Raw genomic sequence first — 45,078 nt, forward strand, 5'->3', positions numbered from 1 at the left:
GCGGACCGAGCCCGGTTCGGTGCGGGCGAGCACGAAGCACCAGTCCGCGTCCCGGGCGAGCGAGGTCCAGATCTTCTGCCCGGTGATCCGGTACGCCCCCGGGGAGCCGGATCCCGGGTCCCGTACGGCGCTCGTGCGGACGCCGGCCAGGTCGGAGCCGGCGCCGGGCTCGCTGTAGCCCTGGCACCACAGTTCCTCGCCGCGGGCGATCGGGGGCAGGAAGCGGTGTTTCTGGTCCGGGCTCCCGTGCGCGATGAGCGTCGGCGCCAGCAGGTTCTCGCCGATGTGCCCGGACCGGGCCGGTGCCTTCGAGCGGGCGTACTCCTCGGCCCACACCACCTGCCGGGTCAGGTCCGCGCGCCGGTTGCCGTAGCCGTCCTCGGCCCAGCCGAGTCCGATCCAGCCGCCCGCGCCGAGTTCGCGCTCCCAGTCGCGGCGCGCGGGGGTGCCGGCCAGATGCTCCTCCAGCCAGGCCCGCGCCTCGCGCCGGAAGAGTTCGTCCCGCGCACCGAATGCGAAATCCACGCGCTCTCCTCCCCGAGGGTCCGGGACGTCCGGACCGGGCACGGTCAGGCGTTGGGGCGCGCCCCGTCCGCCGCGGCCCGCGCCATCGCCTCCAGCCGCTCCAGCAGCGGCATGGGATCGACGCCGACGGTCCCGGGCAGGAAGTCGGCGATCCTCTCCGGGGTCCAGGCGCCCTCGGCGTACCCGGCGCGCAGTTCGCGCGGCTGAGCCCATACGGCGATCTTGGGTCCGGCGATCGTGTAGACCTGCCCGGTGATGCGTTCCTCGCGGGCCCGGTCGGAGAGCAGGTAGACCACGAGGGCGGCCACGTCCTCCGGTTCGCCGATCTCCTTCAGCTCCATCGGGACGTTCGCCGACATCCGGGTGCGGGCGACGGGCGCGACGGCGTTCGCGGTGACCCCGTACTTGTGCAGCCCGAGGGCCGCGCTGCGCACCAGGGAGATGATCCCGCCCTTCGCCGCGCTGTAGTTGGCCTGCGCCACCGAGCCCTGGTGGTTGCCGCTGGTGAAGCCGATCAGCGTGCCGGAGCCCTGGGCGCGCATCACCGCGGAGGCGGCCCTGAACAGCGTGAACGTGCCCTTGAGATGGGTGGCGACCACCGGGTCCCACTCCTGTTCGGACATGTTGAAGAGCATCCGCTCGCGCAGGATGCCGGCCACGCAGACGACACCGTCGATCCGCCCGTACGAGGCGAGGGCGGTGTCGACGACCCGCTGGCCGCCCGCCATCGTCGAGATGTCGTCGGCCACCGCGACCGCCTCCCCGCCGGCGGCCTCGATCTCCTTGACGACGGCGTCGGCGACCGAACTGGTCGGCTCGGCGCCCTCGACGGAGACCCCGTAGTCGTTGACGACGACGCGGGCGCCCTCGGCCGCCGCGGCCAGGGCGACCGCCCGGCCTATGCCCCGGCCCGCGCCCGTGACGGCGACGGCCTTGCCCGCAAGGAAGTTCCCCATGCCCGGCCCCTTCCCGCAGTTTCTGACGGTCCGTTAGATTCAACTCGGATTCTACGACCCGTCAGATACCTGGAGACAAGCCCCCGGGGAGGACTCATGTCACGGCCGGCGCTTCATCCGGAGTTCCACGAGATCGCCAAGCGCGTCAACAACTGGGGGCGCTGGGGGGACGACGACGAGATCGGAACCCTGAACCTCATCACCGACGAGGTGGTGCGGGAGGCCGCCGGGACCGTGCGGACCGGGCGCCGGGTCCCGCTCGCCCTGCCGCTCCAGCAGGACGGGGTGCAGACCGGGATGATCCCGGGGCGGGTCAATCCGCTGCACGCGATGGTGCAGATCAACCAGGAGATCTTCGGCCCCGGCACGGTGGCGTGCAGCGACGACGCCGTGACCATGGGCCTCCAGGCGGCCACCCACTGGGACGCGCTGCCCCATGTCTCGCACTCCGGCCGGCTCTACAACGGCCGCCCCGCCTCCACCGTCACCCCGCACGGCGGGGCCGAGTTCGGGGGGATCGACAAGCCGCGGCACATCGTCTCGCGCGGTGTCCTGCTCGACGTGGCGCGGGCGCGCGGGGAGCACCGGCTGGCCGGTGGGCACGCCGTGACCCCCGAGGACCTGGAGGCGGCGGAGGAGCTGGCGGGCACGCGGGTGCGGGCGGGCGACGTCGTGCTCGTGCGGACCGGGCAGATCCAGGTGTACCTGGCGGGCGACAAGCACGGGTACGGCTATCCGTCGCCGGGGCTTTCGGTGCGCACGCCCGAGTGGTTCCACGCGCGCGATGTCGCGGCGGTCGCCAACGACACCCTGACGTTCGAGATCTTCCCGCCCGAGATCGAGGACCTGTGGCTGCCCGTGCACGCCCTCGACCTGGTCGAGATGGGGATGATGCAGGGCCAGAACTGGAATCTCGAAGAATTGTCCACAGCCTGTGGACAAGAAAAGCGGTACGCCTTCCTGCTGTCGGCGATGCCGGAACCCTTCGTCGGCGGCACCGGCACACCGGTGGCGCCCGTGGCGATCCTCTGACGGCCCGTCCGCCCCGGGGCGGCTTCGGGACCGCCGCCGCGAGGGCCGGCTGGCGGCGCGCCTCCCCCACTCTCGACTGCGCCCGGCCGGAAGGTCCCCACCTCGCGCCGGGCACGGCATCACGCGCCGCCATCCGTCTCCGGCGTACCCGCCCTGTCTCCCCCGGCCGCGGAGGAGCCGACGCCGAATCGCGACCCGCACTCGCCGAGGGCTCCCGTCACCGGAGCCCCCGTCGTCCCCTCGCGGCGAATCGCTGAACACAAGCGTGATCAAACGGACACGCCACGTCAACACCCGATCGGGGATTTACGGCGTTCCACCCTATTTGAGACAGCGCGTACGGAAGCACGACCCGGCGCATTCGGCCACGACCGCGGCCGTGTACAGCGGTTTCGTGCATACATGCACAAAACGCGAGGGGAGGGAGGCGAGGGGAGCGGGCTCGCCTCGGCGGGCCCTGGCCGCCGGGCGGCAACCAGGGAGGGCCGGACCGGCCGCGTCAGACGGCCTCGTACGCGAACCCGCCGTAGGCGCCGTACGGGGAGTCCTGTGCCGCGCCCGAGGCGCAGCGGTCCAGCTCGCACCAGATGCGTTTGCCGGCGCCCTCGGGGTTCCAGCCCCAGCGGTCCGCGAGGCCGTCGACCAGTTCCAGGCCGCGGCCGTTGGTCTCGTCGCCGTCGGCGTGCCGGGGCATCGGCGGCCGGGCGCTGGAGTCGGCGACCTCCAGGCGCACGGTGGCCGCGCCCGCACCGCCGCCCGGCAGGCACAGGCGCAGCACGGCCGGACACCCGGTGTGCACCACGGCGTTGGTGACAAGTTCGGAGACGAGGAGGATCAGCGTCTCGGCCAGTGGTTCATCGGCGTCTATCCCGGACCCCGCGAGCCTCGAACGGGCCCAGCGCCGGGCTCGCCCCACCTCTGCGGGGTCGGGCCGGATCTCCAGCTGCACTTGAAGCACCTGCACCGCTCACACCATCCGAACCGGCGGACACATCGCCTCGCGCCTCACAAGGGCCACGATCGTAGCCATTTTCTGCATGGCCAGAACAAGGATCACGGAACGTGATTCCCTTGCGAGACAGCATGGTTGACGTACAGTCACCCCAACAAGCGCTTCGGGCATATTCCAGCGCGAAGGAGTACGCGTGCGGCATACTGTGCGACGCTCGCCACGGGGAGTCGAACAGGCAGGTGCGGGGGCCCGCCCTGCCGTACGAGCGGCGCGCATCGCCGGGTTCGGCGCGGCCTCGGGGGCAACACCGGGATGGCTCAGCCTCAGAACCACTCGCATCCCACACAAGGTACCGGAGCCCGGCGCCGACTCCAGGCCGTGACAAGTCACGCCTAGGACACAACCAGGTCTCAACGCTCCGTGATCCCGGTTTGCCACGATCCGCGACACCCCCTCCCGTTCCTCCCGCGACACCCCAGGGCAACGGCCCTCTACGGCGTACGGGCCGGCAGATCGTCCGCCAGCTCCTCCTCGCTCTGCGTGACGCCACCGGGGCGCTGTGTGCGCACCCATGCCCGTTTCAGGTGCAGATGGACGTCGGACTCCCAGGTGAAGCCCATGCCGCCGTGCACCTGGAGGCAGTCGCGGGCGCCGCGCACGGCGGCCTCGTCGGCGAGCAGGCGGGCCGCCGCGACGTCCAGCGGGTCGGCGGTGACCGCGGCGGCGTAGACGGCGGCGCGGGCCGTCTCGACCCGCGCGAACATGCCGGCGCACAGGTGCTGCACCGCCTGGAACGCTCCGACGGGCCGACCGAACTGCTCCCGTGTCCGGGCGTGTTGCACGGCGCTCTCACAGCTTCCGGCGGCGCTGCCGAGCTGTTCGGCGGCGGTGAGGAGCGAGGCGACGAGCCGGTCGGGCGGGCCGGCCCCGCGCGATGCGGCTCCCGTGGGCCCGTGCCCGGACCCCGGGGGCAGCCGGTGAAGGGGCGTCAGCGGGTCGGCCGAGGCCAGCGGTACGGCCCCGGTTGCGTCGCCGAGGACGACGTCGGCCTCGTCCAGCCACTCCACGAGTCCCCCGTCGCCACGGTCCCCGTGGCCACGGGCCCCCTCGGCGGCTCCCCCGTCGGCGCGGGTCACGACCACCTCTCCGGCGGCCGCACCGGGCACGGCGCCCGCGGCGAGATGGGTGGCGACGAGCGGGCCGGGGAGCAGGACCCGCCCCGCCTCCTCGAAGGCCAGCACGGCCTCGGGCAGGCCGAGCCCCACACCGCCCTCGGCCTCGGGCAGACGCAGCGCGAAGAACCCGGCCGAGCCCAGCTCCCGCCACAGCCCCCGGTCGAGGACCGGCCCGCCCGCGGTCGCCTCCCCGTCCGCCCGGTCCACCGCCGCCCGCAGCTCCGCCCGCCCGAAGCGGCCCTCCAGGAGGGCGCGTACGCCCTGCCGCAGGGCCCGTTGGTCGTCCGTCAGCCGGAAGTCCACTGTGCAGCTCATCTCCCCCTGGGCAGGCCGAGGATCCGCTCGGCCACGATGTTCCGCTGGATCTGCGAGGTGCCGGCCGCGATCGTGTACGACAGGGACGACAGCCGGTCCAGGGTCCACTCCCGGCCCAGGTCGAGCGACTCGGGGCCGAGCACCTCGGCGGCGGCGTCGAACAGCTCCTGGCGGGCGTGCGAGTAGCCCAGCTTGAAGACCGAGGCCCCGGCACCGGGCACGCCGCCCGTGCCCTGCGCCTCGCTGACGTTCCACTGGGTGAGCCGCCACAGCGCGCGGAACTCGGCGTTCAGCCTGCCGAGGCGGCGGCGCAGCATGGCGTCGTCCCAGCGGCCGTTCTTGCGCGCCTCACGGGCGATCTCGGACAGGACGCGGCGGCAGGCGACGACCTCGCCGACGAACGCGGTGCCGCGTTCGTAGGAGAGCGTCACCATGGTCACGCGCCAGCCGTCGTTCTCGGCGCCGACCCGGTTGGCGGCCGGGACGCGCACCTCGTCGAGGAAGACCTCCGCGAACTCGGTGGAGCCCGCGAGCGTGCGCAGCGGGCGGACGGTGATGCCGGGCGCGTCCATCGGCATCGCGAGCCAGGTGATGCCCCGGTGCTTCGGCGCGTCCGGGTCGGTGCGCACCAGCAGTTCGCACCAGTCGGCCACCTCGGCGTGGGAGGTCCAGATCTTGGATCCGCTCACCACGTAGTCGTCGCCGTCGCGGCGCGCGCGCGTGCGCAGCGCCGCGAGGTCGGATCCGGCGCCGGGTTCGCTGAAGCCCTGGCACCAGACCTCCTCGCCGCGCAGCACGGGCGGCAGCCAGCGCGAGCGCTGCTCCGCGCTCCCCTCGGAGGCGATGGTCGGCCCGGCGTGCAGCAGCCCGACGAAGTTGGCGCCCACGTAGGGGGCGCCCGCCTTCTCGGTCTCCTCCAGGTAGATGAGGTGCTGGGTCGGCGTGGCACCCCGGCCGCCGGCGTCCTCGGGCCAGTGCAGGCCCGCGTACCCGGCGTCGTACAGCGTCCGCTGCCAGCCGAGGTCGTACGCGCGTCGGGCGGGCCAGTCGCGGGGGGACGGTTTCGGCGGGAGCGTCGGGAGGACCTTGGCGAGCCAGGTCCGCAGGCGGGCGCGGAACTCCTCCTCCTCGGGGGTGTACGTCAGGTCCACTACAGGTCCAGGTCCAGCATCCGGATGGCGTTGCCCCGCATCAGCTTGTGGACCGTCTCGTCGTCGAGGCCCTTCACATGGTCGAGGGCGACCTCCTTGGTGTGCGGGAAGGTCGAGTCGACGTGCGGGTAGTCGGTCTCGAAGGTGGCGTTGTCGCGGCCGACCACGTCCAGGGACGCCACTCCGTGCTTGTCGCGGAAGAAGCAGCAGAAGATCTGGCGGTAGTAGTACGTCGACGGGGGCTCCGGGATCAGGTCCCTGACCCCGCCCCAGGCGCGGTGCTCGGACCAGACGTCGTCGGCGCGCTCCAGGGCGTACGGGATCCAGCCCATCTGGCCCTCGGAGTAGGCGAGTTTGAGGCGCGGGAACTTCACCAGGACGCCGCTGAACAGGAAGTCCATCATCGAGGCCATGGCGTTGTTGAAGGACAGCGAGGCCTGGACGGCGGGGGGCGCGTCGGGGGAGGCGGCGGGCATCTGGGAGGACGAGCCGATGTGCATGTTCACGACCGTGCCGGTCTCCTGGCAGACCGCGAAGAACGGGTCCCAGTAGCCGGAGTGGATCGAGGGCAGGCCCAGGTGGGTGGGGATCTCGGAGAAGGTGACGGCCCTGACGCCCCGGGCCGCGTTGCGGCGGATCTCGGCGACGGCGAGGTCGATGTCCCACAGCGGGATCAGGCACAGCGGGATCAGCCGGCCCCCGCTGCCACCGCACCACTCCTCGACCATCCAGTCGTTGTAGGCCCGCACACAGGCCAGGGCGACCTCCTTGTCGTGGGCCTCGGCGAAGGTCTGGCCGCAGAAGCGCGGGAAGGTGGGGAAGCAGAGGCTGGCCTCGACGTGGTTGAGGTCCATGTCCTTGAGCCGCTCGGCGGGGTCCCAGCAGCCGCGCCGCATCTCCGCGCGGGTGATGCCCTCCAGCGTCATCTGGTCGCGGTCGAAGCCGACGGCGGCGATGTTGCGCTTGTACGGGAACCTGAGGTCCTCGTAGACCCACCAGTCGGTCGGCGGGCCGTCCGGGTCCATGGTGATCCGGTACTTGCCCCCGACGTAGGCGAGTTCGCCGATCCCGGCGGTCAGCGGTTTCGGTCCCCGGTCGTGGTACTTGCGCGGCAGCCAGGTCTCGAAGAGGTGCGCGGGCTCGATCACATGGTCGTCGACGCTGATGATGCGGGGCAGTTCGGTCATGGTCCCCTCCGCCTGGCGTACGTTTCTGATGACCCGTCAGATCCATCTCTCCCAGCAGGCTAGCCCCGCGCCTATGGACCGACAAGGCGCCGAGCCCTACGCTCTCGGCACGATCTGACTGCCCGTCAGTTACGCGTGCAGGAGCGAGCGACCGCAGGGGGCCGAAGTGACCGATCGCAGCGGGGACGACGTGAACGACACCGCGCACGCCCTGAGCTCCGCGCGCACGCTGTGGGAGCTGGCCGACCGCCGGGCCCGCCTCACCCCGGACCGGCCGGTGCTGCTCCAGGGGGACCGCTCGCTGACCTTCGGCGAGCTGCGCGACCGCGCCGAGCGGGTGGCGGCGGGCCTCCACGACAGGGGCGTGCGTCCCGGAACGGTCGTCGCCTGGCAGCTGCCGACCCGGATCGAGACCGCCGTGCTGTCCTTCGCGCTGGCCCGGATCGGCGCCGTTCAGTCGCCGGTCATCCCGTTCTACCGCGACCGCGAGGTCGGCTTCGCGCTGCGGGAGTCCAAGGCCGAGTACTTCGCGGTGCCGGGCGAGTGGCGCGGCTTCGACCACACCGCGATGGCGCACCGGCTCGGGGCGAGGAACGTCTTCGAGGCGTACGACACGCTGCCCGAGGGCGATCCCGCCGTGCTGCCCGCCCCGCCCTCCGACGGCACCTCCGTCCGCTGGATCTACTGGACCTCGGGCACCACCTCCGACCCCAAGGGCGTGCTGCACACCGACCGTTCACTGATCGCGGGCGGCTCCTGCCTCGCCCACGCGCTGCACCTGTCCCAGGACGACGTGGGGTCGATGGCGTTCCCGTACGCGCACATCGCCGGGCCCGACTACACCGTCATGCTGCTGCTCTACGGCTTCCCGGCGGTGATGTTCGAGCACTTCGCGCTGCCGGACGCGCTCGCGGAGTACCGCGGGCACGGGGTGACGGTGGCGGGCGGGTCGACGGCGTTCTACTCGATGTTCCTGGCCGAGCAGCGCAAGCGGCCCGGGAAGCCGGTCGTCCCGACACTGCGGCTGCTGGCGGGCGGCGGGGCCCCGAAGCCGCCCGAGGTGTACCACGCGGTGGTCCGGGAGATGGGCGTGCAGCTCACCCACGGGTACGGGATGACCGAGGTCCCGATGATCACGATGGGGGCGCCGGACGACACGGCCGAGAACCTGGCCACCACGGAGGGCAGGCCGCCCGAGGGCATGGAGATACGGATCGTGGACGCGGCGGGCGCCGCCCGGCCGGCCGGTGCGGACGGGGACGTACGGCTCCGGGGGGAGGCGGTGTGCCGGGGCTATCTGGACCCGGCGCAGACCGCGGAGGCCTTCGACACGGACGGGTTCCTGATCACCGGGGACGTGGGGCATCTGACCGGGAGCGGCCACCTCGTGCTCACCGGCCGGGTGAAGGACATCATCATCCGCAAGGGCGAGAACATCTCCGCCAAGGAGATCGAGGACCTGCTGCACCGGCACCCGGCGGTCGGCGACGCCGCCGTGATCGGGCTGCCCGACGCCGAGCGCGGGGAGCGGGTGTGCGCGGTGGTGGAACAGCCACCGGGGGCGCCGGAGCTGACGCTGGCCGCGGTGACGGCGTACCTGCGCGGGGAAGGGCTGTCCGTGCACAAACTCCCGGAGCAGCTGGAGGTCGTGGACGCCCTTCCGCGCAACGAGGCCCTGCGCAAGGTACTCAAGTACCGCCTCAGGGAACGCTTCTCGGGGTAGACCCGGAACGGGCCCGCCGGAGGCCGACGGGGGCCGGTTATTCCGGGACCGTGAAGTAGCGGGCGAAAGCGGTCACGATCTCCGGTTCGCCGATGTGGCCGTCGGCGTCCGTGTCCAGGGCGCCGGCCACGGTGGAGGCGAGGGGTTCGCCCACGCCGAGCGCCCTGAGGACGCGGGTGGCCTCCGCGACCGTGGCCGCGCCGTCCCCGTCGGTGTCCGCGACGGCGAGGGCCGCGTGCAGGAAGGGGCGGGCGATCTCCGCGAACCGCTCGGGGTTGTCGCGCAGCCGCTTCACGGCACCGCTCACGAACTCCTCGCGCGTGATCCGCTGGTCGCCGTCCCGGTCCGCTATCCCGGCCATCCCCTGCCAGAACGCCTCGGCGCCGACGTAGAGGGCCTGGCCCTTGTCCGACCGGGCCGTCGTGGCGAACTCGGCGAGCACGGCCTTGGTCGCGGCGCTGAAGTCCTCCCGGTCGATGTAACCGTTGCCGTCCTGGTCGAAGCCGGCGAACCGGGCGGCGATCCTGCGCTCGTACTCGGAACTGACCATGGGTTTCGGGCCGCCTCACTTCTCAGCCGGCCTCGGCCGGACTGCGGTTCATCCGGGACGGAGCGTACGACGCCCGGAGCGTCCGGGGCACCGGAAAGCGACGGATGTCCCACGACCGGGAGAATTCCCGGACAACGGCACCCCGCGGTGTCAGGCCGACAGTGGGCGGGACTCCTCGTCCGTGGCGGCGTCGACGTCGGAGTAGACGTCGAACAGCCGGCGCACCCCGAGGGCCCCGAGGACCCGGTTCACGTGGGAGCCGTCGGCCGCGCCCCGGGCGGGCAGGATCAGCCGCAGACGCCCGTGGCAGGAGCGCATGAGACGGCGGGCGGCGATCAGGACGCCGACCCCGCTGGAGTCGCAGAAGACGACCTCGGACAGATCGAGGACGATGCTGTGCCGGCCCGCGGCCACCACGTCGTGGACGCTCTGCCGCAGCGCCGGCGACGTGACGAGGTCGAGTTCGCCCGACACCCGCAGCACGGCCCAGTCGTCCTGGTTGCGGAGCGGGGCGCCCGGACCCGCCGTACTCCCTCTCCCCGCGCCGTCCGCGCCGCTCTCGCCTTCGGTCACGTCGGCCACGTCGGTCACGTGGGTCACCTTGAGCGTCACCGCCACGCCTCTCGCTCGCCTCGCCCAGCAGAAACGGAAGCACTCCGTACGCTTCCTTCCAGCGCGGCTGCCCCGCCGTAGTTCCATGAAACACGGATCGCGCCAGGAAGAAACGCCTGTCTACGGTCGAAAATGCTTCACGAGGGTTCTCTTTCGGTCGCTTATGGCCAGTCTCGGTCGAGCCTGGGGGTGGAAGCGGCGCGCTTCTACCATCCGCGGCCCGCCCAGGGGCGCACATTGACGCAAAGGGGCGTGCGTCGCCCGACGTGCCGACTACATTCAAGACAGCGGTTGCGCACAGGCTGGACGACGGCACCGCGGAGCGGACAGGGACAGGGGACACGGCCGGCGACAGCGGCCGGAGCACGGGCAGGCGCCGGGCACGACCAGGTGAGGGGGCCGTATGGCGACGCAGGACGCACCGCCCCGCTGGGACCGCAGGATGCAGCAGCGGCTCTCGCGCGGCGAGGCGGCGGCGCTCGGCGAGCTCTACGACCGGTTCGCCTCGCTCGTGCACGGTCTCGCCCATCGTGTGCTCGGGGACGAGCGGGCCGCCGACGGGATCACCCGCGAGGTCTTCACCCATGTCTGGGAGAACCCCGACGCGTACGACCCCAAGCAGGGCCCGCTGCGTTCCTGGGTCGCCACGCTGACCCACCGGCTCGCCGTGCAGCGTCTGCGCGCCACCGAGACCGCCGCGCTCGCCCAGGGAGGCGACGGCACCGCCGAGGAACTGGAGCGCAAGGTGCGCAGCGCGTCCGTCGCCGCCCGCGCGGACTACATCGTCACGTCCATGCCCACGCCGCTGCGGACCGCGCTGGAACTGGCGTATTTCCAGCGCCGTGACTACCGCCAGGCGGCCGCCGATCTCGGCGTCACCGAGGACGAGGCCCGCCGCCGGCTCCGTCTCGGCCTCCAGCTGCTCTCCACCGCCCACGACGCCGGGCCCGCCGGCGCTCCACCGGAACCCGGGGGTGGACGGTGAGCGGGGAATCCGGCCGGTTCCCGCCGTCCGACGACGGGAAGGGGCGCGAGGAGGGGTACGAGAACGGCCACGAGGGCGTGCACGGGAACATGGACGAGAACGAGGACGGGCACAGCGGGATGCGTGAGGACGGGCACGAGGACGGCTCCGGCGCCGGACCGCGGCCGGGCGGGCCGCCCCGCATACCGCCGCCCCGCGCCTCCGTGGAGGACACCGGGCTGCCGCTGCCCGAACCGGCCGCCCCCGAACCCGACGTCCCCGAACCTGCCGCAGGACCGGACGTCCCCGGAGCGGCGCCGCTGGTCCTGGAGCACCGGGTCCTGAAGTCGCTGCTGGGCGCGTGGGCGCTGGCCGCCTGCTCGGCCGACGAGACGACCGCCGTCGAGGAACACCTCGGGCACTGCGGCTCCTGCGCGGAGGAGGCGCTGCGGCTGCGCGAGGCGGTCGGGCTGCTGCACCCGGCGGAGAGCCTCGACCTGGACCCGACGCTGCGCACCCGGGTCCTGACGAGCTGCCTGGACCGTCGCCCGCCGCGCATCCCGGTCCCCGGCTGGGCCGCCCCGTACGACGCGGAGACCGCCCGGCTCGACGCCCTGCTCCAGGACATCGGCGGCTCCGAATGGCACGCGCCCGTGCGGCTGCGCTGGTTCGAGGGCGACCGGCCCGTGAGCCGCCGTACGACGGTCGCCGGGGTCATCGCCCATCTGCTGAGCGTCGACGGACTGGTCGCGGTCGCGCTGGGCCTGGAGGACCCGCTCGGCGGGACCGGCGGGCAGGCGCCGACGCCGCAGGAACGCACCGAGACGTACTGGCGGTCCACGCGCGTCCCGCACACCCGGTCCGTGCGCGGGCCCTGGCGGGAACAGAGCCACGACATCGTGCGGACGGTGTCGTTCGTGGAGGAGGGCGCACCGGCCGCGGGCGGGGTCGCGGGCGGGGAGGCCTCCGGGCGGCTCACCGTGGCCTACGGCGGTTTCGAGCTGCCGCTCAGCGACTCGCTGCTGGACCGGGCCTTCGAGTGCTGGGTGCACGCGGGGGACATCGCCGAGGCCGTGGACTACCCGTACGAGCCCCCGGCTCCCCGGCATCTGCACCGGATGATCGACCTGGCCGCCCGGATGCTGCCGGTCGCGCTCGCCGAGCGGCGCCGGGCCGGGCTGGCGGACCGGTCGGTCAGGCATCTCGTCACGGCGGGCGGGCCGGGGCGCAGTCTGCGCCTGGAGATCGAGGGCTCAGGGGGCGGCGAGTGGCTCATCCCGCTCGACTCGCCCGGCGCGGTGGGCTCCGCCGATCACGAGGTGGCCCATGTGGCGCTGGACGGGGTGGAGTTCTGCCGCCTCGCCGCGGGCCATGTGTCCCCGGAGGAGGCGGCCGCGGGCCAGGACGGCGACCGCGAGGTCATCAGAGACGTCCTGTTCGCGGCCGCGTCACTGAGCCGCATGTGACCCGTGCCCGCCCTTCCGGGGCGGCCGGGCCGACGGGCCGTCGGAGGCCCGAGCGCCCGCCCGGACACTGAGCCCCGAACCGGCCGACCGCCAGGCAGACAGCGGGCAGCGGGCCCGAGTCGAGCTCAGCCGTCATCCGGGCAGCGGCCCGGAGTCGGGCGCGGCTGTCAGCAGGCAGCAGGCCGGAGTCGGGCGCAGCCGTCACGCGGGCAGCGGGCCCGAGTCGAGCTCGGCCGTCGTCCGGGCAGCGGGCCGGAGTCGGGCGTGGCCGTCATCCGGGCGGCGGATCCGCGTCAGGCGAAGACGACCGTGCGGCGGCCGTTCAGCAGGATGCGGCGCTCCGCGTGCCACTTCACCGCGCGGGCCAGCGCCTGGCACTCCACGTCCCGGCCGATGGCGACCAGCTGGTCGGGGGTGACGTCGTGGCCGACCCGCTCGACCTCCTGCTCGATGATCGGACCCTCGTCGAGGTCGGCGGTCACGTAGTGCGCGGTCGCGCCGATGAGCTTGACCCCGCGGGCGTGCGCCTGGTGGTAGGGCTTGGCGCCCTTGAAGCTCGGCAGGAAGGAGTGGTGGATGTTGATGATCCGGCCGCTCAGCTGCTTGCACAGGTCGTCGGAGAGGACCTGCATGTAGCGGGCGAGGACGACCAGCTCGACGCCCTTCTCCCGCACCAGCTCCAGCAGCTGCGCCTCGGCCTCGGCCTTCGTGTCCCTCGTCACCGCGATGTGGTGGAAGGGAATGTCGTACGACCCCACCAGCTCGGCGAAGTCCGTGTGGTTGGAGACCACCGCGGCGATGTCGACGGGCAGCGCGCCGATCCGCGCGCGGAACAGCAGGTCGTTCAGACAGTGGCCGAACTTGCTGACCATGAGGACGACCCGCATGCGGTCCTCGGCCCGGTGGATCTGCCAGTCCATGTGGAAGGCGTCGCCGATCGCCGTGAAACTCGCGCGCAGTTTCTCCACGGTCACCGGGGTTTCGGCCGAGAAGTGGACGCGCATGAAGAACAGTCCGGTGTCCTGGTCGCCGAACTGCTGGCTGTCCACGATGTTGCAGCCGGTCATGAACAGATAGCTGGACACGGCGTGCACGATGCCCTGCTTGTCGGGGCAGGACAGCGTGAGGACGTACTGCTCGGCGGCGGGCGCGGTCCCGCGGACGGACGGCTCATTCATGCCGGACAGCGTTTCACACCGGGCGCCCGCACAGGAGTGCCGTCCCGCCACGCGGACGCGTCCGGGCACCCCTCACGGCCGCCGGACCAGGGCCGACGGCGGTACCGCGGTCAGGCGGACCGGGTGAGGATGCGCAGGACCTCCAGGGTGCGCGGCGGCGTGTCCGGGTCCTCCCCGTCGCTCGACGCCATCCGTACGTGCGCGGCGCGCGAGGCCTGGAGCGCGTCCGGCCACGCCTGGTGGTCGAGGTAGGCGGACACCGGGGCGTCGGGGCCGACCTGGTGCATGATCCGCAGCACCCGCAGGACGGCGCTGTCCACGAGGGCGGCCTCCTGGGAGTCCCGGAAGATCGTGCCCACGTACTTCTCGGCGGACCAGTTGTCCAGCCAGGTGTCCTCGACCAGGCGGTACACGGCATCCGTGACGTCGCCGTATCCGTCGACGCCGGCGAGCCAGACGTCTCTCTGGAACACCGGGTCGGAAAGCATGTGCAGCGCGGAACGCACATTGCTGCGCCAGCGCCACCAAGGCATGTCGTTCAGTGGCATGCCGCCCATGGTGGAGGAGCGACGGCCGCGGCGGGAAGAGTTCTCCGAGTCTTGCACGGTCACCGATCGTACGTTCCCTGTGAAAATCCGTTCATCGACCCCTGTAATTCACCTCTGCGTCACCCGGTGTCGACCAAGGGTCACACAGGGGTTTCTGGTGTGGGGGAATCGTGCATGCCCATGACCGGTAGGCGACGTACTCGCACCACCTCCCCCACCCCGCCCCGGCCCCGCAAGGCCACGCTTCTGTACGCGAGCGCCTTAGTCGCGTGCGCGTCGGTCGCCGTCGGATGCGGGGCCATCCCTGGTGCCACGGGGGGCTCCGGGGATGGCCCCGTCAAGGTGATGACCTGGGCCCCCGAGAAGACCAACGCGACGAACAAGCCCGGAATGCCGGCGCTGGCCAAGGCCTACGCGCGCTGGGTCAACGCCCACGGCGGCATCAACGGCCGGCAGCTGGAGGTCCTCACCTGCAACGACCACAACGACCCGGTCGCCGCCTCGCACTGCGCGGAGCGGGCCGCGGACGAGAAGGTCGTCGCGGTGGTGGGCTCCTACAGCCAGCACGCCCGCGCGTTCCTCGCCCCGCTGGAGAGCGCGGGCATCCCCTACATAGGCGGCTTCGGAGTAACCGACGACGAGTTCTCCAGTCCCGTCTCCTATCCCGTCAACGGCGGACAGGGCGTCCTGCTGGCGGGCCTGGGCGAGCAGCTCGGCAAGAACTGCGGACCGGTCTCGCTCATACGTCCCGACACCATCGCCGGTGACGAGCTGCCGGTGCTGCTCGACGCGGGCCTGAAGGCCGAGGGGCACACGCAGGCCGGGGACCAGCGGGCGGCCGAGGACGCCACCGAGTACTCCCGGCCGACGCAGCTGGCGCTCCAGCACGCGACGTCCGACCCGAGCAGGCCGGGCTGCGTGGTCCCCGCGCTCGGCGACCGCACGAACACGTTCATGGACTCCTTCCGGCGCGACGCCGAGGACTACCCGAAGGTCCACGGCGGAACGGTCATCGGCAACGTCGACCAGTCGCTGATCGACGCCACCGGCGGCAAGGCGGGCCCCTACGAGGGCTCGTACGTCACCGGCTGGTACCCGACCGCGGACGACTCGCGCTGGAACCCGATGCGCGCGGTGATCAAGGAGCAGGCCTTCGGCGACAACCGGATCGACCCCACCGACGCCGGGGTGCAGACCACCTGGATCGCCTACACCGTGCTGAGGAAGGTCATCGAGTCGCTCGGCGCGGGGGAGATCTCGCCCCTGACCATCCGGCGCGAGCTCGACGACGGCCTCAAGGTGAACACGGGCGGGCTCACGCCCACCCTGAGCTGGCGCTTCGACGCGCAGACCGCGGCCGCGGACTTCCCGCGACTGGTCAACGCCGACGTCACCTTCCAGGTCATCCGCAACGGTCAGCTGACTTCGCAGCGCGGCGGGTTCGTCAACATGGCGAAGACCCTGGCCACCGCGCACTAGGGCCCGCCAACGACGAAAGCCCGGTCCCCCGCCGAACGGCGGGGGGACCGGGCTTTCGCGCGGGTCACAGCTGGGTGCGGGTCCGCTGCGTCAGGCCGTACTTGGACGCGATGGCGTTCCAGAGCCTGGCGGCCTTCTCCTTCTCGGCGGAGGCCGTGCCGCTGGCCGCGTCTCCGGCCTGGGTCTGACCCGTGGCACGGGCCTGGCCCTTGTGGCAGCCCTTCTTGCCGTTGTTGACCTGGTCGGCCCAGGCCGCGTAGTGGTTGTCGGCCGCCGCGGAGGCCTTCCACGCGTTGGTGAGGGAGGTCGACAGCTGGTCGTGGTCCGGCAGCTTGTCGACCGCGAGGGCGGAGAGCCGGGTGACCAGCTCGCCGCGCTGCTTGGCGGCGTCCCGCAGATCGCCGGCCGCCTGACCGAGGTTGTTGCACGCCTTCACGTTCGCCACGGCGTTGATCACCGCGCCACGGCTGTTGGAGCTGTCCGCGAGGAGCTTGTCCAGCTCGACGGCCTGCGCCTTCACCGGGTCGGCGCCCGCCGCGGACGACCCCTGGCTCGCGGGCGAGGTCGCGGCCACCGTCTTGCCGGTGTCGTCCGTGCCGCCGCCGCCTCCGCCGCCGCCGCTGAGCAGGGCGCCCGCGCCGACGCCGAGCACGATGATGCCGACGCCGACCGCCGCGATCACCGGAACACGCGAGCGGCCACCGCCGCCGCCTCCGTCGGAGGGACCGCCACGGCGCCCGGCACCCCGGCCGCCGGGCCCGCCCGGGCCGGGCTGGGCGCCGTACGGGTCACCCGCGCCGTACGGGTCACCCGCGCCACGCGGGGCCTGCGGGGCGCCCCCGTCGATACGGGGCAGTGTCTGCGTCGCTCCGGCGGCCGCCGGCTCGCTGCGGAAGAGGTTGTCGAACTCCGCCGGGGGCTGCCGCTCCCCCGGCTCGCCCGCGGGCATCCCGTAGCCGCCCGAGGGCTGCGCGGGCACGGGCGGGATGTACTGCGTGGCGTCGGCGTCCGAACCGCCCTGCGCGGCCCCGCCGAGGTACTGGGGAGAGCCGCCCGCGATCTCCGGCGGCAGCGCGCCAGGACCGACCGGCGGAATGAACTGCGTGGCGCCCTCGTCCGGCGCGGCGGCGACCGGCGGGATGAACTGCGTCGCCCCCTCGTCGGCACCCGGGGCGGCCGGTATGTAGGGGATGTACTGCGTGGCGCCGTCCTCGCCCCCGGGGGGAAGCGGAACGCCCTGCTGCTCCTGGGACCCGTAGGCGCCGTACCCCTCGTACCCGGCGGCGGCGTGCGAGCCGTGCGCCCCCGGCGCATAGCCGTTCCCCGCGCCGTACGCCGAGGACGGAGCGCTCTCGGGCGGCAGCGGCGCGGAGCCGGATCCCGGCTGCCCGAAGCCCTGCGCCTGCTGTGCGCCGTGCGCGTCGGGCGTCGACCAGCCCGCCGAATCGGAGGGCGCGGAGGCGCTCCACGACTGGGTGGAGTTCACCGGCGCGCCCCAGCCGTCACCGGACCCGGGGGCCTGGGCCGCCGACTGCTCGGGGCCCCACTGCCCGCCCCAGGCCGCACCGCCGGCCGGGGTCGCGCGGTCACCCGTCGTGCCCGGCAGCAACGGTTCACTGCCGTCGGAGGGCAGCACGATGCCTTCGCGCGCGGGCCGCGCCGAGGGCTCCTCGCCCTGTCCACTCTGCGTCACCGGGACTCCTACGAATGGGGGACCTTCGGAATCATCGGCTCACGCTACCGGGTCCCCACGACCCGCTGCTACGCAGCACCTGGCGCGACCGCCGCACCCTGTGACACGGGTAACGAAACCGCCCCCGAATGCGCTGTATCTCACTCCCTTCCCCCACCGCGCTCCCGTTTTCCCGGAGTTCACGTCAGTACGGGCCATATGTTCACGGGAACGGGGACGGGGACCGCAGAGGAGAAATGATCACACCGCGCCGACGGACCCGTCCCTCGTGCCCGGCTCCCCGGCCGCCGTCCCCCGCCCGCGTCCCGCCCCCGAGTGCCCTCAGGCCGCGGCTTGCAGCTCCATGCGCGCCCCGAACTCCCGCACCACGGCCTCGTCCCGGAAGGGCAGCAGGCGCTGCTGCAGGTCTTCGAGGTACTCGGCCCCGCGGTTGGAGCGCAGCGTGCCGAGGAGTTCGACGGCCCGCAGACCGGTGTGGCAGGCCTGCTCCACCTCGCGCCGCTGCACCTGCGCCGTGGCCAGCAGGACATAGCCGATGGCCCGGCGGCGGGCACGCGACTCGGGATGGCCGGCCAGGGACTCCTCGGCGCACCGCGCGGCGGCCTCGGCCTGGCCGAGGTCCCGGTGACAGTGGGCCAGCTCGTCGGCGAGATACGCCTCGTCGAAGTGCGCGATCCACGCCGGGTCGTCCCCGGAGGCCGCGTCCGCGTTCTCCAGGGCCGTCACGGCCCGCCCGGACGCCACCTGGGCGGCGCGCGCGTCCCCCAGCAGCGCGTGCCCGCGCGCCTCGGCGGCGTGGAACATCGACTCCGCCCGCGGTGTCACCCGGCCGCGCGCCCCTTCCTGGGCCGCACGGGCCAGCTGGGCGATCTCGCGCGGGTTGCCGAGTTGGGCGGCCAGGTGGCTCATGGAGGCGGCCAGGACGTACCCGCCGTAGCCGCGGTCGCCGGCCGCCTGCGCGAGCCGCAGCGCCTGGATGTAGTAGCGCTGGGCGAGCCCGGGCTGGCCGGTGTCGATGGCCATGTAGCCGGCGAGTTCCGTGAGCCGGGCCACGGCCGCGAACAGCTCACGCCCCACCGCCTCGCGGTAGGAGCCGGCGAGCAGCCCGGAGACCACGCTGTTCAGGTAGTGCACGACGACCGGGCGCACATGCCCGCTGCCGTACTGGTGGTCCAGATCGACGAGCGCCTGGGTCATCGCGCGCACCGCCGCCACGTCCGAGAGACCCACCCGCGGGCCGGCCGAGCGGGCCACCTGCGAGTCGGGGGACGAGATCAGCCAGTCGCGGCTCGGCTCGACGAGCGCGGAGGCGGCGACGGACGACCCGGACAGGAAGTCGCGCCGGCCCACGTCGCTGCGCCACAGCTCGCAGACCTGCTCGATGGCGCCCAGTATCGTCGGCGAGAACTGGAGGCCGACGCCGGACGCCAGGTTCTTGCCGTTGGCCATGCCGATCTCGTCGATCGTGACCGTCCTGCCGAGCTTGCGGCCCAGCGCCTCGGCGATGATCGCCGGAGCCCGCCCCCGGGGCTGCTGGCCGCGCAGCCAGCGCGCGACGGACGTCTTGTCGTAGCGCAGGTCGAGCCCGTGCTCCGCTCCGCACATGTTGACCCGGCGGGCCAGCCCGGCGTTCGAGCACCCCGCTTCCTGGATGAGCGCCTGAAGCCGCTCGTTCGGCTGCCTGGCGATCAGAGGCCTTGCGGCCATGGCGTACCCCCCTGTGGCTGCGGTGCCTGCCCGCGCACCGAGTTGACGTGCCCTCACCGGCCGGTCGCGTCCGGGCGACCGGCCAGGAAGATCAATGCCCCGCGGACATACCGAAGATGCGAGACATGCGAGGATTGCCGGGGTGAGGGCGATCGCCCGACCCCACCCCTGGTTACCCGCAACCGGCTGCCGTTCCCCCCGCGCGCCCCCACACATGCATCCATGCGCCCCAGGCGGGGAATCGATGCTCCTCCCCCGCGCGCGTGTCCCCCGTAACCCGGGCTGGACGCGGGAGTTGAGATCCACGTGGAAGAGACCATCGCAGGCCCCCAGTCCGCACAGATCCCCCAGCAGCGTGGCGAGTCGCTGCGGGAAACAGCCGTGCGCTACACCGAGGAACGTCACTGGGACGTGTTCCCCGGCACCTGGCTGGAAGCGGCCGGCGGGGCGCAGCTCTGCTCCTGCGGCGATCCCTCCTGCGCCGCGCCCGGCGCGCATCCGGCGCGCGAGGGCTGGGCGAACCTGGCGACCGGCAGCGCGACCGTCGCGGGGCGGCTCTGGTCGTTGCAGCCGTCCGCATCGATCCTGCTGCCCACGGGGCGTACGTTCGACGCGATCGAGGTGCCCGAGTCGGCCGGGTTCCTCGCGCTCGCCCGTATGCGGCGGATGGAGCTCGCCCTCGGACCGGTGACCTGCACCCCGGACCGCCGGATGCACTTCTTCGTGCTGCCCGGGGCGGCGGCGAAGATCCCCCCTCTCGTCCGGGCGCTGGGCTGGTCCCCGGCCTCGCTCGACCTCACCACGCTCGGCGAGGGGGCCTACGTGGCCGCGCCGCCGACCCGGGTCGGATCCCGGGGTGCCGTGCAGTGGGCCTGCCGTCCGACCCCCGCGAACCGCTGGCTGCCGGACGTGGAGGAGCTGATCTCCCCGCTGGCCTACGCGTGCGGACGGGACCGGTAGCGAACGCCCCGGCCCCGCGAGCCCGGGGATCGGCCGGGATCGGTGGGAACGGGCTGCGGGCGGCCGGGGGCGCTTAGGGTGCCTGTATGAGCGAGGGAGCGAAGGACGGCGGCGTGCCCGCCGTACGTGTGCGGGGGCTCTGGAAGCGGTTCGGCGAGCAGGTCGCCGTGGCCGGGATCGATCTAAAGCTTCCCTCGGGGCAGTTCATCGGGCTCGTCGGACCGAACGGGGCCGGCAAGACCACCACGCTGTCGATGGTGACCGGGCTGCTCAGGCCCGATCAGGGCACCGTCGAGGTCGTCGGCCACGACGTCTGGCGCGACCCGGTGGAGGTCAAGGCCCGGATCGGCGTGCTGCCCGAGGGGCTGCGGCTCTTCGAGCGGCTCTCGGGGCGCGAACTGCTCGCGTACAACGGCCGGTTGCGGGGCCTTCCCGGAGCGGAGGTCGACAAGCGCGCCACCCAGCTCCTGGACGTCCTCGACCTCGCGGGCGCCCAGCACAAGCTCGTCGTCGACTACTCGACGGGCATGCGCAAGAAGATCGGTCTGGCCTGCGCGCTCCTGCACAACCCCGAAGTCCTCTTCCTGGACGAGCCGTTCGAGGGCGTGGATCCGGTCTCCGCGCAGATCATCCGGGGCGTGCTGGAGCGGTACACCGCCTCCGGCGCCTCCGTCGTGTTCTCCTCCCATGTGATGGAGCTCGTCGAGTCGCTGTGCGACTGGGTCGCGGTCATGGCGGCCGGACGCATCCGCGCGCACGGTCCCCTCGCCGAGGTGCGCGGCGGCGCGCCCTCGCTCCAGCAGGCCTTCCTGGAGCTGGTCGGCGCGCACGGCCGCGGGAACACGGCCGACCTGGACTGGCTGGGCGGCGGGGGTCCCCGGTGAGCGCCGCGGCCGGCGTCTCCACGGCGTCGATCACCCCCGTCGTCGTACGCCTGAAGCTGGCGCTCCTGCGCAACGGGCTGCGGCAGTCCGCCGGGCGGCGGGCCGCGTTCGTCGCGTCCGCGATCCTTGTGCTGCTCGTCGCCGTGCTGCAGCTGATCGGCCTGATCGCGCTGCGCGGCAACGCGCACGCCGACACCGTCGGCGTCCTGCTCACGGTGATCCTGGCGGTCGGGTGGACCGTCATGCCGCTGTTCTTCCCCAGCGGCGACGAGACGCTCGATCCGACGCGGCTGGTGATGCTGCCGCTGCGGCCGCGGCCGCTCGTCCGGGCGTTGCTGGCCGCCTCCCTGGTCGGCATCGGTCCGCTCTTCACGTTCTGTCTGCTGCTCGGCGCGGTGATCTCGGTCGCGCACGGGGCGGCGGCGTACGCGACCGCCGTGGTCGCCCTCGCGCTCGCGCTGCTGGTCTGCGTGGCCCTCGCGCGGGCGGTCGCCGCCGCGAACATCCGGCTGCTGTCCAGCCGCAAGGGACGCGATCTGGCGGTGCTCAGCGGCCTGGTGGTCGCGATCGGCGCCCAGCTGGTCAACTTCGGCGCGCAGCGGCTCGGTTCGACGGGCGGGCTGTCGAAGCTGGACCCGGTGACGGACGTGCTGCGCTGGATCCCGCCCGGGTCGGCGGTCGGTGCGGTGGACTCGGTGAGCGAGGGGTCCTACGGGGCCGGGGCCGTCCAGCTCGCGCTGTGCGCGGCCGCCCTGGCGGGGCTGCTGGCGCTGTGGTCCCGCCATCTGACCCGGCTGATGACCTCTCCGGACGGGTCCACGCTCCAGGCCGCGGAGCCCGCCGGCCGCGAGCGCGGTTCGTCGGGGCTCGGACGGCTGCTGCCGGCCGGACGCACCGGCACGGTGATGGAACGCAGCCTGCGGTACGTGTGGCGTGATCCGAAGACGAAGGCGGCCTGGGTGACCTCGCTGGCCATCGGTCTGATCGTGCCGGTGTTCAACGCCCTCCAGGGCACCGGCTCGGTGTACTTCGCGTGCTTCGCGGCCGGGATGCTCGGGATCCAGATGTACAACCAGTTCGGGCAGGACACGTCCGCCTTCTGGATGGTCGCGCTGACGATCTCCTCGACCCGTGACGCCTATGTCGAGCTGCGCGGGCGCGCGCTGGCGCTGCTGCTGATCACCCTGCCGTACGCGACGCTGGTGACCGTGGTGACGACCGGGCTGCTCGGCGCCTGGGGGAAGCTGCCCGAGGTGCTGGGCCTCTCCTTCGCGCTGCTCGGGGCGATGCTGGCGACCGGTGCCTGGTCCTCGGCCCGCTTCCCGTACTCCATCCCCCAGGAGGGCTACAAGAACGTGGCCCCCGGTCAGGGCGGGCTCGCGTGGATCGCGATCTTCGGGGGCATGGTCTCGGCCGCCCTGCTCGCCGCCCCCGTCATCGCCCTGACGGTCTGGCTGAACGTCAGCGCCGACGGTGACCGCTGGAGTTGGCTGCTGCTGCCCGTGGGCGCGGGTTACGGGGCGCTGATCACGCTGCTGGGGCTCAGGCTCGCGGCGCCCCGGACGGCGGGGCGGCTGCCGGAGATCCTGGCGGCCGTCAGCAAGGGGTGAGGCTCAGCGGATCCCGCCGGTGAGCACGCCGTCCAGGAACGGCTCGATCGCGCCGCGCCAGGCCTCGGGCCGGTCGTAGTGGACGAGGTGGCCGGCGTCCGCGACCTCGGCGTACCGGCCGCGGGGCAGTACCCGGACCATCTCCTGGGACTCGGCCCGGCCGAGCTCGCCGTCCAGGCCGCGGACGACCAGGGCGGGGCACTGGACCTGGGCGAGTTCCTCCCAGTGGGCGTCGTACACCCAGGTCTGGCGGGACTTGAGCATCTGTCCGGGCTCGAAGACGGGGCGCCAGCCGTCGGAGGACTCGTGCATCACCTCGGCGTAGAACTCGCCGCGGGCGGGGTTGCGGCGCTCCACCCAGGGATCGTCCTCGCCGAACCACTTGCGTACGTCGGCGAGGGTGGCGAAGGGGACGGGCCAGGCCCTGAACCAGTCCTCCCACTCGCGCTGGGAGGCGGCACCGAGCGCGGAGGCCCGCATGTCGCAGATGATCAGCGCGCGGACCAGGTCGGGGCGCTTGGCGGCGAGCTGCCAGCCGGTCAGCGCGCCCATCGCGTGGCCGACGACGACGGCCGGTCCGAGGCCGAGCTGGTCGAGGGCGGCTTCGGCGTCCTCGACGTAGGCCTCGCGGGTGTACTCGGCCTCCGGGGCCTTGTCGCTCTGGCCGTGGCCGCGCTGGTCGAGGGCGACGGCGCGGTGCCGCTCGGAGAGCCAGCGGGCGGTGGACGCCCAGTGCGAGGCGCGGCCCATGAGGCCGTGCAGTAACAGCACGCCGGGCGTCCCGGACGCCCCCGGCCGGTCCTCGTCCTTGGGAGGATCGGCGAACTCCCAGGCAGCGAGGCGCACTCCACCCGCTCCTGTCACGTCGATGCGCCGCACCATCGGTATGGGCACCCCCCTAGCTCGCTCGGACCGCCTCGCACGCCTTCACGTTATCGAATGCGGATTCGAAACTGGCCTTTCCGCCTGCAACACCCCTCGTTCGAGTGACCGCCCACCAGGATTGACGGCCGTCGCCCGGGGGAGATCTTCTGCGGGAGGCGGACCGCTCGGGGAAAACGGTCCGAAGGGAATGACCCTGGGAGCTCGGGGCTCCGGGTCAGCACAGGGGAGGACAGGCCCCGGCGCCGGAAGGCGCCGGGGCCCTCTCCGCGTCTGCGGCACATCCTCACGCCCCTCCCCGACCGTGCACGATCGCTCCCGGACACGGTCAAGAGCCCTCAGGTCATATGCCTCACGCGACAGCCTCGCACGCAAACGGTCCCGGCGCTGCGATTCGGCACACTGAATCTTGGTTTCGACAAGGTCGCGGAAACATCACAACTGCCACTGCCGTCACAGCAGTTGACACGCCCGGGGCGGTACGGGCCGGGTGGTTCCCCCGGTGTCCGGCGGGCCCCCGGGCGCCGGCGGGAAGGCCGGTGGTGCCGGCCTCCGGGCCGGCGCCCGGGAACTGCCCCTCGCGGGTACCGGAAGGAGTCAGCGCTTGGCGACGAACACGTGCGAGGCGATGTCCGGCTCCAGCTCCGCGGCCTCACCGCCGCTGCCGACGAGGACCCCGCCGGCCGACTCCGTCACGCTGACCACGGAACCGGGCTGCACGCCCGCCCGCCGCAGCGTGTACATCAGCTGGGCGTCCGTCTGGATCGGCTCACCGATCCGGCGCACGACCACGGTCTTGCCGTCCAGACCCGGGTCCAGTTCGGACAGCGACACCATGCCCTCGTCCAGGAACGGGTCCGCGCCGTCCTTCTCGCCCAGCTCCTCCAGGCCCGGGATCGGGTTCCCGTACGGCGACTCGGTCGGGTGGCGCAGCAGCTCCAGCACGCGGCGCTCCACCGCCTCGCTCATCACGTGCTCCCAGCGGCAGGCCTCCGCGTGCACCTGCTCCCACTCCAGGCCGATCACGTCGACGAGCAGACACTCGGCGAGGCGGTGCTTGCGCATGACCCGCGTGGCCAGCCTGCGCCCCTCGTCGGTGAGTTCCAGATGCCGGTCGCTCGCCACCGCCACCAGACCGTCGCGCTCCATCCTCGCCACGGTCTGGCTCACCGTCGGGCCGCTCTGGTCGAGCCGCTCCGCGATCCGGGCGCGCATGGGGACAACGCCTTCCTCCTCCAGTTCGAGGATGGTGCGGAGATACATCTCCGTGGTGTCGATCAGTCCGGACATTCGTGCCCCTCGATTAGCTCTGCCGGAGACTCGATGGCCCACCGGCGTGTGCGCTGGCCCTGAACTCAATTCTGACGCATAGCACTGACAACCGTGCCTCGCCGTTCGAACCGCTTGGCACCGATCGCCCCGGAATCCGCGTGTGCGGGGCACAGGACCGGCCCGCGCGCGCCCCGCCGTCGCGCCCGGGAGCGCCACCGCAAGCCGTATTGACAGGGCAGTGGTCCAGACCGCAACGTGATCCGCGACACGACGGGAGTACGGCCGCGCCGGGCGACCGGTTCAGCCGTCCGCCCGCCCCGCGCCGACCCGGCGCCGACGAGACGTCCAAGCCGACGAGACTTCTAAGGGGCTCCGCCGATGAGCGACAGCAAGCTGGCCGGGCAGTTCTTCGACGCGGCGATCGGCCTGCTGCGGCAGGTGCGGGACGAGGACGCCGGGGAGATCGAGGCGGCCGGGGAGCTGATCGCCGACACCGTCGTGGGCGGCGGCCGGCTCTTCGCCTTCGGTGCCGGCCACTCCTCGCTCGCCGCGCAGGACGTCGTCTACCGCGCGGGCGGCCTCGCCCTGATGAACCTGCTCACGGTGCCGGGAGTGGTGGGCGTCGACGTCATGCCCGCGACGCTTGGCTCCGCCCTGGAGCGGGTCGACGGTCTGGCGAGCGCGGTCCTCGACTCCAGTCCGCTGCGTGCCGGCGACCTGTTGGTGATCATCTCGCTCTCCGGCCGCAACGCGCTGCCCGTGGAGATGGCCATGAAGGCGCGCGCCCTGGGGGTGAAGGTCATCGGCGTCACCTCCGTCGCCTACGCCGCCGAGACGTCGTCGCGCCATGTGTCGGGCACCTATCTCAAGGACCACTGCGACCTCGTCCTCGACTCGCGGATCCCCATCGGCGACGCGGAGCTGACCGTGGACTCGATCGAGGCCCCCTTCGCCCCCGCGTCGACCGTCGTCACCTCGGCCCTCCTCCAGGCCGTCATGGCCACGGCGGCGGGCGCCCTCGCGGACCGCGGCGTCGAGCCGCCGCTGCTGCGCTCGGGCAACGTCGACGGCGGCCACGAGTGGAACACCCGCATCATGACCGAGTACGGGGACCGGATCTTCTACCGCCGCTGAGCCCCGGCCGCCCACCGGAACCGGAACAGGGGCCCGGGGGCGTCGAGGGGCAGGGGCCTGGAGCCGCGGCGCCGTGGGCCTCAGGGGCCGTCCGTCAGGTCTGCGGGGTATCCGCCAGGTCCGCCAGGTCCAGGGACGTCGCGATGCGTACGGCCACGTCCTCCGCGTACATCGCGTCCGCGCGCTCGAACCGGCTGCGGCCCGCGCTCCGCAGGAACGTCACGACCCCCAGCGTCCGCCCGCGGCTGCGCAGCACCGCGCACAGGGCGTGCACGGAGTCGCGCGGCCACTGCCGGGCCAGCGCCCACTCGCGGGCCCGCTCGGGGTCGGCGGCGGCCGCGTCGGCCCGTACCGAACCGGCGCGGTCCACGCACTGGAGCGCGGGGTGCCCCTCCCCGTACCGCAGCGGCAGTCCCGCCTTGCCGGTGACCTGGCTCGGCCCGGGCGCCCCGGCGGGCGTCGCGACCGTACGGACGAGCCGTACGGGCCCGTCCGCCGGGCCGCCCCCGGCCACCCGGTCGACCAGGGCGTGGTCGGCGAAGCCGGCGAGGGCGAAGTCGAGGTGGACGGCGGCGGCCTCCGCCGGGCTCTCGCACTCGGCGGCGGCCCGCGCGGCACGGTGCAGCTGATGGGCGCGGAAGCGCAGCAGCGCGGCCTCCTGCTCGGTCTGCTTGGCCTCGGTGACGTCCTGGAAGAGCCAGCCGACGCCGAGCGGCACGGGTTCCTCCGCGAGCGGCGAGGCGAGCCGTACGAAGCCGCTGAGCCAGCACCGCCGCCGCCCGCCCTCGGGCGTGCGCACGTTGACCCACATCTCCGCGGGGGCCGGGGGCGCGCCTTCGGACAGCACGTGGGTGAGGGCGCTCTCCAGCTCCTCGACCCCCTGGGAGAGCAGGTCGCCCAGCGGCCGGCCGAGGACGGAGCCGCGTCCGGCGCCGAGGGCCTGGGCGGCGTGGGCGTTGACCACGGCGGGCCGCAGGTCCGCGTCGACCAGCACCACGCCCCAGGCCGCGTCCTCGAAGAGCGCCTCGCTCAGGGCGATCGAGCGTTCGAGGTCGATCTGGGTGTGCACCTCGCTGAAGGCGCAGTACACCCCGGCGGGCTTGCCGTCCGGGCCGCGCACGGCGGCGGACTGGGTGCGCACGAGCACCCTGCCGCCCTCCTTGGTGAGCAGCGCGAACTCCTGCACCTGGCGGCCCGGCGCCTCCATCGCGGACATCAGCCGGGCCTCGACCTCCTCGGCGTCCGCGGTCCGCACGGCCCAGCCGGCGAACCCGCGCCGGCCCACCGCCTCGGCCGCGGTCCAGCCCAGGATGCGCTCGGCCTCGCGGTTCCAGTGGGTGAGGACCCCGTCGGCGTCGAAAGCGCACAGGGCCGCGTCCATGCCGTCCAGCAGCGCGGCAAGCAGATCCGAGCCGTCCCGCTCGGGCTCGTCCGGCCCCAGCTCGTCGGTGGTCCCACTACGCCGGGATGCACTCACCTGGACCCCCTGCTGACTGCGTCCGTGCGAAGGGCGCGACAGTTCACTCGCTCATCACTCGCTCATCACCATTCAACTCGAACGTGACCCAGCACACACCTCGTTCCTCGAAGATGAGGGAAATCCCTGCGTACCGCGGACGCTCCCGGACCTCCCGCCTCCCCGAGATCCCGGGCCCGACACCTCCCGGATAAATCGCTTGAGGCCCCCGGGATGTGTTCCTAAAGTGGATCCCACGTAGGAGAGGAGGTGGTTCGGCTCATGACGGAAACCCGGACATACGAGGTGGCTGCGGGCTGACGGCCCGTTGTCGGACTCGGTTCGGCGCCGGACCGGCATGCGCGCAGCGCATGCAGCCGGCCCAATCCAACGCAGTCACCCGACCCGTGAGCTCGCCGGTACGTCCGGCCGGCCCCGTCGCCGCGAGGCGGAGGGACCCGAGCTCACGGGTCGTTCGCGTTCCCGGCCCCTCCGGCACCCGGACCCCACCGGCCCCCGGTCCTCTCCGGCACCCGGACCGCCCGGTGTGACCCGGGCCACAGGCCCATCGCGGGGACAGCAGTACGCTGTGCCCATGCCTCCGATGCTCGTCCGACGCCGCCACGTGGATTTCGTGCGCGTCACGAGCATGGGCTGTCGGCGCTCCGCCTGACCGGCCCCCTTCGCGCAGCCCTCTCTCCTCGCCCCGGCACCCGTGGCCCCCGCCCCACCCCTGGCGGCCGTCCGGGTCCCCGTACACCCCGCGGACGCATCTCATGACGACGAACACGTCTTTCCGGCCTGCCCCGAACGGGCGGAGCCTCCCCTCGTACCAGCAGCTCCCGATCATCGACCTCTCCGCGGCCGGCCGCGGACCCCAGGCGCGGGCGCTGCTGCACGCCCAGCTGCACAGCGCCGCCCACGACGTGGGCTTCTTCCAGCTCGTCGGACACGGCGTGACCGAGGCCGAGACCAGCGCCCTGCTGGGAGCCATGCGCCGGTTCTTCGCGCTCCCCGAGGCCGACCGGCTGGCCCTCGACAACGTCGGCTCGCCGCACTTCCGCGGATACACCCGAACGGGTGATGAACGCACCGGCGGCAGCCAGGACTGGCGGGACCAGCTCGACATAGGCGCCGAACGGCCGGCGCGGCCCCCGCGCCCCGGCGAGCCCGCCTACTGGTGGCTCCAGGGGCCGAACCAGTGGCCGGCCGCCCTGCCCGAGCTGCGGACCGCCGCGCTGACCTGGATGGAACGGCTGAGCGAGGTCGCGGCCCGGCTGCTGCGCGAGCTGCTGACCGCCATCGGCGCCCCCGCCGGCTTCTACGACCCGGTCTTCGGCGAGCGGGCACATCCGCATCTGAAGCTGGTGCGCTATCCCGGGAGCGCCGGCGACGGAGCAGGCCAGGGCGTGGGCGCGCACAAGGACTACGGGTTCCTGACCCTGCTGCTCCAGGACCGGATCGGCGGGCTCCAGGTGGAGCGCGAGGACGGCCGCTTCCACGACGTGCCGCCGCTGCCGGGCGCCTTCGTGGTCAATCTGGGCGAGCTCCTGGAGGTCGCCACCAACGGGTACCTGCTGGCGACCAACCACCGGGTGGTGAGCCCGGCCGGGGCCACCGAGCGGTTCTCCGTGCCGTTCTTCTACAACCCGCGCCTCGACGCCAGGATCGAGCCGCTGCCCTTCCCGCACGCGTCCGCCGCGCCCGGTGTCACCGACGACCCGTCGAACCCGCTGTTCGCCGAGTACGGGCTCAACGAGCTCAAGGGCAAGCTGCGGGCGCACCCGCTCGCCGCCGCCCGCCACCACGCGGAGCTGCTCGCTCCGGCGTGACGGCCGGCGGCGGACACCGGCCGTCGCGCACGGTCAGTGCGCGATGTCCGCGTAGCCCTCGATCTCCCGGGGGCCGCGCGAGCCGGGACCCACGTAGTGCGCGGAGGGGCGCACCAGACGGCCGGTGCGCTTCTGCTCCAGGATGTGCGCCGACCAGCCCGCGGTACGGGCGCACGTGAACATGGAGGTGAACATGTGCGCCGGGACCTCGGCGAAGTCCAGGACGATGGCCGCCCAGAACTCGACGTTCGTCGCGAGGACGCGGTCCGGGCGTCGGGCGTGGAGCTCGGCGAGTGCGGCCTTCTCCAGGGCCTCGGCGATCTCGAAGCGGGGGGCGCCCAGCTCGCGCGCGGTGCGGCGCAGCACCCGCGCGCGGGGGTCCTCGGCGCGGTAGACGCGGTGGCCGAAGCCCATGAGGCGCTCGCCCTTGTCGAGGGCCTGGCGGACGTAGGCGTCGGCGTCGCCGGTGCGCTCGATCTCCTCGATCATGCCGAGGACCCGGGAGGGGGCACCGCCGTGCAGCGGGCCCGACATGGCGCCCACGGCCCCCGAGAGCGCCGCGGCGACGTCCGCGCCGGTGGAGGCGATCACGCGGGCGGTGAAGGTGGAGGCGTTCATGCCGTGCTCGGCGGCCGAGGTCCAGTAGGCGTCCACGGCGGCGACGTGCTTGGGGTCGGGCTCGCCGCGCCAGCGGATCATGAAGCGCTCGACGACGGAGTGGGCCTTGTCGATCTCGTTCTGCGGGACCATCGGCAGGCCCTGGCCGCGGGCGGACTGGGCGACGTACGAGAGGGCCATGACGGCGGCGCGGGCGAGGTCGTCGCGGGCCTGCTCGGCGTCGATGTCGAGGAGGGGTTTGAGGCCCCAGACGGGCGCGAGCATGGCGAGCGCGGACTGCACGTCGACACGGATGTCACCGGAGTGGACGGGGATCGGGAACGGCTCGGCGGGCGGCAGACCGGGGTTGAAGGCGCCGTCGACGAGGAGTCCCCACACGTTGCCGAAGGAGACGTGGCCGACGAGGTCCTCGATGTCGACGCCCCGGTACCGGAGAGCGCCGCCCTCCTTATCGGGTTCGGCGATCTCCGTCTCGAACGCGACGACTCCTTCGAGTCCGGGTACGAAGTCGGACATCAGGCGGCTCCTCGTGATGTGTGCGACGGATGGTGTTGTCGGGGTTGAGGTGACCGTGCGCCCCTGTAGGGGTGCGGTCGACGGTGAGGTGCTGCGCCGGCCGGTTCCACGGTCGTCCGTGAAGACTCCCGAATGTTCTTCGGTCGGTCTCCGCCGACTCGCGGTCCGAAAGCGGTCACCCCGGTGATGCCCCGTACGACTGGTCCTCCAACCGGAACGGCATCAGCACGATATCCCCGAGTGCCATCTTTAGGGAGAGTACGCGGCACTGAGTGCCATCGCGTGACGAAGCACACCTCCCGCCCGCCCACCGCACGTGCGGGCCCGGATACGGCAGGATGACCGCGTGAACGATCGTTTCCCGGACGAATCCACGACCGAGCCCCTCATCCAGGCCGCGGCCGAGGCCGCCGAGGCCTCGCACGAGGAGATCGCCGACGACCCCGCCTCCATGCGCGCGCACTACCGCGCCGAGGGCCTCGACGAGGGCGATGTCGCCGCGCACCCCATGGAGCAGTTCTCCCGCTGGTTCAAGCAGGCGGCACAGGCCGCGCTGCACGGCTTCATACACGAGCCGAACGCGATGATCGTCTCCACGGCGGACGCCGAGGGCCGGCCCAGCTCCCGCACGGTGCTCCTCAAGGCCTACGACGAGCAGGGCTTCGTCTTCTACACCAACTACGACTCGCGCAAGGCCCAGGAGCTGGCCCGCAACCCGTACATCTCGCTGCTCTTCCCCTGGCACCCGATGGCCCGGCAGGTCATCGTCACCGGGACCGCGCGGCGCACCGGCCGGGACGAGACCGCCGCCTACTTCCGCACCCGCCCGCACGGCTCCCAGCTCGGCGCCTGGGCGAGCACGCAGTCCCAGGTGATCGCCGGGCGCGACGAGCTGGACTTTCTGTACGCGGAGCTGAGCACCCGCTACCCGGAGGGGGAGCAGGTGCCGGTGCCGCCGCACTGGGGCGGTTTCCGGATCGCCCCGCGGACGGTCGAGTTCTGGCAGGGCCGGGAGAACCGCCTGCACGACCGGCTGCGCTACGCGGCCGAGCCCGACGGCAGCTGGCGGATCGAGCGGCTCAGCCCCTGACCGGCGGGCCGGGGCGGCTCAGCCGAGCGTCTCCTCCACGATCGTGCCCCACTGCGCCACGACCCGTTCGCGGCGCGCGGTGTCGTCGGTGAGCAGGTTCGCGAGGCCGAGGCCGCGGGCCATGTCGAGCAGGCCCTGCACGGTCTCGCGCACCCCGGGCACGGACTCGTCGGCACCCAGCAGGTCCACCGCGATCCGGTGGCTCTCGCGGCCGACCCGGCCCTCCAGCTCGGTGACCCGCGCCCGGAGCTGGTCCTCGTTCGAGGCCGCGACCCACAGGTGCAGGGCGGCGCGGAACAGCGGTCCGGTGTAGAGGGTGACGAGGGCGGCGACGACGGCCCGCCGGTCGGCGGGGCCGTCGGGGAACAGGTCCCGCAGGGCGCTGGAGCGTTCCTCGGCGACGTACTCGACGGCCGCCGTGAAGAGGTCCTCGCGGGTGGGGAAGTGGTGCTGGGCGGCGCCGCGGGACACTCCGGCGCGCTCGGCGACGACGGAGACCGTGGAGCCCGCCCAGCCGTGTTCGGCGAGGCAGGCCACGGCGGCGGCCAGGAGCCGCTGCCGGGTGGCCCGGCTGCGGTCCTGTTTGGGGACGTGCGGAGTACGTGCCCCGTGGTCCGTCGCGCTCACACCACCCATGCGGGATCCCGTCGTTCGAGGAAGGCCGTCATCCCCTCGCGGGCCTGCGGGGAGGAGAACAGCCGGCCCGAGAGCGCGGTCAGGTCCGCCGCGTCCCGGTCGAAGGTCTCCAGCACCTTAGCCGTGAGCAGCGCCTTCGTCTCGGCGAGGGCTTCGGGGGCCGACCGGCGCAGCCCGTCGAGGACGGGCGCGAGGACGGCGTCCACGTCGTCCCCGGCCGCCGTGAGGAGCCCGGTGCGCACGGCCTCGGCGGCGTCGAAGCGCTCGCCGGTGAGGTAGTAGCGGGCGAGGGCGCGCGGGTCGGCGCGGGGCAGCAGCGGGAGCGAGATCACGGCGGGCGCGACCCCGATCCGTACCTCGGTGAAGGCGAAGCTCGCCGCCGGGCCGGCCGCCGCGATGTCACAGGCCCCGAGCAGGCCGAGGCCGCCGGCCCGGACGTGTCCGGCCACCCGGGCCACGACGGGCCTGGGCAGCTCGACGATCCGGCGCAGGAGACCGACGAAGGCCTCCGGCGGCGGCGGGTCGCGCAGGTCGGCGCCCGCGCAGAAGGTGTTCCCGGTGTGGGTCAGGACGACGGCGCGTACGTCGTTGTCCTTGCCGCAGCGGGTCAGGGCGTCGGCGAGCTCGCCCACGAGGACGGCCGACAGCGCGTTGCGGGTGGCGGGCGAGTCGAGGGTGAGCGTGGTGACGCCCCGCTCGTGTTCCGTGCGGACGACGGTCATGACAGGCCTCGCAGTTCGCGGCGCAGGATCTTCCCGGAGACGGCCCTCGGGACGGCGTCGATGAAGGTGACCAGACGGACCCGCTTGTACGGGGCGACGCGCTCGGCGACGTACAGCATCACCTCGTTCGCGGACAGGTCCGCGGCGGAGGGCTGGCGCACCACGAAGGCGTGCGGGACCTCGTTGTTGTCCTCGTTGTAGGCGCCGATGACGGCGGCGTCGGCGATGCCGGGGTGGGTGAGCAGCAGTGCCTCCAGTTCGGCGGGGGCGACCTGGAAGCCCTTGTACTTGATGAGCTCCTTGACCCGGTCCACGACGAACAGCCAGCCGTCGGCGTCCACATGGCCGACGTCCCCGGTGTGCAGCCAGCCGTCCGGGTCGATCATCGCGGCGGTGGCGTCGGGGCGGCCCAGATAGCCCTTCATGACCTGGGGTCCCCTGACGACGATCTCGCCGGGCTCTCCGACGCCGACGTCCTTGTCCGGGTCGTCGAGGGAGACGATGCGCATCTCTGTGCCCGCGACGAGCTTGCCGACCGTTCCCGGGGGCGGGTTCTCGGCGTCCAGCGGGACGACGTGGGTGCCGGGCGACAGTTCGGTCATGCCGTAGGCCTGGCCGACCGGCGGCAGCCCCAGCCGGGCCGAACAGGCTGCCGCGAGCGCGGCGTCCAGGGGCGCGGCCGAGCAGAGGATGTACTTCAGGGACGACAGGTCGTACTCCGCGACGGCCGGGTGCTTGGCGAGCGCCAGGACGATCGGCGGCGCCACGTACAGACCCGTGATGCGGTGCTTCTGGATGGCGCCGAGGAACGTGTCGAGGTCGAAGCGGGGCAGCACGACCACGGTGGCGCCCTGCCGCAGGGGCGCGTTCATCAGGGCGGTGAGCCCGTAGATGTGGAAGAACGGCAGCACGGCGAGGATGCGGTCGTCCGTGTCCATCGGCATGGCCGGCGAGAGCTGGGCGAGGTTGGTGGCTATGGAACGGTGGGTGAGCATCACGCCCTTGGGGACGCCGGTGGTGCCCGAGGAGTACGGGAGCGCCGCCACGTCCTCCACCGGATCGATGTCGACCGACGGTTCGGGGGCGGTGCTGCCGAGCAGGTCGAGCATGGACCGGTGGCCCTCCGCCTGGTCGCAGACGAAGATCTCCCGTACGCCGCCCGCGAGTTCGGCGGCCCGGCGGGCCGTCTCCAGCAGCGGCGAGACGGTCACGATCCAGCGGGCCGAGGAGTCCCGCAACTGCTTGGCGAACTCCTCGGCCGTGGCGAGCGGATGCACGGTCGTGACGGACGCCCCGGCCCGGGTGGCCCCGTAGAACACCACCGGGAAGGCGATGGTGTTGGGGCTGTGCAGGGCGAGCACGTCGCCCTTGCGCAGTCCCGCCTCGGCGAACGCGGCGGCCAGCCGCCGGTGGTACTGGTCGACCTGTGCGTAAGTGAGGGTGGTGCCGTCGACGCCGTCGACGAGCGCGGGCGCGTCGCCGCGCTCGGCGGCCCGGCCCAGGACGGCCTCGTGGATGGGTTCCTCGACGGCCGGGACATCTGCGTACTCGCTGCGGAACACGGTTCCTCCTAGAGCGCTCAGTACGACTTGGGCAGACCCAGGGTCTGGTGGGAGACGTAGTTGAGAATCATCTCCCGGCTGACCGGTGCGATACGAGACACGCGCGCCGCCGTGATCAGGGAGGCGAGACCGAACTCCCGGGTGAGGCCGTTGCCCCCGAGGGTGTGCACCGCCTGGTCGACGGCCCGTACACAGGCCTCCCCGGCCGCGTACTTGGCCATGTTGGCGGCCTCGCCCGCCGCGATGTCGTCGCCCTCGTCGTACAGGTACGCGGCCTTCTGCATCATCAGCCGGGCCAGTTCGAGCTCGATGTGGGCCTGCGCGAGCGGGTGGGCGATGGCCTGGTGGGCGCCGATCGGCGCCTTCCAGACGGTGCGTTCACGCGCGTACTCGACGGCCCTGGCGAGCGCGAAGCGGCCCATGCCGATCGCGAACGCGGCCGTCATCACCCGCTCCGGGTTGAGCCCGGCGAACAGCTGGAGCAGCCCCGCGTCCTCGTCGCCCACCAGGGCGTCGGCCGGGAGCCGCACCTCGTCCAGGGTGAGCTCGAACTGCTTCTCCGCGCTGGCCAGTTCCATGTCGATCTGCCGCCTCCCGAAGCCCTCGGCGTCACGCGGGACGATGAAAAGGCAGGGCTTGAGGCTGCCGGTGCGCGCGTCCTCGGTACGGCCCACGATCAGCGTCGCGTCGGCGATGTCGACGCCGGAGATGAACACCTTGCGGCCGTTCAGGACCCAGTCGGTGCCGTCGCGGCGGGCGGTGGTGGTGATGCGGTGCGAGTTGGAGCCGGCGTCGGGCTCGGTGATGCCGAACGCCATCGTGCGGGTGCCGTCCGACAGGCCCGGCAGCCAGGCCCGCTTCTGCTCCTCGGTGCCGAACCGGGCGATGACCGTGCCGCAGATGGCGGGCGAGACGACGAGCATGAGCAGCGGACAGCCGGCCGCGCCCAACTCCTCAAGCACGATGGACAGTTCGGCGATGCCGCCGCCCCCGCCGCCGTACTCCTCGGGGAGGTTCACGCCGAGATAGCCGAGCTTGCCCGCCTCGGCCCACAGCTCGTCCGGGTGACCGCCCTCGGCGACGGCCTTGGTGAGGTACGCGCGGCCGTAGCGCTTGCCGAGGGCGGCGACCGCGGAACGGAGCGCCTTGTGTTCGTCGGTCTCGGTGACAGGGCTCATGAGGGCTCCTCGGTACGCAGGTATACGGAGGTACGGAAAGTGCGGGAGCACGAGGGTTGCGGGCGGTACGGGCAGGACGGGCGGTACGTGAGGTGCGGGCCGCACGTGAGGCGTGCGGAGCGCGAGGGGTGGGGCATGTGAGTGGTGCGAGGGGTGGGGGCGCCGGGTCAGCCGGCGTCGGGATCCGGGTCCCCGGCGGGCTCCGGGTCCTCCGCCACGACGGCCAGCAGCGCGCCCACCTCCACCTGCTGTCCGACCACGGCGTGCAGCGCGGTGAGCGTCCCCGCGGCCGGCGCCGAGATCCTGTGCTCCATCTTCATCGCCTCCAGCCACAGCAGCGGCTCGCCGGCCCGCACCGAGGCGCCCTCGGCCAGGCCCTCGGCCACCCGGACCACGGTGCCGGGCATCGGTGCGAGCAGCGAGCCCGGTGCCCGGTCCGCGGACGGGTCGGGGAAACGGGGCAGCTCGGTCAGCGCGGTCGCGTTCACGAAGACCTGGCCGCCCTCGTACCGGGCGACCTCGAACGTCCGCCGTACGCCCGCCGCTTCGAGGACGACACGGCCGGCGTCGGCGTGCAGCACGCGCACCCCGTCGGCCGCGAGCCCCTCGCGCGTGTGCCGGTAGTGGACCTCGTGCTCGGTGCCGTGCACGCGGTAGCGCCTGGTCTGCGGCTGCGAGGCCAGGTTCCGCCAGCCCCCGAACCGCGAGCGCCCGTGCGCGTCGGCGAGGGCGGCGGCCAGCGGGGCGTACGGGTCGGCGGCGGGCTCGGTCAGCGCCGCGAGGTGACGGTCGTAGAAACCCGTGTTCATCCGGGCGTCCGCGAACTCCTCGTGGCGCAGCGACCGTACGAGCAGGTCCCGGTTGGTGACCGGGCCGTGGACCGTGGTCCGCTCCAGGGCGCCGGCCAGTTTCCGCACGGCCTCCGCGCGGGTGGCGCCGTGCGCGACGACCTTCGCGAGCATCGGGTCGTAGTGGATGCCGACCTGATCGCCGTCGGCGAACCCGGTGTCCAGCCGGACCGCGTCCGGGACCGCGATCCGGTGCAGGGTGCCCGTCTGGGGCGCCCAGGCGGCCGCCGGGTCCTCGGCGTACAGCCGGGCCTCCACCGCGTGGCCCCGGGCGGGCGGGGGCTCGCCCTCCAGCCGCTCCCCCTCCGCGACCCGCAGCTGAAGCGCCACCAGGTCGACCCCGAACACCGCCTCCGTCACGGGGTGTTCGACCTGGAGCCGGGTGTTCATCTCCAGGAAGTGCGCGGTGCCGCCGGCGACCAGGAACTCGACCGTGCCGGCGCCGACGTAGTCCACCGCGCGGGCGGCCCGCACGGACAACTCGTAGAGCTTCCGCGTGAGTTCGTCGCCGAGCCCGGGGGCGGGCGCCTCCTCGATCACCTTCTGGTGGCGGCGCTGGAGGGAGCAGTCCCGGGTGCCCAGCGGCCAGACCGTGCCGTGCGCGTCGGCCAGGATCTGCACCTCGACGTGCCGGCCGCCCTCGACGTACGGCTCGACGAACACCTCGCCGTCGCCGAAGGCGCTCAGCGCCTCCGCCCGGGCCGCCTCCATCTCGGCGTCCAGGTCGGCCAGTTCGCGGACGACCCGCATCCCGCGGCCACCGCCACCCGCGGCGGCCTTGACCAGCACGGGAAGGTCGGCCCCGGTGACCCGCTCCAGGGGTTCGAGCCCCATCAGCTTCTTGGCCCGGGTCTTGGACGCCATCGCCTCGATCGCCTCGGGGGACGGCCCGACCCACACCAGCCCGGCCTCGGTCACCGCCCGCGCGAAGTCCGCGTTCTCCGACAGGAACCCGTACCCCGGGTGCACCGCGTCCGCGCCGGCCTCCAGCGCGGCCCGCACGATCAGATCACCCCGCAGATACGTCTCCGCGGGCGTCGAACCCGGCAGCCGTACCGCCGCGTCCGCCTCCCGCGTGTGCAGGGCGTTCTCGTCGGCGTCCGAGTACACCGCGACGGTGCGCACCCCGGCCTCGCGGCAGGTGCGGAAGACCCGGCAGGCGATCTCGCCCCGGTTGGCGACCAGCAGACTCGCAATCACGTGATCCCTCACATCCGGAAGACGCCGAAGCCACCGCGCGCGCCCTCGAAGGGCGCCGTGCGGATCGCGGACAGGCACAGGCCGAGGACGGTACGGGTGTCGCGCGGGTCGATGACCCCGTCGTCGTACAGCCGCCCGGACAGGAACATCGGCAGCGACTCGGACTCGATCTGCTGCTCCACCATGGCGCGCAGCGCCGCGTCGGCGTCGTCGTCGTAGGGGTGGCCCTTCGCGGCGGCCGACTGCCGGGCGACGATCGACAGGACGCCCGCGAGCTGCTGCGGTCCCATCACCGCCGATTTGGCGCTGGGCCAGGCGAACAGGAACCGGGGGTCGTAGGCCCGCCCGCACATGCCGTAGTGCCCGGCCCCGTAGGAGGCGCCCATCAGCACGGAGAGGTGGGGCACCTTCGAGTTGCTCACCGCGTTGATCATCATGGCGCCGTGCTTGATGATGCCGCCCTGCTCGTACTCCTTGCCGACCATGTAGCCGGTGGTGTTGTGCAGGAAGAGCAGCGGGATGTCGCGCTGGTTGGCGAGCTGGATGAACTGGGCGGCCTTCTGCGACTCGGCGCTGAACAGCACGCCCTGGGCGTTGGCGAGGATGCCGACCGGGTAGCCGTGCAGGCTCGCCCAGCCGGTGGTCAGGCTGGTCCCGTAGAGCGGCTTGAACTCGTCGAAGTCCGAGCCGTCGACGATCCGGGCGATCACCTCGCGCGGGTCGAAGGGGTGTCGCAGGTCCCCCGGGACGATGCCGAGGAGCTCGTCCTCGTCGTACTTGGGCGGCTCGGCCGGGGCCGGATCGCCGTACGCCTTGCGGTGGTTGAGCCGGGCGACGACGCGGCGGGCCTGGCGCAGGGCGTCCCGCTCGTCGACGGCGAAGTAGTCGGCGAGGCCCGAGACGCGCGCGTGCATCTCCGCGCCGCCGAGCGACTCGTCGTCGCTCTCCTCGCCCGTGGCCATCTTCACCAGCGGCGGTCCGCCGAGGAAGACCTTCGCCTTCTCCTTGACCATGATCACGTGGTCGGACATGCCGGGGACGTACGCGCCTCCGGCGGTGGAGTTGCCGAAGACCACGGCCACGGTGGGGATCCCGGCGGCCGACAGCCGGGTGAGGTCGCGGAAGATCGCGCCCCCGGGGATGAAGATCTCCTTCTGGGAGGGCAGATCGGCGCCCCCGGACTCGACCAGGCTGATGCAGGGCAGCCGGTTGGCGAGGGCGATGTCGTTGGCCCGCAGCGCCTTCTTCAGGCTCCACGGGTTGCTGGCGCCGCCGCGCACGGTCGGGTCGTTGGCGGTGATCAGGCACTCGACGCCCTCGACCACGCCGATGCCGGTGACCAGGGAGGCGCCGACGGTGTAGTCGCTGCCCCAGGCCGCCAGCGGGGACAGCTCCAGGAACGGGGTGTCCGGGTCGAGGAGCAGCTCGATGCGCTCGCGGGCGAGCAGCTTGCCACGCTTCCGGTGCCGCTCGACGTACTTCTCGCCGCCGCCCGCGAGGGCCTTGGCGTGTTCGGTGTCCAGGCCGGCGAGCTTGGCGAGCATGGCCTCGCGGTTCGCCCGGTAGTCCTGGCCGCCCACGTCCAGGGCGGACGAAAGGACCGTCATAGGAGGACCTCCGGAATTTCCAGGTGACGGGAGCGGAGCCATTCGCCGAGGGCCTTGGCCTGCGGGTCGAAGCGGGCCTGGGAGGCGACGCCTTCGCCGAGGATCCCCTCGACCGTGAAGTTCACGGCGCGGAGGCGGGGCAGCAGGTGCCGCACGACGGTCAGTCCGTCGCTCTCCGGGATCAGTTCCCGGAAGCGGTCGGCGGTCAGCTCGTGGGCGAGCCAGCGCCACGCCTCGTCGGTGCGGACCCAGAGGCCGACGTTCGCGTTGCCGCCCTTGTCGCCGCTGCGGGCGCCCGCGACCAGGCCGAGGGGCGCACGGCGGGTGGGGCCCGCGGGCAACGGCTCGGGCGGGGAGGGCTCTTCGAGTGTCTCCAGCGGGAGCGTTTCCTGGGCCGGGAGCACCGAGAGGCGGCTCCCGTCGGGGAGGACCGCCACCTGCTCGACGGCGTCCTGGGGGACGTACACGTCCTCGAAGACCCCATAGGGCGCGCCCTTCCCGGGTGGCGCCACCACATGGAAGCCGGGGTAGCTGGCGAGCGCGAGCTCGATGGCGGCTCCGCTGAGCGCGCGGCCCACGGCGGCCTGGTCGGGGTCGCGGACGACGAGCCGCAGCAGGGCGCTCGCCGTCTCCTCGGTGTCCGCGTCGGGCCGGTCGGTGCGCACCAGTTCCCACCGCGCCTCGGCGGGCGGCGACTTGGCGAGCGCTTCGCCCATCTGCTCACGCACCAGCGCCGCCTTGGCCTCGATGTCGAGTCCGGTCAGGACGAAGGTGACCTCGTTGCGGAAGCCGCCGAGCTTGTTCAGGCCGACCTTGAGGGTGGGGGGCGGGGCCTCGCCGCGCACGCCCTCGATCCGCACCCGGTCGGGGCCGTCCTGGCTCAGCCGTACGGTGTCCAGGCGGGCGGTGACGTCGGGTCCCGCGTACCGGGCGCCCCCGGTCTCGTACAGCAGCTGCGCGGTGACCGTGCCGACGTCGACGAACCCGCCGGTGCCGGGGTGCTTGGTGACGACACAGGTGCCGTCCTCGTGGATCTCCGCGAGCGGGAAGCCGGGCCGGCGGATGTCGCCCTCGCCGAAGAAGGAGTAGTTGCCGCCGGTGGCCTGGGTGCCGCACTCCAGCACGTGCCCGGCGACGACGGCTCCGGCGAGCCGGTCGAGGTCGGTGGGCCGCCAGCCGAAGTGGGCGGCGGCGGGCCCGGTGACCAGGGCCGCGTCCGTCACGCGGCCGGTGACCACGATGTCGGCGCCCGCCAGCAGGCACTCCGCGATGCCGAAGCCGCCGAGGTAGGCGTGCGCGGCGAGGCTGCCCGGGTGGGAGGGGGTGAGGTCGTCGCCCTCGACGTGGGCGACGCGCACCGGGATGCCGAGCCGGCCGGCCAGGGTCCGCACCGCGTCCGCGAGCCCGGCCGGGTTGAGGCCGCCGGCGTTCGTCACGATCTTCACGGACCGCTCGTGCGCGAGGCCCAGGCAGTCCTCCAGCTGGCGCAGGAAGGTGCGGGCGTATCCGGCGGCGGGGTCCTTCAGCCGGTCCCGGCCGAGGATCAGCATGGTCAGCTCGGCGAGGTAGTCGCCGGTGAGGACGTCCAGCTCGCCGCCGGTGAGCATCTCGCGCATCGCGTCGAAGCGGTCGCCGTAGAAGCCGGAGGCGTTGCCGATGCGCAGCGTCACTCCGCGTCCTCCTGCTTCGGCGGGCGTCCGTCGCCGGGCGGGCCCGCGAAGGCCTGGGCGATGTCGAGCCAGCGGTCGGCGTCCGGCCCCTCGGCGGTCACGGCGACGTCGGCGCGGTTCGCCCGCTGGGTGACCAGCAGACAGAAGTCGAGCGCGGGGGCGGTGACGCGCTGGGGTGCGTCCTCGGGGCCGTAGGTCCACAGGTCGCCGGAGGGGGCGAGGATCTCCACCCGGAACTCCTCGGCGGGCGCGGTGAGACCGTGCGCCCCGAAGGCGAAGTCCCGGGTGCGCACACCGATGCGGACCACATGCCGGAGACGGTCGGTGGGGGTACGGACCACACCCAGGGCGTCGGCGATGTCCTGGCCGTGGGCCCAGGTCTCCATGAGCCGGCCGGTGGCCATGGAGGCACCGGACATGGGCGGCCCGTACCAGGGGAAGCGGGTGCCGGGCACGGACGCGCGCAGGGCGCGGTCCAGCGCGGCGCGTCCCGTGCGCCATCGCTCCAGGAGTTCGGCGGACGGGAGCCGGGCTCCCTCGTCGGCCCCGTCGTCCACGAAGGTCGCGGGTGCCTGGAGGGCCTTCTCGACGAGGCCGTTGAAGGCGCCGGCGTCCGTGACGGACAGCAGGGCGGAGTGGTCGGTCCAGGCGAGATGGGCGATCTGATGGGCGACGGTCCAGTGGGGCGCGGGCGTCGGGAGCGCCCACTGGTGCGGGCTCGACCCGGCCACGAGCCGGTCGAGTTCTTCGCTTTCGTCACGCAGATCGTCGAACACGGGCGTCGGATCGGACATGGGGGGAGCATGTCAGCGGCCCCAGAAACAATCAAGCGTGCTTGCATCAATTTCTTCCCATGGTGGTCCCGGGGAAAGAAAAGCGTCCCCGGACACGCCGTGGGGGGGTGTCGGGGGACGCGATGGGGAGGCCGGCCTCGCCGTGTGCCGCGGGGAGCGTCAGGGAGCGTCGACCGGCGGGAGGGTCGCCTTGCCCCGGCCCACCTGGGTGCGGACCGCGCCCATGCTCGCGCCGATGACCAGGGCTATCGCGGCCGCCTGGGTGGCGGACAGGGACTGGTCGAGGATGAGGAAGCCCGCCGTGGCGGCGATGGCGGGTTCCAGGCTCATGAGGACCGCGAAGGTGGAGGCGGGCAGACGGCGCAGGGCGAGGAGTTCGAGCGTGTACGGGAGGACCGAGGAGAGGACCGCCACCGCCGAGCCGAGGGCCACCGTGACCGGGTCGAGCAGCCGGGTGCCGGACTCGGCGATGCCCAGCGGCAGGAACAGCACCGCGGCCACCGCCATGGCCAGCGCCAGGCCGTCGGCCTGCGGGAAGCGGCGGCCCGTACGGGCGCTGAAGACGATGTACGCCGCCCACATCGCGCCCGCCCCGAGCGCGAAGGCCGCGCCCACCGGGTCGAGGTCCCCGAATCCTCCGCCGCCCAGCAGGAAGACCCCGCACAGGGCCAGGCCCGCCCAGACGGCGTTGACCGCGCGGCGGGAGGCCAGCACCGACAGGGCCAGCGGGCCGAGGACCTCCAGGGTGACGGCGGCGCCGAGGGGGATGCGGGCCACCGACTCGTAGAAGAGGCCGTTCATCGCGCCCATGGCGATGCCGAACACGGCGACCGTCCCCCAGTCGGCGCGCGAGTGACCGCGCAGTCGGGGGCGGCAGACCACGAGCAGGATCACCGCGGCGGCGAACAGGCGCAGCGTCACCACGCCGAGCGCGCCCGCCCGCGGCATGAGGGTCACCGCGAGGGCGCCGCCGAACTGGACCGAGATGCCCCCGGCCAGCACGAGCCCGACGGGTCCGAGGGAACCGAGCCGGCCGGGTGCGCCGCCCGCGGACACGGGGACGTGGTCCGTCCCGGCGGCGGGCGCGGACGACGAGGTGGTGGCGCTGGGGGTGCTCACGGGCGGTCCTGGGGGCTGGCTCGGGTCGGCTGTTCATCACGGTGCACTACCGAGTCCAGGGTAGTGGACTCGGTCAGGAGTGTGAACCGCTTATGTAGCTGTCCTGGATGCTGAGATCGGGATGCCCGGCGGACCCGTCGGCGCCCTGCCCCGCGTAGCCAGGCGTGTATCCGTATCCGTATCCGTATCCGTATCCGGGAGTATGCGCGTGGCCGGGCAGGTGCGCGTGCCCGGAGGCGTGCGCGTACCCGGGAGCGTGCGCGTCCGGCGTCGTGCTGTTCTGCGAGCGGTGCAGCCGGGCGTACGCCCCGCCCCGGGCCAGGAGTTCGCCGTGGCGGCCGGACTCGACGATCCGGCCCCGGTCGACCACGAGGATGCGGTCGGCGTCGGGGGCGAGGTTGAGGTCGTGGGTGATCATGATGGTCGTACGGCCCGCCATCAGCCGGCGCAGCGGCTCGACCACCCGGCGCGCGGCACTCGCGTCCAGGCCGGTCGTCGGCTCGTCCAGGACCAGGACCGGGGCGTCGCGCAGGATCGCCCGGGCGATGGCGAGGCGCTGGAGCTGGCCGCCGGACAGCCGGGCCGAGCCGGGGTCGATCCTGGTGTCGTAGCCGTCGGGCAGCCGCTCGACGAAGTCGTGGGCGTCGGCCGCCCTAGCCGCCTCGACGATCGCCCGCTCGCTGGCGCCGGGGCGGCCGCAGGCGATGTTCGCGCGAACCGTGTCGTGCAGGACGAGGGTCTCCTGCGGGAGCAGGGTGACGTACTCGCGCAGCCGGGCCAGCGGGAAGTCCCGCAGCGGCACGCCGTCCAGGAGCACCTCGCCCGCGTCGGGGTCGTAGAAGCGCAGCAGGAGCCTGGACACCGTGGACTTGCCCGCGCCGCTCGGGCCGGTGACGATCACGAGCTCGCCCGGGGCGACCGTGAAGGAGAGGCCCCTGAGCGCGGTGCTCTCGGCGCCGGGGTAGCCGAACACCACGTCCCGGACCTCCACCGTGCCGTCGGGGCGGCCGGTCTCCGTGCCGTGCGGGGGGTCGGTGACCGACGGCCGGGCGTCGAGGATCTCGATGAGCCGCTCCGCGCCCGCCGTAGCCGCCGCGACCGTGAGGCCGAGCTGGGCGAGGCCGCGCACCGGCGGGTAGAGGTAGCCGAGGAAGGCGGAGAAGGCGAGGAGCTGTCCGAGGGTCATCCGTCCGGTGGAGATCTCCCAGGCGCCGATGCCGATCACGGCGAGGACGCACACGGTCTCGATGACCTGGACGAGCTGTTCGTACGCCTCGTTCAGGCGGGCCGAACGGACCGAGGCCCGGAACCAGGCCCTCGCCTCCTCGCCCAGCCGGCGGCGTTCGGCGTCGCGGCGGTCGTAGGCCTGCGTCAGCACGATGTTGCCGAGGGACTCCTCGACGACGGAGGTGATCGCGCCGTCGGCGACCCGTCCCGCGCGGGAGACGTCCTTGATGGAGCCGGAGAAGCGGCGGGCCGCCAGCCAGAACAGCGGGGCGAGGACGAAGGTGGCGGCGGCCAGGTCCCAGCGCAGCCAGAAGGCGGCGGCCGCGTAGAAGAGCGCGCTGAAGGCGGCCGAGGCGGCGCCGACCAGCCCGGACACGACCAGCGTCTCGATCGCCTCGACGTCGCCGGTCAGCCGGGAGAGCAGATCGCCCTGGCGGTGGCGCTGGAAGAAGTGCGGGGGCAGCCGCTGGACGTGGTCGAAGACGTGCTCGCGCAGCCGCATCACGAAGCGCTCGGTCGCCCAGGCCGCCAGGGAGTTGCCGGCGTACGCGACGATCGCGCCCGCGACGGCCACGCCCAGCCACTGGGTGGCCGGACTCCAGAACGCGTCGAGGGAGCCCTTCTCCAGGGCGTGGTCGGTGAGGTCGGCGAAGAGCAGGATCGCCTCGGTCTCGGCGAGCGCGGCGAGCACCGTGCACAGCCAGACGATCAGCAACGGGCGGCGCAGCCCGCCGGTCAGCGGCCAGAAACGGCGAAAGGCGGTACGGGCCGAGACGGCCGGGGTCCCCTCGTGCGCGAGTTCCACGCCCCCGCTCCCTTCATCACCCATGATTCATTCCCCTGGCACTCCTTGAATTTCACGGCCTTCCCCCCGGCCCTCCTCGCTCTCGCCGTCACCCTCGCGCGAATTCCCTCGGCCCTCTCGATCCGTCTCGACCTCTTTCCGATTTCCGCACGATCCCCCGGCGGAAATACGGTCGCTTTTTGAATTCGGAAAAGCGCGAGGGGGGGGGGGGGGACCAACCGCCCCCCCGCCTGGGGCGTATTA

The 45,078-nt window shown here is 73.0% G+C and carries 37 protein-coding genes (1 of these 37 only partly in view); 11 read left to right on the forward strand and 26 right to left on the reverse strand.

Going from position 1 to position 45,078, the window contains the following annotated elements:
* Window positions 1–525, reverse strand: the 5' end (the start) of a protein-coding gene (locus ACFWI4_RS14640) for an acyl-CoA dehydrogenase family protein (RefSeq protein ID WP_387195312.1). Its footprint begins 657 nt before the window's first position; 525 of the gene's 1,182 nt are visible here — the first part of the coding sequence; its start codon is at window positions 523–525; its stop codon lies beyond the left edge, outside the window.
* A gap of 44 nt (window positions 526–569) precedes the next feature.
* A complete protein-coding gene (locus ACFWI4_RS14645) occupies window positions 570–1,481 on the reverse strand; it encodes an SDR family oxidoreductase (RefSeq protein ID WP_387195316.1) in 912 nt (303 codons plus the stop codon).
* A gap of 96 nt (window positions 1,482–1,577) precedes the next feature.
* Here ACFWI4_RS14645 and ACFWI4_RS14650 point away from each other — a divergent pair, with 96 nt between their 5' ends.
* Window positions 1,578–2,513: a cyclase family protein gene (locus ACFWI4_RS14650; protein ID WP_387195319.1), complete on the forward strand. Its 936-nt coding sequence runs from the start codon at window positions 1,578–1,580 to the stop codon at window positions 2,511–2,513.
* 499 nt (window positions 2,514–3,012) lie between these two features.
* Here the strand turns inward: ACFWI4_RS14650 and ACFWI4_RS14655 are convergent, their stop codons facing one another.
* The 4 genes from ACFWI4_RS14655 to ACFWI4_RS14670 all read right to left on the reverse strand — a co-directional run bounded on the left by ACFWI4_RS14655 (window position 3,013) and on the right by ACFWI4_RS14670 (window position 7,293).
* A complete protein-coding gene (locus ACFWI4_RS14655; protein WP_385395226.1) occupies window positions 3,013–3,477 on the reverse strand; it encodes an ATP-binding protein in 465 nt (154 codons plus the stop codon).
* 479 nt (window positions 3,478–3,956) lie between these two features.
* Complete coding sequence (locus tag ACFWI4_RS14660; protein ID WP_387195444.1) at window positions 3,957–4,943, reverse strand: acyl-CoA dehydrogenase family protein; 987 nt, start codon at window positions 4,941–4,943, stop codon at window positions 3,957–3,959.
* An 8-nt stretch (window positions 4,944–4,951) separates the two neighbouring features.
* On the reverse strand, window positions 4,952–6,106 hold the full coding sequence (locus ACFWI4_RS14665) for an acyl-CoA dehydrogenase (protein WP_387195322.1): 1,155 nt from the start codon (window positions 6,104–6,106) through the stop codon (window positions 4,952–4,954).
* Entirely contained in the window at window positions 6,106–7,293 is a 1,188-nt protein-coding gene (locus tag ACFWI4_RS14670) for an amidohydrolase family protein (protein ID WP_385395220.1), read from the reverse strand. Before ACFWI4_RS14670 ends, ACFWI4_RS14665 begins: the two co-directional genes overlap by 1 nt.
* A gap of 190 nt (window positions 7,294–7,483) precedes the next feature.
* On the opposite strand from ACFWI4_RS14670, the gene ACFWI4_RS14675 reads away from it, so the two are divergent.
* Window positions 7,484–9,016, forward strand: a complete 1,533-nt coding sequence (locus tag ACFWI4_RS14675) for a class I adenylate-forming enzyme family protein (protein WP_387195447.1) — start codon at window positions 7,484–7,486, stop codon at window positions 9,014–9,016.
* 37 nt (window positions 9,017–9,053) lie between these two features.
* Here the strand turns inward: ACFWI4_RS14675 and ACFWI4_RS14680 are convergent, their stop codons facing one another.
* The gene (locus ACFWI4_RS14680) at window positions 9,054–9,566 is read right to left on the reverse strand and encodes an EF-hand domain-containing protein (RefSeq protein WP_385395218.1); all 513 of its coding nucleotides are present in this window, start codon (window positions 9,564–9,566) and stop codon (window positions 9,054–9,056) included.
* Between the two features lie 150 nt (window positions 9,567–9,716).
* On the reverse strand, window positions 9,717–10,049 hold the full coding sequence (locus ACFWI4_RS14685) for an STAS domain-containing protein (protein WP_385395640.1): 333 nt from the start codon (window positions 10,047–10,049) through the stop codon (window positions 9,717–9,719).
* 532 nt (window positions 10,050–10,581) lie between these two features.
* On the opposite strand from ACFWI4_RS14685, the gene ACFWI4_RS14690 reads away from it, so the two are divergent.
* Window positions 10,582–11,163, forward strand: coding sequence for a sigma-70 family RNA polymerase sigma factor (locus tag ACFWI4_RS14690; RefSeq protein ID WP_385395215.1), 582 nt, complete (start codon window positions 10,582–10,584; stop codon window positions 11,161–11,163).
* Window positions 11,164–11,252: 89 nt separating this feature from the next.
* Entirely contained in the window at window positions 11,253–12,608 is a 1,356-nt protein-coding gene (locus ACFWI4_RS14695) for a zf-HC2 domain-containing protein (protein WP_387195450.1), read from the forward strand.
* 293 nt (window positions 12,609–12,901) lie between these two features.
* Here ACFWI4_RS14695 and purU read toward each other — a convergent pair whose 3' ends face one another.
* Together purU and ACFWI4_RS14705 are read right to left on the reverse strand one after the other, a co-directional pair.
* Window positions 12,902–13,786: a formyltetrahydrofolate deformylase gene (gene purU, locus ACFWI4_RS14700; protein WP_385395213.1), complete on the reverse strand. Its 885-nt coding sequence runs from the start codon at window positions 13,784–13,786 to the stop codon at window positions 12,902–12,904.
* A gap of 110 nt (window positions 13,787–13,896) precedes the next feature.
* Entirely contained in the window at window positions 13,897–14,397 is a 501-nt protein-coding gene (locus ACFWI4_RS14705) for a hypothetical protein (RefSeq protein ID WP_385395211.1), read from the reverse strand.
* Window positions 14,398–14,514: 117 nt separating this feature from the next.
* On the opposite strand from ACFWI4_RS14705, the gene ACFWI4_RS14710 reads away from it, so the two are divergent.
* Complete coding sequence (locus ACFWI4_RS14710; RefSeq protein ID WP_387195327.1) at window positions 14,515–15,813, forward strand: ABC transporter substrate-binding protein; 1,299 nt, start codon at window positions 14,515–14,517, stop codon at window positions 15,811–15,813.
* A gap of 64 nt (window positions 15,814–15,877) precedes the next feature.
* On the opposite strand, the gene ACFWI4_RS14715 is transcribed toward ACFWI4_RS14710, so the two are convergent.
* Window positions 15,878–17,506, reverse strand: coding sequence for a hypothetical protein (locus ACFWI4_RS14715; RefSeq protein WP_387195330.1), 1,629 nt, complete (start codon window positions 17,504–17,506; stop codon window positions 15,878–15,880).
* Window positions 17,507–17,827: 321 nt separating this feature from the next.
* Window positions 17,828–19,213 (reverse strand): transcriptional regulator, encoded by a 1,386-nt coding sequence (locus ACFWI4_RS14720; RefSeq protein WP_385395204.1) that lies wholly within the window; start codon window positions 19,211–19,213, stop codon window positions 17,828–17,830.
* A 306-nt stretch (window positions 19,214–19,519) separates the two neighbouring features.
* Here ACFWI4_RS14720 and ACFWI4_RS14725 point away from each other — a divergent pair, with 306 nt between their 5' ends.
* From ACFWI4_RS14725 to ACFWI4_RS14735, 3 genes are all read left to right on the forward strand, one after another.
* Window positions 19,520–20,173: a bifunctional DNA primase/polymerase gene (locus ACFWI4_RS14725; protein WP_387195333.1), complete on the forward strand. Its 654-nt coding sequence runs from the start codon at window positions 19,520–19,522 to the stop codon at window positions 20,171–20,173.
* 86 nt (window positions 20,174–20,259) lie between these two features.
* Window positions 20,260–21,057: an ABC transporter ATP-binding protein gene (locus ACFWI4_RS14730; protein ID WP_387195335.1), complete on the forward strand. Its 798-nt coding sequence runs from the start codon at window positions 20,260–20,262 to the stop codon at window positions 21,055–21,057.
* Window positions 21,054–22,667, forward strand: a complete 1,614-nt coding sequence (locus ACFWI4_RS14735; protein WP_387195339.1) for a transporter — start codon at window positions 21,054–21,056, stop codon at window positions 22,665–22,667. Before ACFWI4_RS14730 ends, ACFWI4_RS14735 begins: the two co-directional genes overlap by 4 nt.
* A gap of 3 nt (window positions 22,668–22,670) precedes the next feature.
* Here the strand turns inward: ACFWI4_RS14735 and ACFWI4_RS14740 are convergent, their stop codons facing one another.
* Together ACFWI4_RS14740 and ACFWI4_RS14745 are read right to left on the reverse strand one after the other, a co-directional pair.
* On the reverse strand, window positions 22,671–23,549 hold the full coding sequence (locus ACFWI4_RS14740; protein WP_387195342.1) for an alpha/beta fold hydrolase: 879 nt from the start codon (window positions 23,547–23,549) through the stop codon (window positions 22,671–22,673).
* Window positions 23,550–24,146: 597 nt separating this feature from the next.
* A complete protein-coding gene (locus ACFWI4_RS14745) occupies window positions 24,147–24,839 on the reverse strand; it encodes a metal-dependent transcriptional regulator (RefSeq protein ID WP_385395193.1) in 693 nt (230 codons plus the stop codon).
* A 360-nt stretch (window positions 24,840–25,199) separates the two neighbouring features.
* Here ACFWI4_RS14745 and ACFWI4_RS14750 point away from each other — a divergent pair, with 360 nt between their 5' ends.
* Window positions 25,200–25,955, forward strand: a complete 756-nt coding sequence (locus ACFWI4_RS14750) for an SIS domain-containing protein (protein ID WP_387195345.1) — start codon at window positions 25,200–25,202, stop codon at window positions 25,953–25,955.
* A 94-nt stretch (window positions 25,956–26,049) separates the two neighbouring features.
* Here the strand turns inward: ACFWI4_RS14750 and ACFWI4_RS14755 are convergent, their stop codons facing one another.
* Window positions 26,050–27,432 carry a PAS domain-containing protein gene (locus tag ACFWI4_RS14755; RefSeq protein ID WP_387195348.1) on the reverse strand — a complete coding sequence of 461 codons (1,383 nt, stop codon included), beginning with the start codon at window positions 27,430–27,432 and terminating at the stop codon, window positions 26,050–26,052.
* 755 nt (window positions 27,433–28,187) lie between these two features.
* Here ACFWI4_RS14755 and ACFWI4_RS14760 point away from each other — a divergent pair.
* A complete protein-coding gene (locus tag ACFWI4_RS14760) occupies window positions 28,188–29,243 on the forward strand; it encodes an isopenicillin N synthase family dioxygenase (protein WP_387195351.1) in 1,056 nt (351 codons plus the stop codon).
* A 33-nt stretch (window positions 29,244–29,276) separates the two neighbouring features.
* Here ACFWI4_RS14760 and ACFWI4_RS14765 read toward each other — a convergent pair whose 3' ends face one another.
* Complete coding sequence (locus tag ACFWI4_RS14765) at window positions 29,277–30,377, reverse strand: citrate synthase 2 (RefSeq protein ID WP_385395181.1); 1,101 nt, start codon at window positions 30,375–30,377, stop codon at window positions 29,277–29,279.
* 451 nt (window positions 30,378–30,828) lie between these two features.
* Here ACFWI4_RS14765 and pdxH point away from each other — a divergent pair, with 451 nt between their 5' ends.
* Window positions 30,829–31,467: a pyridoxamine 5'-phosphate oxidase gene (gene pdxH, locus ACFWI4_RS14770; protein ID WP_387195453.1), complete on the forward strand. Its 639-nt coding sequence runs from the start codon at window positions 30,829–30,831 to the stop codon at window positions 31,465–31,467.
* 18 nt (window positions 31,468–31,485) lie between these two features.
* Here pdxH and ACFWI4_RS14775 read toward each other — a convergent pair whose 3' ends face one another.
* The 10 genes from ACFWI4_RS14775 to ACFWI4_RS14820 form a co-directional block, all read right to left on the reverse strand.
* Window positions 31,486–32,103, reverse strand: a complete 618-nt coding sequence (locus ACFWI4_RS14775) for a TetR/AcrR family transcriptional regulator (RefSeq protein ID WP_387195354.1) — start codon at window positions 32,101–32,103, stop codon at window positions 31,486–31,488.
* The gene (locus tag ACFWI4_RS14780) at window positions 32,091–32,825 is read right to left on the reverse strand and encodes an enoyl-CoA hydratase family protein (RefSeq protein ID WP_387195357.1); all 735 of its coding nucleotides are present in this window, start codon (window positions 32,823–32,825) and stop codon (window positions 32,091–32,093) included. The genes ACFWI4_RS14775 and ACFWI4_RS14780 overlap by 13 nt, the downstream gene beginning before the upstream one ends.
* Window positions 32,822–34,387: a 4-coumarate--CoA ligase family protein gene (locus tag ACFWI4_RS14785; RefSeq protein ID WP_387195360.1), complete on the reverse strand. Its 1,566-nt coding sequence runs from the start codon at window positions 34,385–34,387 to the stop codon at window positions 32,822–32,824. Before ACFWI4_RS14785 ends, ACFWI4_RS14780 begins: the two co-directional genes overlap by 4 nt.
* Before the next feature lie 17 nt (window positions 34,388–34,404).
* Complete coding sequence (locus ACFWI4_RS14790; RefSeq protein WP_385395171.1) at window positions 34,405–35,565, reverse strand: acyl-CoA dehydrogenase family protein; 1,161 nt, start codon at window positions 35,563–35,565, stop codon at window positions 34,405–34,407.
* 167 nt (window positions 35,566–35,732) lie between these two features.
* The gene (locus tag ACFWI4_RS14795) at window positions 35,733–37,613 is read right to left on the reverse strand and encodes an acetyl/propionyl/methylcrotonyl-CoA carboxylase subunit alpha (protein WP_387195363.1); all 1,881 of its coding nucleotides are present in this window, start codon (window positions 37,611–37,613) and stop codon (window positions 35,733–35,735) included.
* 8 nt (window positions 37,614–37,621) lie between these two features.
* Complete coding sequence (locus ACFWI4_RS14800; protein WP_387195366.1) at window positions 37,622–39,220, reverse strand: acyl-CoA carboxylase subunit beta; 1,599 nt, start codon at window positions 39,218–39,220, stop codon at window positions 37,622–37,624.
* The gene (locus tag ACFWI4_RS14805; protein WP_387195369.1) at window positions 39,217–40,890 is read right to left on the reverse strand and encodes an acyclic terpene utilization AtuA family protein; all 1,674 of its coding nucleotides are present in this window, start codon (window positions 40,888–40,890) and stop codon (window positions 39,217–39,219) included. Before ACFWI4_RS14805 ends, ACFWI4_RS14800 begins: the two co-directional genes overlap by 4 nt.
* On the reverse strand, window positions 40,887–41,684 hold the full coding sequence (locus ACFWI4_RS14810; RefSeq protein WP_387195372.1) for a TIGR03084 family metal-binding protein: 798 nt from the start codon (window positions 41,682–41,684) through the stop codon (window positions 40,887–40,889). The genes ACFWI4_RS14805 and ACFWI4_RS14810 overlap by 4 nt, the downstream gene beginning before the upstream one ends.
* Before the next feature lie 159 nt (window positions 41,685–41,843).
* Window positions 41,844–42,803: a DMT family transporter gene (locus ACFWI4_RS14815; RefSeq protein WP_387195375.1), complete on the reverse strand. Its 960-nt coding sequence runs from the start codon at window positions 42,801–42,803 to the stop codon at window positions 41,844–41,846.
* Window positions 42,804–42,876: 73 nt separating this feature from the next.
* On the reverse strand, window positions 42,877–44,859 hold the full coding sequence (locus ACFWI4_RS14820) for an ABC transporter ATP-binding protein (RefSeq protein WP_387195378.1): 1,983 nt from the start codon (window positions 44,857–44,859) through the stop codon (window positions 42,877–42,879).
* Window positions 44,860–45,078 lie beyond the last annotated feature (219 nt).

The sequence above is a fragment of the Streptomyces sp. NPDC127038 genome (genome assembly GCF_042725875.1).
Classification (GTDB): domain Bacteria; phylum Actinomycetota; class Actinomycetes; order Streptomycetales; family Streptomycetaceae; genus Streptomyces.

Coding starts and splice junctions, on each gene's coding strand:
- pdxH (WP_387195453.1), top strand. CDS start 30,829: ATGCGCGCGCACTACCGCGCCGAGGGCCTCGACGAGGGCGATGTCGCC.
- ACFWI4_RS14680 (WP_385395218.1), bottom strand. CDS start 9,566: ATGGTCAGTTCCGAGTACGAGCGCAGGATCGCCGCCCGGTTCGCCGGC.
- purU (WP_385395213.1), bottom strand. CDS start 13,786: ATGAATGAGCCGTCCGTCCGCGGGACCGCGCCCGCCGCCGAGCAGTAC.
- ACFWI4_RS14690 (WP_385395215.1), top strand. CDS start 10,582: ATGGCGACGCAGGACGCACCGCCCCGCTGGGACCGCAGGATGCAGCAG.
- ACFWI4_RS14800 (WP_387195366.1), bottom strand. CDS start 39,220: ATGACGGTCCTTTCGTCCGCCCTGGACGTGGGCGGCCAGGACTACCGG.
- ACFWI4_RS14745 (WP_385395193.1), bottom strand. CDS start 24,839: ATGTCCGGACTGATCGACACCACGGAGATGTATCTCCGCACCATCCTC.
- ACFWI4_RS14765 (WP_385395181.1), bottom strand. CDS start 30,377: ATGTCCGACTTCGTACCCGGACTCGAAGGAGTCGTCGCGTTCGAGACG.
- ACFWI4_RS14780 (WP_387195357.1), bottom strand. CDS start 32,825: ATGACCGTCGTCCGCACGGAACACGAGCGGGGCGTCACCACGCTCACC.
- ACFWI4_RS14645 (WP_387195316.1), bottom strand. CDS start 1,481: ATGGGGAACTTCCTTGCGGGCAAGGCCGTCGCCGTCACGGGCGCGGGC.
- ACFWI4_RS14775 (WP_387195354.1), bottom strand. CDS start 32,103: ATGGGTGGTGTGAGCGCGACGGACCACGGGGCACGTACTCCGCACGTC.
- ACFWI4_RS14720 (WP_385395204.1), bottom strand. CDS start 19,213: ATGGCCGCAAGGCCTCTGATCGCCAGGCAGCCGAACGAGCGGCTTCAG.
- ACFWI4_RS14820 (WP_387195378.1), bottom strand. CDS start 44,859: ATGGGTGATGAAGGGAGCGGGGGCGTGGAACTCGCGCACGAGGGGACC.
- ACFWI4_RS14750 (WP_387195345.1), top strand. CDS start 25,200: ATGAGCGACAGCAAGCTGGCCGGGCAGTTCTTCGACGCGGCGATCGGC.
- ACFWI4_RS14810 (WP_387195372.1), bottom strand. CDS start 41,684: ATGTCCGATCCGACGCCCGTGTTCGACGATCTGCGTGACGAAAGCGAA.
- ACFWI4_RS14670 (WP_385395220.1), bottom strand. CDS start 7,293: ATGACCGAACTGCCCCGCATCATCAGCGTCGACGACCATGTGATCGAG.
- ACFWI4_RS14740 (WP_387195342.1), bottom strand. CDS start 23,549: ATGGTGCGGCGCATCGACGTGACAGGAGCGGGTGGAGTGCGCCTCGCT.
- ACFWI4_RS14695 (WP_387195450.1), top strand. CDS start 11,253: ATGGACGAGAACGAGGACGGGCACAGCGGGATGCGTGAGGACGGGCAC.
- ACFWI4_RS14650 (WP_387195319.1), top strand. CDS start 1,578: ATGTCACGGCCGGCGCTTCATCCGGAGTTCCACGAGATCGCCAAGCGC.
- ACFWI4_RS14760 (WP_387195351.1), top strand. CDS start 28,188: ATGACGACGAACACGTCTTTCCGGCCTGCCCCGAACGGGCGGAGCCTC.
- ACFWI4_RS14790 (WP_385395171.1), bottom strand. CDS start 35,565: ATGAGCCCTGTCACCGAGACCGACGAACACAAGGCGCTCCGTTCCGCG.
- ACFWI4_RS14730 (WP_387195335.1), top strand. CDS start 20,260: ATGAGCGAGGGAGCGAAGGACGGCGGCGTGCCCGCCGTACGTGTGCGG.
- ACFWI4_RS14710 (WP_387195327.1), top strand. CDS start 14,515: ATGACCGGTAGGCGACGTACTCGCACCACCTCCCCCACCCCGCCCCGG.